General features: G+C 44.7%; 65 protein-coding genes, 1 other RNA gene and 1 pseudogene (2 of these 67 cut by a window edge). 63 read left to right on the forward strand and 4 right to left on the reverse strand.

The genetic code is table 11. The annotated features are described in order from the left end of the window. The 5 genes in view from BM271_RS03535 to BM271_RS03555 are tightly spaced (at most 18 nt apart) and all read left to right on the forward strand, a layout consistent with a single transcriptional unit that may run on beyond the window. Positions 1-465, forward strand: the 3' portion of a protein-coding gene (locus tag BM271_RS03535) for a cytochrome c biogenesis ResB family protein (protein ID WP_234960398.1). It extends 1,170 nt beyond the left edge of the window; the window shows 465 of its 1,635 coding nt (coding positions 1,171-1,635); its start codon lies off the left edge, out of view; the stop codon is at positions 463-465. A gap of 4 nt (positions 466-469) precedes the next feature. Next, entirely contained in the window at positions 470-1,669 is a 1,200-nt protein-coding gene (gene ccsB / locus BM271_RS03540) for a c-type cytochrome biogenesis protein CcsB (RefSeq protein ID WP_046790249.1), read from the forward strand. Positions 1,670-1,687: 18 nt separating this feature from the next. After that, positions 1,688-2,395 carry a response regulator transcription factor gene (locus BM271_RS03545; RefSeq protein WP_046790250.1) on the forward strand — a complete coding sequence of 236 codons (708 nt, stop codon included), beginning with the start codon at positions 1,688-1,690 and terminating at the stop codon, positions 2,393-2,395. After that, on the forward strand, positions 2,395-4,092 hold the full coding sequence (locus tag BM271_RS03550) for a HAMP domain-containing sensor histidine kinase (protein WP_200795311.1): 1,698 nt from the start codon (positions 2,395-2,397) through the stop codon (positions 4,090-4,092). The genes BM271_RS03545 and BM271_RS03550 overlap by 1 nt, the downstream gene beginning before the upstream one ends. 4 nt (positions 4,093-4,096) lie before the next feature. Continuing rightward, positions 4,097-4,654 (forward strand): ECF transporter S component, encoded by a 558-nt coding sequence (locus tag BM271_RS03555; protein WP_046790251.1) that lies wholly within the window; start codon positions 4,097-4,099, stop codon positions 4,652-4,654. Positions 4,655-4,710: 56 nt separating this feature from the next. Here the strand turns inward: BM271_RS03555 and BM271_RS03560 are convergent, their stop codons facing one another. Then, complete coding sequence (locus tag BM271_RS03560) at positions 4,711-4,965, reverse strand: ferredoxin (RefSeq protein ID WP_046791488.1); 255 nt, start codon at positions 4,963-4,965, stop codon at positions 4,711-4,713. A gap of 183 nt (positions 4,966-5,148) precedes the next feature. On the opposite strand from BM271_RS03560, the gene BM271_RS03565 reads away from it, so the two are divergent. Continuing rightward, the gene (locus tag BM271_RS03565) at positions 5,149-6,216 is read left to right on the forward strand and encodes a LysM peptidoglycan-binding domain-containing protein (protein ID WP_046790252.1); all 1,068 of its coding nucleotides are present in this window, start codon (positions 5,149-5,151) and stop codon (positions 6,214-6,216) included. Between the two features lie 13 nt (positions 6,217-6,229). Next, positions 6,230-7,204 carry a YpdA family putative bacillithiol disulfide reductase gene (locus tag BM271_RS03570; RefSeq protein ID WP_046790253.1) on the forward strand — a complete coding sequence of 325 codons (975 nt, stop codon included), beginning with the start codon at positions 6,230-6,232 and terminating at the stop codon, positions 7,202-7,204. A gap of 35 nt (positions 7,205-7,239) precedes the next feature. Here BM271_RS03570 and BM271_RS03575 read toward each other — a convergent pair whose 3' ends face one another. After that, complete coding sequence (locus tag BM271_RS03575) at positions 7,240-8,199, reverse strand: asparaginase (protein WP_046790254.1); 960 nt, start codon at positions 8,197-8,199, stop codon at positions 7,240-7,242. Positions 8,200-8,270: 71 nt separating this feature from the next. On the opposite strand from BM271_RS03575, the gene cmk reads away from it, so the two are divergent. The 34 genes from cmk to BM271_RS03745 all read left to right on the forward strand — a co-directional run bounded on the left by cmk (position 8,271) and on the right by BM271_RS03745 (position 37,665). Further along, positions 8,271-8,930: a (d)CMP kinase gene (gene cmk, locus BM271_RS03580; RefSeq protein WP_046790255.1), complete on the forward strand. Its 660-nt coding sequence runs from the start codon at positions 8,271-8,273 to the stop codon at positions 8,928-8,930. Positions 8,931-8,932: 2 nt separating this feature from the next. Then, positions 8,933-9,508 (forward strand): lysophospholipid acyltransferase family protein, encoded by a 576-nt coding sequence (locus BM271_RS03585; RefSeq protein WP_046790256.1) that lies wholly within the window; start codon positions 8,933-8,935, stop codon positions 9,506-9,508. Positions 9,509-9,580: 72 nt separating this feature from the next. Continuing rightward, the gene (rpsA, locus tag BM271_RS03590) at positions 9,581-10,843 is read left to right on the forward strand and encodes a 30S ribosomal protein S1 (protein WP_052749853.1); all 1,263 of its coding nucleotides are present in this window, start codon (positions 9,581-9,583) and stop codon (positions 10,841-10,843) included. A gap of 100 nt (positions 10,844-10,943) precedes the next feature. After that, a complete protein-coding gene (gene der / locus BM271_RS03595; protein ID WP_046790257.1) occupies positions 10,944-12,254 on the forward strand; it encodes a ribosome biogenesis GTPase Der in 1,311 nt (436 codons plus the stop codon). Positions 12,255-12,268: 14 nt separating this feature from the next. Further along, entirely contained in the window at positions 12,269-13,327 is a 1,059-nt protein-coding gene (locus BM271_RS03600) for an NAD(P)H-dependent glycerol-3-phosphate dehydrogenase (protein ID WP_046790258.1), read from the forward strand. Between the two features lie 22 nt (positions 13,328-13,349). Continuing rightward, the gene (locus tag BM271_RS03605) at positions 13,350-13,538 is read left to right on the forward strand and encodes a DUF2768 domain-containing protein (protein WP_234960400.1); all 189 of its coding nucleotides are present in this window, start codon (positions 13,350-13,352) and stop codon (positions 13,536-13,538) included. Beyond that, entirely contained in the window at positions 13,531-14,253 is a 723-nt protein-coding gene (locus BM271_RS03610; protein ID WP_046790259.1) for a hypothetical protein, read from the forward strand. Before BM271_RS03605 ends, BM271_RS03610 begins: the two co-directional genes overlap by 8 nt. Before the next feature lie 116 nt (positions 14,254-14,369). Further along, positions 14,370-14,642 (forward strand): HU family DNA-binding protein, encoded by a 273-nt coding sequence (locus tag BM271_RS03615; RefSeq protein ID WP_046511638.1) that lies wholly within the window; start codon positions 14,370-14,372, stop codon positions 14,640-14,642. Positions 14,643-14,703: 61 nt separating this feature from the next. Further along, the gene (locus BM271_RS03620; RefSeq protein ID WP_046790260.1) at positions 14,704-15,198 is read left to right on the forward strand and encodes a hypothetical protein; all 495 of its coding nucleotides are present in this window, start codon (positions 14,704-14,706) and stop codon (positions 15,196-15,198) included. 11 nt (positions 15,199-15,209) lie between these two features. Beyond that, the gene (locus tag BM271_RS03625) at positions 15,210-15,920 is read left to right on the forward strand and encodes a demethylmenaquinone methyltransferase (RefSeq protein WP_046790261.1); all 711 of its coding nucleotides are present in this window, start codon (positions 15,210-15,212) and stop codon (positions 15,918-15,920) included. Continuing rightward, positions 15,917-16,870 carry a polyprenyl synthetase family protein gene (locus tag BM271_RS03630; RefSeq protein WP_046790262.1) on the forward strand — a complete coding sequence of 318 codons (954 nt, stop codon included), beginning with the start codon at positions 15,917-15,919 and terminating at the stop codon, positions 16,868-16,870. Before BM271_RS03625 ends, BM271_RS03630 begins: the two co-directional genes overlap by 4 nt. Before the next feature lie 61 nt (positions 16,871-16,931). After that, complete coding sequence (gene ndk / locus BM271_RS03635) at positions 16,932-17,378, forward strand: nucleoside-diphosphate kinase (protein WP_046790263.1); 447 nt, start codon at positions 16,932-16,934, stop codon at positions 17,376-17,378. Between the two features lie 71 nt (positions 17,379-17,449). Then, positions 17,450-18,616 carry a chorismate synthase gene (gene aroC / locus BM271_RS03640; protein WP_046790264.1) on the forward strand — a complete coding sequence of 389 codons (1,167 nt, stop codon included), beginning with the start codon at positions 17,450-17,452 and terminating at the stop codon, positions 18,614-18,616. A gap of 4 nt (positions 18,617-18,620) precedes the next feature. After that, positions 18,621-19,670, forward strand: coding sequence for a 3-dehydroquinate synthase (locus BM271_RS03645; protein WP_046790265.1), 1,050 nt, complete (start codon positions 18,621-18,623; stop codon positions 19,668-19,670). After that, entirely contained in the window at positions 19,667-20,953 is a 1,287-nt protein-coding gene (gene aroA, locus BM271_RS03650) for a 3-phosphoshikimate 1-carboxyvinyltransferase (RefSeq protein WP_046790266.1), read from the forward strand. Before BM271_RS03645 ends, aroA begins: the two co-directional genes overlap by 4 nt. Before the next feature lie 2 nt (positions 20,954-20,955). Continuing rightward, on the forward strand, positions 20,956-22,227 hold the full coding sequence (locus BM271_RS03655) for a tetratricopeptide repeat protein (RefSeq protein ID WP_046790267.1): 1,272 nt from the start codon (positions 20,956-20,958) through the stop codon (positions 22,225-22,227). Further along, positions 22,208-22,675: a YpiB family protein gene (locus BM271_RS03660; RefSeq protein ID WP_046790268.1), complete on the forward strand. Its 468-nt coding sequence runs from the start codon at positions 22,208-22,210 to the stop codon at positions 22,673-22,675. Before BM271_RS03655 ends, BM271_RS03660 begins: the two co-directional genes overlap by 20 nt. Positions 22,676-22,681: 6 nt before the next feature. Beyond that, positions 22,682-23,119: a DUF2487 family protein gene (locus tag BM271_RS03665; protein WP_234960402.1), complete on the forward strand. Its 438-nt coding sequence runs from the start codon at positions 22,682-22,684 to the stop codon at positions 23,117-23,119. Between the two features lie 146 nt (positions 23,120-23,265). Next, complete coding sequence (locus BM271_RS03670) at positions 23,266-23,766, forward strand: Rieske (2Fe-2S) protein (RefSeq protein WP_046790270.1); 501 nt, start codon at positions 23,266-23,268, stop codon at positions 23,764-23,766. Positions 23,767-23,777: 11 nt separating this feature from the next. Further along, a complete protein-coding gene (gene qcrB / locus BM271_RS03675) occupies positions 23,778-24,452 on the forward strand; it encodes a menaquinol-cytochrome c reductase cytochrome b subunit (protein WP_046790271.1) in 675 nt (224 codons plus the stop codon). 25 nt (positions 24,453-24,477) lie between these two features. Then, complete coding sequence (locus BM271_RS03680) at positions 24,478-25,296, forward strand: menaquinol-cytochrome c reductase cytochrome b/c subunit (RefSeq protein ID WP_074924531.1); 819 nt, start codon at positions 24,478-24,480, stop codon at positions 25,294-25,296. Between the two features lie 49 nt (positions 25,297-25,345). Then, positions 25,346-25,921: a DUF1405 domain-containing protein gene (locus BM271_RS03685; RefSeq protein ID WP_046790272.1), complete on the forward strand. Its 576-nt coding sequence runs from the start codon at positions 25,346-25,348 to the stop codon at positions 25,919-25,921. A 61-nt stretch (positions 25,922-25,982) separates the two neighbouring features. After that, on the forward strand, positions 25,983-26,681 hold the full coding sequence (locus tag BM271_RS03690; RefSeq protein WP_143544897.1) for a zinc metallopeptidase: 699 nt from the start codon (positions 25,983-25,985) through the stop codon (positions 26,679-26,681). A gap of 95 nt (positions 26,682-26,776) precedes the next feature. Further along, on the forward strand, positions 26,777-27,268 hold the full coding sequence (locus BM271_RS03695) for an NUDIX hydrolase (protein WP_046790273.1): 492 nt from the start codon (positions 26,777-26,779) through the stop codon (positions 27,266-27,268). Positions 27,269-27,366: 98 nt separating this feature from the next. After that, a complete protein-coding gene (gene mgsA / locus BM271_RS03700) occupies positions 27,367-27,744 on the forward strand; it encodes a methylglyoxal synthase (RefSeq protein WP_046790274.1) in 378 nt (125 codons plus the stop codon). A gap of 4 nt (positions 27,745-27,748) precedes the next feature. Then, a complete protein-coding gene (bshA, locus tag BM271_RS03705) occupies positions 27,749-28,894 on the forward strand; it encodes an N-acetyl-alpha-D-glucosaminyl L-malate synthase BshA (RefSeq protein ID WP_046790275.1) in 1,146 nt (381 codons plus the stop codon). Further along, complete coding sequence (locus tag BM271_RS03710; RefSeq protein ID WP_046790276.1) at positions 28,887-30,095, forward strand: CCA tRNA nucleotidyltransferase; 1,209 nt, start codon at positions 28,887-28,889, stop codon at positions 30,093-30,095. The genes bshA and BM271_RS03710 overlap by 8 nt, the downstream gene beginning before the upstream one ends. Beyond that, complete coding sequence (locus BM271_RS03715) at positions 30,058-31,020, forward strand: biotin--[acetyl-CoA-carboxylase] ligase (RefSeq protein WP_046790277.1); 963 nt, start codon at positions 30,058-30,060, stop codon at positions 31,018-31,020. Before BM271_RS03710 ends, BM271_RS03715 begins: the two co-directional genes overlap by 38 nt. A gap of 17 nt (positions 31,021-31,037) precedes the next feature. Further along, positions 31,038-33,554, forward strand: a complete 2,517-nt coding sequence (locus tag BM271_RS03720; RefSeq protein WP_046790278.1) for a helicase C-terminal domain-containing protein — start codon at positions 31,038-31,040, stop codon at positions 33,552-33,554. Between the two features lie 30 nt (positions 33,555-33,584). After that, positions 33,585-34,772: a pyridoxal phosphate-dependent aminotransferase gene (locus BM271_RS03725; RefSeq protein ID WP_046790279.1), complete on the forward strand. Its 1,188-nt coding sequence runs from the start codon at positions 33,585-33,587 to the stop codon at positions 34,770-34,772. An 8-nt stretch (positions 34,773-34,780) separates the two neighbouring features. Then, positions 34,781-36,070 (forward strand): asparagine--tRNA ligase, encoded by a 1,290-nt coding sequence (asnS, locus tag BM271_RS03730; RefSeq protein WP_046790280.1) that lies wholly within the window; start codon positions 34,781-34,783, stop codon positions 36,068-36,070. A 47-nt stretch (positions 36,071-36,117) separates the two neighbouring features. After that, positions 36,118-36,744: a DnaD domain-containing protein gene (locus BM271_RS03735; protein ID WP_046790281.1), complete on the forward strand. Its 627-nt coding sequence runs from the start codon at positions 36,118-36,120 to the stop codon at positions 36,742-36,744. Then, positions 36,737-37,393 (forward strand): endonuclease III, encoded by a 657-nt coding sequence (gene nth, locus BM271_RS03740; protein ID WP_046790282.1) that lies wholly within the window; start codon positions 36,737-36,739, stop codon positions 37,391-37,393. The genes BM271_RS03735 and nth overlap by 8 nt, the downstream gene beginning before the upstream one ends. Next, entirely contained in the window at positions 37,390-37,665 is a 276-nt protein-coding gene (locus BM271_RS03745) for a YpoC family protein (RefSeq protein WP_046790283.1), read from the forward strand. Before nth ends, BM271_RS03745 begins: the two co-directional genes overlap by 4 nt. Before the next feature lie 39 nt (positions 37,666-37,704). Here the strand turns inward: BM271_RS03745 and BM271_RS03750 are convergent, their stop codons facing one another. Continuing rightward, entirely contained in the window at positions 37,705-40,179 is a 2,475-nt protein-coding gene (locus BM271_RS03750) for a transglycosylase domain-containing protein (protein ID WP_046790284.1), read from the reverse strand. Positions 40,180-40,182: 3 nt separating this feature from the next. Further along, positions 40,183-40,800 (reverse strand): Holliday junction resolvase RecU, encoded by a 618-nt coding sequence (gene recU, locus BM271_RS03755; protein ID WP_074924533.1) that lies wholly within the window; start codon positions 40,798-40,800, stop codon positions 40,183-40,185. A gap of 82 nt (positions 40,801-40,882) precedes the next feature. Between recU and BM271_RS03760 the strand changes: the two genes are divergently transcribed. The 22 genes and pseudogenes from BM271_RS03760 to BM271_RS03865 form a co-directional block, all read left to right on the forward strand. Then, a complete protein-coding gene (locus BM271_RS03760; protein ID WP_234960404.1) occupies positions 40,883-41,221 on the forward strand; it encodes a hypothetical protein in 339 nt (112 codons plus the stop codon). Further along, positions 41,218-41,757 (forward strand): SLOG family protein, encoded by a 540-nt coding sequence (locus BM271_RS03765; protein ID WP_046790287.1) that lies wholly within the window; start codon positions 41,218-41,220, stop codon positions 41,755-41,757. Before BM271_RS03760 ends, BM271_RS03765 begins: the two co-directional genes overlap by 4 nt. Positions 41,758-41,768: 11 nt before the next feature. After that, positions 41,769-42,095, forward strand: a complete 327-nt coding sequence (gene gpsB / locus BM271_RS03770) for a cell division regulator GpsB (RefSeq protein WP_046790288.1) — start codon at positions 41,769-41,771, stop codon at positions 42,093-42,095. 39 nt (positions 42,096-42,134) lie between these two features. Next, positions 42,135-42,528, forward strand: an RNA gene (gene rnpB / locus BM271_RS03775) — RNase P RNA component class B. A 98-nt stretch (positions 42,529-42,626) separates the two neighbouring features. After that, entirely contained in the window at positions 42,627-43,757 is a 1,131-nt protein-coding gene (locus BM271_RS03780) for a THUMP domain-containing class I SAM-dependent RNA methyltransferase (RefSeq protein ID WP_046790289.1), read from the forward strand. Next, positions 43,758-47,132 carry a dynamin family protein gene (locus BM271_RS03785; protein ID WP_046790290.1) on the forward strand — a complete coding sequence of 1,125 codons (3,375 nt, stop codon included), beginning with the start codon at positions 43,758-43,760 and terminating at the stop codon, positions 47,130-47,132. It abuts the gene before it with no gap. Continuing rightward, positions 47,132-47,986: a sulfurtransferase gene (locus BM271_RS03790; protein ID WP_046790291.1), complete on the forward strand. Its 855-nt coding sequence runs from the start codon at positions 47,132-47,134 to the stop codon at positions 47,984-47,986. Before BM271_RS03785 ends, BM271_RS03790 begins: the two co-directional genes overlap by 1 nt. Continuing rightward, positions 47,958-48,854: a 5'-3' exonuclease gene (locus tag BM271_RS03795; RefSeq protein ID WP_082103666.1), complete on the forward strand. Its 897-nt coding sequence runs from the start codon at positions 47,958-47,960 to the stop codon at positions 48,852-48,854. The genes BM271_RS03790 and BM271_RS03795 overlap by 29 nt, the downstream gene beginning before the upstream one ends. Beyond that, positions 48,851-49,246: a ribonuclease HI family protein gene (locus tag BM271_RS03800; RefSeq protein ID WP_046790293.1), complete on the forward strand. Its 396-nt coding sequence runs from the start codon at positions 48,851-48,853 to the stop codon at positions 49,244-49,246. Before BM271_RS03795 ends, BM271_RS03800 begins: the two co-directional genes overlap by 4 nt. A gap of 65 nt (positions 49,247-49,311) precedes the next feature. Further along, positions 49,312-49,485 carry a zinc-finger domain-containing protein gene (locus BM271_RS03805; RefSeq protein WP_074924534.1) on the forward strand — a complete coding sequence of 58 codons (174 nt, stop codon included), beginning with the start codon at positions 49,312-49,314 and terminating at the stop codon, positions 49,483-49,485. 10 nt (positions 49,486-49,495) lie between these two features. After that, positions 49,496-50,604, forward strand: a pseudogene (locus BM271_RS03810) (conserved virulence factor C family protein). Between the two features lies 1 nt (position 50,605). Then, positions 50,606-51,043, forward strand: coding sequence for a BrxA/BrxB family bacilliredoxin (locus BM271_RS03815; RefSeq protein ID WP_046790296.1), 438 nt, complete (start codon positions 50,606-50,608; stop codon positions 51,041-51,043). Positions 51,044-51,249: 206 nt separating this feature from the next. Next, positions 51,250-52,203: a thymidylate synthase gene (locus tag BM271_RS03820; RefSeq protein ID WP_046790297.1), complete on the forward strand. Its 954-nt coding sequence runs from the start codon at positions 51,250-51,252 to the stop codon at positions 52,201-52,203. A gap of 12 nt (positions 52,204-52,215) precedes the next feature. Continuing rightward, positions 52,216-52,692, forward strand: a complete 477-nt coding sequence (locus BM271_RS03825) for a dihydrofolate reductase (protein ID WP_074924535.1) — start codon at positions 52,216-52,218, stop codon at positions 52,690-52,692. 19 nt (positions 52,693-52,711) lie between these two features. Next, entirely contained in the window at positions 52,712-53,254 is a 543-nt protein-coding gene (locus BM271_RS03830; protein ID WP_046790298.1) for a DUF2140 family protein, read from the forward strand. A 17-nt stretch (positions 53,255-53,271) separates the two neighbouring features. Continuing rightward, on the forward strand, positions 53,272-53,793 hold the full coding sequence (msrA, locus tag BM271_RS03835; RefSeq protein ID WP_046790299.1) for a peptide-methionine (S)-S-oxide reductase MsrA: 522 nt from the start codon (positions 53,272-53,274) through the stop codon (positions 53,791-53,793). A gap of 3 nt (positions 53,794-53,796) precedes the next feature. Next, positions 53,797-54,222: a peptide-methionine (R)-S-oxide reductase MsrB gene (msrB, locus tag BM271_RS03840; protein ID WP_046790300.1), complete on the forward strand. Its 426-nt coding sequence runs from the start codon at positions 53,797-53,799 to the stop codon at positions 54,220-54,222. A gap of 46 nt (positions 54,223-54,268) precedes the next feature. Continuing rightward, positions 54,269-54,769, forward strand: coding sequence for a PTS sugar transporter subunit IIA (locus BM271_RS03845; protein ID WP_046790301.1), 501 nt, complete (start codon positions 54,269-54,271; stop codon positions 54,767-54,769). Beyond that, complete coding sequence (locus BM271_RS03850) at positions 54,769-54,990, forward strand: YozE family protein (protein WP_046790302.1); 222 nt, start codon at positions 54,769-54,771, stop codon at positions 54,988-54,990. Before BM271_RS03845 ends, BM271_RS03850 begins: the two co-directional genes overlap by 1 nt. A 30-nt stretch (positions 54,991-55,020) precedes the next feature. Then, positions 55,021-55,734, forward strand: coding sequence for a purine-nucleoside phosphorylase (gene deoD, locus BM271_RS03855; RefSeq protein ID WP_046790303.1), 714 nt, complete (start codon positions 55,021-55,023; stop codon positions 55,732-55,734). Positions 55,735-55,850: 116 nt separating this feature from the next. Next, positions 55,851-57,521 carry a S41 family peptidase gene (locus BM271_RS03860; protein WP_046790304.1) on the forward strand — a complete coding sequence of 557 codons (1,671 nt, stop codon included), beginning with the start codon at positions 55,851-55,853 and terminating at the stop codon, positions 57,519-57,521. Between the two features lie 99 nt (positions 57,522-57,620). Further along, positions 57,621-57,671: the 5' portion of an undecaprenyldiphospho-muramoylpentapeptide beta-N-acetylglucosaminyltransferase gene (locus BM271_RS03865; protein ID WP_046790305.1), read on the forward strand. 1,026 nt of this gene lie beyond the right edge of the window; the window shows 51 of its 1,077 coding nt (coding positions 1-51); its start codon is at positions 57,621-57,623; its stop codon lies beyond the right edge, outside the window.

A 57,671-nucleotide genomic window follows, 5' to 3' on the forward strand; every position in this document is an offset into this window, starting at 1 on the left:
TATGCTCCTGATTTCCTTGAAATAGCGGATAACGGCACACTTGTTTCGGAAACCCCTGTTCCAAGAAACCCGGCCTTCGTATTCGAAGTGAATAATGACGGAGAAAGTGAACTCAGCCTGCTTCAGATCATGAACAGTACAGATATTACATCAGGAAATGATTACAGCATCCGTTTCGTGGAAGCAGAGCAGCACATGGCAAGTGTACTTACGCTTAAGAAAGATCTGACTGTGCCTCTCGTTGCAGGCGGCTTTGTCATCTTCCTGCTCGGTGTCTTCATCGGTGCATACATCAACCACCGGCGTATCTGGATCAGCCTTGAGGACGGCTTTACACTGGCTGGCCATACTAATAAAAACTACTTTGGCATGAAGAAAGAACTGGATCAAATACTAGAGGCAAATTCATTAACTCCGGTATCAGATAAATTCGAAATAGAAGACAAAGCTAAAGATAAGGAGTAATAAAATGGAATCTCAACTTGTATCCATAAGCAGCACCCTGCTGTATGCAGCGTTTATAATATACCTTGTTGCACTGCTTCCACTTGCGGCAAGCATCAAATCCAAATCTAAAAAACCGGGCAAGATTTCCATTGTCTTGATCGTCGCAGCATTTATCATGCAGCTCGGTTATTTCATATTGAGATGGATTGCCCAGGGGCATGCACCTGTTTCAAACATGTATGAGTTCATCACCATGTTTGCAATCATGATGATTGCCGGGTTCCTGATCACATATCATTATTTCAAAACACAAGTATTCGGACTGTTTGCCATCCCTGTGTCACTGCTTCTTATAGCATACGGCAGTATGTTCTCCCGTGAAGTGGAGCCGCTTATTCCGGCGCTTCAGAGCAACTGGCTGGCCATTCACGTTATCACTGTCACACTTGCATATGGTATACTTTCCATGAGTGCGGTGGCCGGATTGATCTATCTGCTCAAAGCGGTGCCTGCTACAGAAAAATCATGGCGCGCACGCTTCCTGGAATCAATCATGGCAGGCATAGTGATTGTCATCACATTTATAGCCACTACAGTTTTGATGCAGTCTGTAATCGGATACCAGGATGATTTCCTCTACACCGATAAGCAGGGGCAGACACAGGTTGCGGAATATCATCTGCCCAGCCTTGTCAACTTTGAAGGAGCGGTACCGGTTGAACATGCCGGGGAGAATAACTACGAAGAGGCGGACCATTTCCACAGCGGAATCAATCTTCCTCCACTGATCGATTCCCAGAAACTGAATACGGTTCTCTGGTCTGTACTTGCGGGTCTTATCGTTTACGGTATTATTAGATTAATCATCAGGAAACGCATCACTGCACTGATAAAACCTCTGACTGACAGAGCGGATCTCAAACTGATGGATGAGATCGGTTACCGGTCGGTCATTATAGGGTTCCCTATATTTGCTCTCGGCGGTATATTCTTTGCCGCAATATGGGCCCAGATTGCATGGAGCAGATTCTGGGGCTGGGATCCCAAAGAGACATGGGCATTCATTACATTCATGTTCTATACGATTTTCCTGCACTTGAGACTTAACAGGGGATATGAGGGGGAGAAGTCGGCATGGCTTGCAATCATAGGCTTCCTGCTGATAATTTTCAACCTCATCGCTATCAACCTGCTGGTCGCAGGCCTGCATTCTTACGCATAATATGGAAAGAGGGTTTGTATGGCTGAAAATATTCTAATCGTCGATGATGAAGAACGCATCAGAAAATTGCTCAATATGTATCTGGTACGCGAAGGCTACGAAATCACAGAGGCCGATAATGGGGAAGATGCTCTGGATCTGGCAATGGAAAAAGATTTCCACTGCATTCTCCTCGACCTCATGATGCCGAAAATGGACGGCATTGAAGTAGCCAAGCGCCTGAGGAACCATAAATCCACACCCATCATCATGCTCACCGCCAAAGGCGAGGAGAACAACCGGGTGGAAGGCTTTGAAGTGGGGGCAGACGATTACATCGTCAAGCCGTTTTCACCCCGGGAAGTCGTTTTGAGGGTGAAGGCGATACTGAGACGTTCTTCAGAGACATCATTCATTGAAGCAGATGCGACAGCAAAAGATGTCATCGCATACGATCATCTTGTAATCGATAATGATGCACATAGAGTCCTTGCAAATAACACTAAAGTGAATCTGACACCAAAAGAGTATGAACTCCTGCTCTTTTTAGCAAAAAGTCCGGATAAAGTATTCGACCGCGAAGAGCTTTTAAGAGAAGTATGGCACTATGATTTCTATGGCGATCTCCGTACGGTGGATACCCACGTAAAACGGCTGAGGGAGAAGCTGAACAAAGTTTCACCGGAAGCGAGTGAGATGATCCATACCGTCTGGGGCATCGGCTACAAGTTCGAGGTCAATGAATAATGAAAGTATTGAACAGCGTCGTAACTAAACTGTGGTTGACTATCATTTTGATAGTAACTACAGTTTTAATTATATTATCAGTGATTCTCAGTATGTATTTCAGAAACTATATGCTCAATTCCACAGAAGCATTACTGGAAGAGGAGATCTCAAGAGCAGAGGAGATAGTGTTGAGCAGACATGACAATCAGGATTTCGATTCCACTTTACTCCGGGAGGATAATCTCATAATCTACAGAGACGGTCAGATGATTTCACAACAATCCTCAACAGACCGTGAAATATTCTCAAGAATCATTGAAGGCGGCGGGGAAGGGAACACATTCCTGCTGGATGATATCGGAGGCCATGATTACATGGTCCGTGTATCGAATCTAAGTGGATTTTTCGATGAAGACATGGCAATCATCAAGTACCGGGATCTCGAGGATATCAATGAATCCATGACTGCTGTCACCATGATCATTCTTGCCAGTGGATTTGTCCTGTTCCTCATTACAACCTCCTTTGCTTTCTTTCTGATCAACAGGATAACAAGACCCCTGATCAATCTGAAGAATGCGGCATTCAGGACAGCAAAAGGGAAATACAATACAATTGAAACCAAGAGTAGGGATGAGATCGGTGAACTTACTCTGGCTTTCAATAAGATGAATAATGACATTCAGAATAATATAGAACAGATAGAGCATGAAAAGAACCTGAGGGAACAGATATTCACATCGATTAACGAAGGAGTCCTTTATTTCGACAGGGAAGTGAAGCTCATATATTCCAATCAGAAAGGGAACCTCCTGTATGATTATCTGAAATCACAGCCGGATACTTTCGAGCATTTTCATAACGACATCCGGGAGATTGCTCAATACCGCAGACCCGCTGTGGAGCGGGTGGAAATCAAAGACAGGCATATGCAGTTCTCATATACACCGGTTGAACAGGATCATGAATTGTTTGGTGTCATCCTGCTTATCCGGGATATTACAGAAGAAGTGAACACTGAAAAAATGAGATCCGAATTCATCGCAAATGTGTCACATGAATTGAAAACACCGATGGTGATGCTGAGCGGGTACTCAGAGGCACTCATTGATGATATTGTCACAGGTCCTGATGAAATCAAAGAGATGGCAGGTATTATAAAAGATGAATCCGACAGGATGAACACCATGGTAAATGAACTGATTACCATAGCAAGGATGGATACCGGATCCGACTTCTTCAATATTGATGAAAATGATTTCGGTGATCTGCTCGAAAAACTAGCAGCAAGATTCCGTCATGAGATGCAGGAAAACGGTATTTCCTTCACTGTTGATACGCATGATTCCAATCTTCTCTTCAACTTTGACTATGATAAGATCAACCAGGTGCTGACGAATCTGTTGGATAATGCCATCCGCTATACGTCAGAGGGAGACGGAATAAAGATAGATGTCACCGAAGCGGGACGGTTTGCGATCATAGAAGTCAGTGATACCGGTGCAGGTATCCTTCCCGAACATCAGGAACGTGTCTTTGAAAGATTTTACAAAGTGGATGAATCAAGAACGCGCGGTAAACACGGTACAGGGCTCGGACTCTATATCGTCCGCAGTATAATACACAGGCATAACGGAACGATTGAACTGGAAAGTGAATTCGGCAGCGGAACGACATTCCGGATTGTTCTGCCAAAAACAAACGAAGAGAGATGAGGCTATGAGACAGAATAAGTTACAAAGGTTGATTTTGATCAGTATACTTGCAGCTTTGTCGTTTATACTGATGCTCCTGCAATTTCCAATTCCGTTCATGCCGCCATTTTTAATGGTGGACTTTTCCGATATTCCGGCATTTATCGGATTCATTTTATTGGGAGGCATGGCAGGATCTCTGATCATCGTTTTAAAGATTGTGCTATATGCTCTGCTGATGGCGAGCGAACCTATCGGTCCGCTGGCCAATCTGCTTGCAGCATTCTCACTGCTGCTGCCGGTCTATTTCATGTATGTGCGGTCGAAAACAAGAAAATCACTGATTGCAGGTTTTGTACTCGGTATCCTGTCCCTGACCTTCATGATGGCGGTGCTCAACTATTTCGTACTGCTGCCGATGTACGGCCTGATCATCGACCATACTGATCTGATTGCAAATATCCGGGCAGTGGTCACAGCCGGCATTATCCCGTTCAATCTCATCAAGGGCATCATCGTCTGCCTTGTCGCCTACCTTATCTACATTAAACTTATTCCGAAGCTTGAAAAATTGATGAAGTGATAAAATTAAAACACATGCGCAGCCGACCGGCTGCGCATGTGTTTTAATCAATCTATCTACTCGAATTTAAGTGGATCACCATCGAATGGTTCCTCTTCTACTTTGATGGAATCAGTAGGGCATCCATCAAACGCATCCTCCATATCTTCGAGAAGTTCCTCAGGCACAGCTGTGATACCTTTATTATCATCCAGGATCACGTAGGCAATGCCGTCATCATCATAATCATATATATCAGGTGCAGCTGCACCGCAGGCACCACAGGCAATACATGTATCCATATCAACTATGGTATATTTTTTCCCGCTCATTTTTTCACCTCTCACCATTTCTTCATAACCATTTTACGGCTAATCTTCCTTATTTTCAATTATATTTGGTCTAGATGAGGTACAATACGACTATTGGCGTATCCTTCATTTCATTATCACTTTAAAATGTAATGGAAACGTAATATAATGAAGTAGAATTACTTTAGTTTGAGGAGAATGTCAATGAAGGACGATTTTTATAAAGATATTGAACATAAGCGTGCTTCTAAAGATGTCGACGGAGCGAAAAACAATCCATCTGAGGATGAGCAAAAGCAGACGATGAAACGCTCTGACCGTCATCGTGCGAAGCTTGAGAAAGAAAAGCAGAAGCAGGAGGCCAAAGCCAAGCCCGGCGAACAGAAACCCAGTCCTTTTGCTTATATAGGTCAAAAGATGTCTGCTTATTTCAGCCGTGAGAACCTTGAGAAAGGAAAAGTGTTTTTTGCAGGCAAATTTTCATCATACAATAAGCGCTTCAGAGACGAACTTAAAGTTTCCAAAGAAAAATTGGCCGATTTTGGAAACAGACGGAAAACTTCCAATACTGAAGAAGTAAAAGAAGGGAATGAGGAAAAGAAAAAAGGCCTGCTGCCAATCATCATTGGCGGGGCCTTCCTTCTACCTGTAACCATCATTCTTTTCGTAATGATCATCAGCAACTTCTGGCCATCCGGTGGAAACGGGACTGAACTTGCAGGGGGCACAGAAGAGAGCACAGAAGATGCTTCCAACGAACAGACGGATGGAGAAGTCAATGAAGAGCTCGAAGCACAGAAAGCCGAAAAGGAAAGGGAACTGGCTGAGAATCGCGAAGAAGGTTCGGATTCCGGTGAGGATCTTGGCACCGGGGAACTTGCTTTCGATTACTCTGAAGAGGAACAATCAGAACTAGAGGACGCAGCAACAGCTGCAATCGAAGAAAAAGAATCCGGAGAGGATTCCGGTTCTGATTCAAGTGAAGTGGAAACACCTGCTGAAAATGATACCGCGGAGGAATCCTCGGAAGAAGTTACCGAAGAGGAACCCACTGAGGAGCAGACTGAAGAATCTGTTGAGAATGAAGAATCGGCTGAAGAGGGCACTTCCGGAGGAACAACTCACGTAGTAAGTCCGGAGGACAACCTTTTCAGGATCGCCATCCGGTATTACGGCAGCGGCAGTACCGAAAATGTTAATAAGATAATGGATGCAAATGGCGTTAGCCCAGACTCGCTGACTGTCGGCCAGGAACTTGTCATCCCGGAATAGAAAGGTGTTAACCATGAAATACATCGAAACAATCATCATCGGCGCAGGACCGTGCGGGATGTCCGCCGCAATAGAACTTCAAAAACGCGGTCTTGACCATCTCATAATAGAAAAAGGGAATGTCGTCGAAGCCATTTATAACTATCCCACACATCAGACATTCTTCTCCTCAAGTGAGAAACTGGCAATAGGCGGATTCCCATTCATTACCGAAGCCCATAAACCTAAACGGAATCAGGCGCTTGTCTACTACAGGGAAGCTGTAAAGCACTTTGACTTGAATATCAACACTTACGAGGAAGTGACATCCGGAAGGCGGAATGAAACAGGCTTCGTACTCGAAACATCAAAAGACACCTACAACTGCAGGCATCTGGTCATTGCCACCGGGTATTACGGCCAGCCCAACCGACTTGATGTACCAGGGGAGCATAAAGAAAAAGTATCCCATTACTTCAAAGAGGCGCATCCTTTCTTCAAACAGGATGTACTGGTCATCGGAGGTAAAAACTCGAGTGTCGATGCTGCGATGGAGCTTGAAAAAGCTGGCAGCAATGTCACCGTCGTCTACCGTCAGAATGCCTATTCGAAAAGTGTGAAACCGTGGATACTTCCGCAATTCGATTCATTGGTCAAACACGATAAGATAGAGATGCATTTCGGCACGGATGTCAAAGATATTAAAGACGACAGCGTTGTTTTGGAAAAAGACGGTGAAGTCTTCGAAATACCGAACGATCATGTTTTTGCCATGATCGGCTATCATCCGGACTATAGATTTCTTCAGTCATTCGGAATAAAAATCAATGAAAATGAATTCGGCACAGCGCCGCTGCATGATCCGGAAACAATGGAGACAAATGTAGAAAATCTGTATATTGCAGGCGTAATTGCTGCCGGTAATGATGCCAATACGATATTTATAGAAAACGGCAGGTTCCACGGCGGCGTAATTGCAGATGATATTTTGAAAAAACAGGAGAAATAGCAAGCACCTGGCAGGCAACCGCCCGCCAGGTGCTTTTAGTGTCTGAATATTTCTTCCAACGCCGCACCTTTAAGCCCATTGCTGAGTGCAAGCAGCAGCTTGATACGCGCCTTCTGTCCATTTAAACCATTTGAAAATATCACACCTCTGTTTGCAAGATCATGTCCGCCGCCCACGTAATCATAGTAGCTGCCTACGATTCCGTTGAATGAACGGGATACAAGGACTGTATCAATACCATGGTCCAATACTTTCTGGAGACCTCCCAAAGCACTTGGAGGTATGTTCCCTTGTCCCAGCGCTTCCAGAACGAGCCCGTGATAGCCAGCTTCTATCAGTGCGTCGAAAAATGTATCGTCAAGATCCGCATGCGCCTTGATCAATCCTACTTTAAATTCCAGGTCTACATCATCAAACTGATCCTGATGGGCTATCTGGTGATGGTACAGGATTGAGTCCTTGGTCAGAAAACCAATTGGCCCGTGATTCGGACTTTGGAAAGTAGCTATATTAGAAGTATGCGTTTTAGTGACATTTCTCGCAGTATGGATCTCATCGTTGAACACGACAAGCACCCCTCTGTCCGCCGAAGCAGGGTCTCTTGCTGTGCGGAGGCTGGAAATGTAGTTGTACAGACCATCCGATCCAATCTCATTGAACGAGCGCATAGCACCGGTTACAATGACAGGTGCTGAAATATCGAGGGCCAGATCAAGAAAGTATGCCGTTTCTTCCAGAGTATCCGTTCCGTGGGTGATGACAAAACCATCAAAATCTGTTTTTCTTTCCAATATAATATCGCGGATTGCAAGCATATCGTCCAGAGTCATATGAGGAGACGGTTTCTTCACAGGGTAGATTTCTTCCAGCCGGATATCCAGTTCCACTGTACTGTCCAGCGTAACCGGATTGTCTTCCCCGGATGAGATGAGGCCGTCTTCTGATGACATACTGATGGTGCCGCCTGTATGTATAGCTAATATTTTATTATTCATGCCACTTCCTCCTAAACGATTTCTTAAATATATGATAGAATAAACTGGAACAATCAACAAGGCGGGTTTATATGAATAATAAGATCAATATTGCAATCGACGGTCCTGCAGCAGCAGGAAAAAGCACCATTTCAAAACGTGTGGCGGAAAGGCTCGGGTATGTATATATAGATACTGGTGCCATGTACCGCGCAGTGACATTACATGTCTTGAACTCCGGAAGGGAAGTGATGGAGAATCTGAACGATGTGGACATCAGGTTTTCAAATGACGCGCACCGTTCCATTTATTTAAACGGTGCAGATATATCATCCGAAATCCGCTCACCCGAAGTCACTGAAAACGTCAGTGCCATTTCAAGTATACAGAGTGTGAGGGAATACCTCGTGCAGATGCAGCGTGTTATCGCAGCTGATAAAGGTGTGGTCATGGACGGCAGGGATATCGGTACCACTGTACTGCCGGATGCAGAACTGAAAATATATATGAAGGCATCTCCTGAAATCCGTGCAAAACGCAGACTGGAAGAAGAACAGGAAAGAGGCGTTGATGTGGATCTTTCCACTCTTATCCAGCAGATCATCAGGCGTGATGATCTTGATATGACAAGAGAGATCTCTCCACTCAGAAAAGCGGATGATGCAATTTTGTTGGATACCAGCCATATGAACATTGAAGAAGTGGAAAATAACATCATACGCATGGCAGAAGAGCTACTGAGAGGAGAATAGAGATGTTCTACACCATCGCCAAAAACTTAGTTAAAAGCTATTACCATACCCGGTTCAAAATTACGGTAGTGGGCAAAGACCGGATTCCGAAGGATGGCCCTGTCGTGATATGCAGCAATCATATTTCAGAATACGATCCGCCGCTGGTCGGAATAAGTGTGGATCGCGACATGTCATTCTTTGCAAAAGCGGAACTGTTTAAAATACCGGTGCTGGGATATCTGATTTCACATCTCAATGCTTTTCCGGTAGAACGAGGTAAGAGTGACCGGGCAGCATTGAAGAAATCCATCGAGGTCCTCAATGAAGGCAATATGCTGTGCATGTTCCCTGAAGGCAGCAGAAGCAGAGATGGTAAATTACGCGATCTGCAGCAGGGAGCAAGCTTCGTGGCTGTGAAATCGGGAGCAAAAATTGTTCCGGCAGCCATCAAAGGAAGTTATGACCGTAAAAAAGGTGTTACAATAGTATTTGGCAAACCAATTGATACTAAACAACTCACAGACGACGGAATGAACCGTAAAGATGTTACACTGAAGATTACAGAAGATATAAACAATCTTTTATTTTCTGACTAATCACTTGACAAATCTATACATTTATAAGAAGTTAGATATATACTTTTTAGTAATGTAATTGGAGGCAGGCACATGACGACAGATAATATCAAGAACGAAGAGAACCAGGAAGAGGTTGACAATTCTTCAATCAACGAGAATTCCAATGAGGTTAACGAAGAAGTATCCGCTGAGGATACGCCACAGGAAAATGAAGTTTCACCCGGCTTTGAAGTAGGGGAGACTGTCAAAGGTACTGTGTACAAGATAGAAGACAAATTCGTGAAAGCTCATATAGACGACTCCGATTTCGAAGGAATCGTACCAATCAGTCAGCTCACAAGCAAGAGAATTGAACGTCCGGAAGAAATTGTTTCAGAAGACGATTCCATCGAAGGCGTGGTCATTAAAGTTGAAAATGAAGATGACCGCAAAAATGTTATCCTTTCCATCAGAAAACTGGAGGAATCCAATGCGTATGATTCTCTTCAGTCTGCAAAAGACAATGACGAGACGATTACAGGCACTGTAATGGAAGTTGTCAAAGCAGGTCTGGTTATTGATGTTGGCGTGAGAGGATTTATCCCGGCATCGCTCCTTTCTGATGCCTACATTGAGGATTTGGAACAGTTTGACGGTCAGGAACTGGAAGTTAAAGTTGAAGACATCGAACCTGAGAAAAATCGTGTAATCCTTAACAGAAAACGCATTGTGGAAGCTGAAAAAGCCGTAGAGAGAAAAAAACAGCTTGAAACACTCGATGTGGGAAGTATTGTAGAAGGTGAAGTAGTACGTATCACTACATTCGGTGCTTTCATTAATCTTGGTGAAGTTGATGGTCTAGCTCATATATCTGAACTGAGCTACAGCAGAGTTGAGAAAGTTGAAGATGCAGTCAATATCGGTGACAAGGTGAATGTGAAGATACTCGATGTCGATCCTGAACAGGAAAGAATCAGCCTGTCTCTGAAGCAGGCACAGGAAAGTCCGTTTGACGGATTTGTAAAAGAACATTCCGAAGGTGATGTACTGGAAGGGACAGTCAGAAGACTTGTCGATTTCGGGGCATTTGTAGAAGTCACTCCGGGCGTTGAAGGACTGGTACATGTTTCAGAAATCGGCCACGAACATGTCGCAGTTCCGAGTGATGTATTAAAAGAGGGACAGACAGTAGAAGTTAAAATCCTTTCACTTAATGAGGATTCCGAAAAGATTTCACTTTCAATCAAGGAAACGACAGAACCAGCACCGAGAAGTTCAAACAACGAACCAAAGGTCTACCGTGACGATTCCGATGATGACGGTCCGACTCTCGGCGATGTATTCGGCGATCGTTTCAAAGATCTTGATATTTAATTGTTATAAAAATGACATGATTTTGATTCTATAAAGAGCGATGTCTATCGCTCTTTATTTTATTTTTGTGTTAAAATATATTTAAAATAGGAGGGAACCTATGTACAAACCAACCATTGCAGTGGTAGGGCGGCCGAATGTCGGTAAATCCACACTGTTCAATAGAATTATCGGTGAAAGAAAAGCAATTGTGGAAGATACTCCTGGTGTGACCAGAGACAGGCTCTATGCTGCTGGCGACTGGTTAAATTACGAATTCAACGTAATTGATACAGGCGGAATAGAAATTAAAGATGAACCTTTCCAGGAACAGATCAAGCTGCAGGCTGAAATAGCAATCCTTGAAGCGGATGTCATTCTGATGATTACAAACGGCAGGGAAGGTGTAACGGAGGATGATCTTTTTGTTGCACGTATTTTACAGAAATCTAAAAAGCCGGTAGTGCTTGCTGTAAATAAAATTGACAACTTCGAAATGAGAAACGATATTTATGAGTTTTATCAACTCGGTCTAGGCGATCCTTATCCGGTTTCGGGATCACATGGCCTGGGACTTGGAGACGTTCTGGATGAAGCAGTAAACCATTTCAGAATTCTGGAAGAGGAAGAAGAAATGGATACTTCCATCAAAGTATCACTGATCGGACGGCCGAACGTCGGCAAATCGAGCCTCGTGAATGCTATTCTCGGCGAGGAGAGAGTCATTGTCTCTGATATTGCCGGAACGACCCGGGATGCAATTGATACAGCATACACTTACGATGGTGAAGACTATACCCTGATAGATACTGCTGGTATGCGAAAAAAAGGGAAAGTATATGAAGCCACTGAAAAATATTCTGTTTTGAGGGCAAACAGGGCCATAGAACGTTCCGATGTTGTGCTGGTTGTGATCGACGGTGAAGAAGGTATACTTGAGCAGGATAAACGTATTGCAGGCCTTGCCCATGAGGCGGGACGTGCAGTCATCATTGTGGTAAACAAATGGGATGCTGTTGAAAAAGACGACAAGACGATGAAAAAATTCGAGGATAAAATAAGGAATGAATTTCAGTTTCTGGATTATGCACCGATCACATTTGTTTCGGCTGTCACCAAGTCACGCCTGACGACGCTGTTCCCGCTGATCCGGCTCGTAAATGACTCCCATAAGAAAAGGGTGCAGTCCAGCACACTCAACGAAGTGCTTGTTGACAGTGTCAGCATGAATCCGACACCGACAGACAAAGGGCGCAGGCTGAACATATTTTACGGCACACAGGTTGGCGTCGCTCCGCCAACATTCGTGTTATTTGTAAATGATATTGAACTGATGCATTTCAGCTATCGCAGGTATCTGGAGAATCAGCTGAGGAATGCATTTGATTTCACAGGAACACCGATTCATATTGTAAGCAGAAAACGTAACTAGGAGGGTGCAAATCTATGAATATTTCTGTAATCGGCACCGGCAGCTTCGGCACCAGCCTGGCAATGGTGCTTAAGGATAATGGTCATGATGTACTCATGTACGGACGGAACCAGGAAGTTGTTTCAGAAATCAGTCAGGAACATACTAACCATCGTTTTTTGAAAAATATCGATTTGAATGAGGAAATCCTTGCAACTTCAGATCTGAAAAAAGCTGCAGTACACGGAGAACTTATTGTCCTGGCTGTGCCGGTAAAAGCAATCCGGACAGTTTCCGGGAAGCTGAATGAAATACTTAGGGATTTAAATAAAAAAGTTGTGATCGTCCATGTGGCAAAAGGACTGGAACTCGGTACCCATATGCGTGTATCCGACGTCATTTCAGAAGAGATGACTGATGAAACGATGACTGATGTATGTGTACTCAGCGGGCCGAGCCATGCTGAGGAAGTCGCATTGAAGTCCCCTACGACAGTTAGTGCCGCCTGTAAAAATCCTGACAGCCTGCAGGTAGTCCAGGATATCTTCATGAATAAATACTTCCGGGTATACAGGAATGATGATATGACAGGAGTGGAGATCGGCGGCGCATTGAAAAACATCATTGCACTTGCCATCGGTGTGCTTCACGGTCTTGAATTCGGAGATAATGCAAAAGCTGCACTTATTACCCGCGGTCTGCAGGAAATCACCCGTCTGGGCACAAGGATGGGAGCAAACCCTCTGACATTCCTGGGGCTTACAGGTATGGGAGACCTGATTGTTACAGCAACAAGTATGCATTCAAGAAACTACCGCTGTGGAATCATGCTCGCCGAAGGCAAAAGTGTCGATGAAGCACAGGAAGAGATGGGCATGGTAGTCGAAGGTGTGAACACAACAAAAGCAGCATATGAATTATCCAAGGAATACGGTGTAGAAATGCCCATCACTGAAGTGCTGTATAAATATCTGTTCCATGGCATCACCGAAGACGAAGCCTTCTATGCACTGATGATGCGTGAGAAGACAGGGGAAACAGACAAGCTGGAAGATCTGCTTGAAAAGCAATACAAAGATTGGACAAGAGAGTGATACAATGTTTGATATATCCAGAATGAATCTCATGTGGATTTCATTTTATTCAATAGGTGCAATGGCTCTTGCCGCTGTACTGATTTATGTCGCACGATACGTTGTAAAAAACAGATTTCTAAGTATTTTTATTTCTCTGGTGGCATGGATTCTCCTGATTGCCGCTTTCCTGCTTATGATTCCTGTTCTCGGAGGCAGCACCCATGCGTAGTTTTAAGATTTCATTTCTTTTAATAGCTACATTGCTGATGTCCGGATGTCTATACCCTGAATCTGAGAAAGCTGGAAATCAAATACCGGGAGAGGCTCAGGTAGAGATGGTTCAGAATGCGGTGGAGAAGTACCAGGAAGATTCGGGAGGCATGTTGCCGATCAAAACGATGGAAAACCAAAGGGAGTATCTGGAATATCAGATCGATTTTGAAATGCTTGTTCCAAATTATCTGGATGAGCGCCCTGAAAATTCGTACGAAGCCGGGGGCAGTTATCAATATGTGATCATCGATGCAGAAAACGATCCGAAAGTTAAGCTTGCAGATCTCGGCATAACGGGAGAGATCCGTTCGCTTACGATCAGACTGGATGCCATGGGGGAATATGTGCATCTGGGTGATGAAATCGGACCTAATGTCTATCAGTTGGACCTCGGATTTTACAAGCTGTCCGACAATCCGACTGTAACAAGTCCGTATTCCGGTTCTGCACTGAACGTCTATTACAACGGTGGTCAGGAATTTGTGGTGGACTACCGTGAAGAGATCGGCCGGATTATCAGTGAGAATAATCTGCAATTCGAAACAGGTGAGGATATCAGGCATGTATTGTATGAATATACACCAATAGTTCCCATTTATTCTCCGGAAATAACAGTGGATGAAAAAAACCAGCCAATCTTCATGACAAGTCGCCACAAAAGCGGCCAGTAAAGGATTTTTTGCCAATAAAACAGTGAAATCCGTTGCAGTGCAAAGACCACTGTGTTAAAGTCAAAACATAATGATAAAAACACTTATCATTATAGTCATATAAGGAGGTGGATCTGGTGAACAAGACAGATTTGATTAATGCGGTCAGCGACGATGCTGATCTTACAAAAAAAGAAGCAGGTGCTGCAGTAGATGCAGTATTTAACACAATCCAGGAATCTTTGAAAAAAGGTGAAAAAGTACAGCTGATCGGCTTCGGTAACTTCGAAGTGCGTGAACGCTCTGCTAGAAAAGGACGCAATCCACAATCTGGTGAAGAAATTGAGATTGCAGCATCTAAAGTACCAGCATTTAAAGCAGGTAAAGCTCTTAAAGATGCAGTAAAATAATTGACTACTTTAGGCCTAACTTACTTTGGTTAGGTCTATTAATTTATAAGGTGATATTTTCATGGATGCTCTTAAGAAAGAACTTGAAATTGGCCTGGGAGATGGCGCATGGATTCTCAACATACATAATAATCCTTTTTTTGACTTCTTCTCGGAAAAGGGCAATGTCCTGCGCGGCAGCCATGTAAATGATGGCGTTCTTCTTTTTAATACGGCACTTAATTTTCTGGACAATACACCTGAAGATGAAGACAGGGAGCTCCATGTGCTGGCAGGTGATTATCTGTTCAGCAGGTTCTATATGTATCTTGCAAAGGGCAGGAGCTATTCTGTACTCCGGGACATGATGAACCTCTCAAAACAGCTCAGTTCAAGAAAATCCCATCTTGCTGTTTCAGGTGAAATGCCTGGCGCTGCTGAAGTGAAATGGCTGCTCTATGCTCCGATGCTCTACCTCGTTGAACACGGATATACAGATGTGGGGTTGGAAGCATTGATTGATGAACAGGTAAAAGCGACAGACATCACTTCACTCCCGTACATAACCCATGAGTAAAGGTGAATCTAATGGACAAAGAGACAAAAGTACAAACAATATTCAATGCTATATCTGATGATTACGATCATATGAATAACATCATCAGTCTGAATCAGCATACTGCATGGAGGAACAGGACAATGAAAGAAATGTTCGTCAAAAACGGACATGAAGTTCTGGATGTATGCTGCGGCACCGGTGATTGGACAATTCAGCTTGCGGAAAAAGCGCCGGGAGCAAATGTCACCGGCCTTGACTTCAGTGAGAATATGCTTGAAGTCGCAAAGAGCAAAGTTGAAGATTATAGCAATATCAATCTGTTGCAGGGAAATGCAATGGATCTCCCTTTTGAGGATGACAGTTTCAACTTTCTCACAATTGGCTTCGGACTCCGTAACCTTCCTGATTATAAACAGGCGGTTGAGGAGTTTTACAGAGTATTGAAACCGGGCGGGGTATTGGTTGTCCTGGAAACTTCCACACCGGAAAACATCATTGTAAATACAGGATTTGATTTTTACTTTGGAAAAATAATGCCGAAGCTGAGCGGAGTAATTGCCGGCAGGACGAAAGAATACGAGTGGCTCTATGAATCCACAAACTCCTTTCTGACAAAGCCGGAGCTTAAAGATATGATTACTGTTGCAGGCTTCACCAATGTTAAAATCTTATCCCATACTTTAGGCACAGCCGCAACACATATTGCCTACAAGCCTCTGGGACAGGTGGGATCTGTTTGATTAAACATAAAGAATTTCTGGCATCGGACTTTGAAGAAGTGGGTAACCTGATAAAAGAGAGTCTCAATCCAAATGGCATTATTGTCAATGACAGCAGTTATAACCTGTTTCAATCCGGAGGCAAGAAGATCCGCCCGACATTTACACTCCTCGTCGGCCGGCTCGGTGATCAGAGTAAACACGATGATGTCATAAGAGCCGGTGCAAGTCTCGAATTGATCCATATGGCAAGTCTGGTGCACGATGATATCGTAGACGACAGCAAACTCAGGCGGGGGCAGGGGACTGTCTATTATGAGCATGGCTACCTTCAGGCCGTAAATACAGGTAATTATCTGCTTTCAACATCGTTGGAGCTCGTAAGCACCATCGAACATAAGCAGCTTCATGAAGCTTTTTCAATTGCAATGAAGGATATTGTAAGCGGAGAACTTTTCCAGTTTGATCACCAGTTCAATGCAGATCAGACACTTGATGATTATTATCAGAAAATCTATAGAAAAACCGCTCTGCTTATTGAACTCAGCATCAAGATGGGTGCATATGCCGCACAAGTTCCGGATGGAGAACTATCGGCTCTTCTGAAATATGGCTATCATATCGGTATGAGCTTTCAGATTATCGACGATTGCCTGGACTTTACCGGAGATGAGAAGAGTTTGGGGAAACCCAAATTCTCAGACTTGGAAAATGGGCATTACACACTCCCGGTACTGCTGCTGAGAGACTCTGATCATGAATTCAAAGAGAAGCTGAAAGCTTTTCATGATGACAGAACGATTTTAGACTCCTTGATACAAGATCTGCTCCATTCCGATTCAATAGAAAAATCGATCCAGATCAGCACGGAGCATATTGAAGAGGCAAAGGCCTCTATCAGTGAAATCGATGAGCCTGTCCGCACTTATCTGCTCCAAATTGCAGAAAAACTTGCAAACCGTCTAAATTGAATTGAAATATCAAATTTGAAAATGTTAGAATAGTATGGAAATCATCTAAAGGAGACTTGAAATGGAAAAGACATTTTTAATGATTAAGCCTGATGGCGTACAAAGAAATCTTGTTGGACCAATTGTAGAACGTTTGGAGAATAAAGGTTTTAAACTTGCAGGTGCAAAACTTATGCATGTATCAGAAGACCTTGCCAAAACACATTACCAGGAACACCAGGATAAACCTTTCTTCGGTGAATTGGTTGGCTTCATCACTTCAGGACCTGTTTTTGCAATGGTGCTTGAAGGTGAGAACGTCATCGATACAGCTCGTCTCGTAGTTGGTGCAACAAATCCGCAACAGGCCGCACCTGGTACTATCCGTGGAGATTTCGGCCTTACAGTCGGTAAAAATATCATCCACGGCTCAGATTCACCAGAAAGCGCTGAAAGAGAAATTGGTCTTTTCTTCGACGAATCAGAAGTACTTGATTACGACTTAATCAACAGCTCCTGGATATACTAGAATTTGAGCGTCATAAGCTGGGTGTCTAAACTCAGCTTTTTTTAATATCAATAAATAGGTAGGTGCATAAAATGAGATTTTTAACAGCAGGCGAATCACACGGACCAAAGCTTTCGGCAATCGTAGAAGGATTTCCGGCAAATCTGGAAATTGACAAAGAGAGAATGACAAAAGAACTGATTAAACGGCAGGGCGGATATGGACGCGGCCGGAGAATGCAGATTGAAAAAGATACTTTCCTGTTCGGCAGCGGAATCCGGCATGCTAAAACTCTGGGCAGCCCGATCATGATTGAAATAAATAACGATGACTTCAAGCATTGGAGTAAGATCATGGGCAGCGACCCGCTTACACCGGAAGAGCAGGAATCCATAAAACGCGTCATTACTAAACCACGTCCGGGACATGCCGACCTGGTCGGCGGCATGAAATATAATATGCGTGATCTCAGAAATGTACTGGAACGCTCTTCTGCACGTGAGACGGCAGCCCGGGTTGCTGTAGGCGCACTGTGCAAAGAACTTCTCCATGCCCTTGATATCCGCATCACCAGCCGTGTGAATCAGATTGGCAGTGTAAAGGACGAAGGACAGTATAATCTGGAAGATATCCGCGCATTTGCCGATAATTCTTCAGTAAGAATGGTTTCCGAAGAAAAAACCATTGAAGCCGAGCAATTGATCGACGATACTAAAAAGAATGGCGACTCGATCGGCGGAATCGTAGAAGTGATCGTGGAAAATCCGATTCCGGGCCTGGGCAGTCATGTCCATTATGATAGGAAACTGGATTCAAAAATTGCAGGCAGTGTTGTCAGCATCAATGCGTTCAAAGGCGTGGAATTCGGCGCCGGCTTTGAAGCTGCCTCCACACCGGGTTCCCAGGTGCAGGATGAAATCCTTTACGATGAAGAGAAAGGCTACACACGCCGTACAAATAATCTTGGAGGATTTGAGGGCGGTATGACCACAGGGATGCCAATTGTTGTCAGAGCTGTTATGAAACCCATACCGACGCTTTATAAACCGCTTCTCAGTGTCGATATCAACTCCAAGGAACAGTTCAAAGCAACAATTGAGCGGAGCGATGCATGTGCAGTACCGGCTGCGTCAATAGTATGTGAACACATGGTGGCAATAGAAGTTGCCCGCGCTGTTCTCGACAAATTCCCGCACGATGACATCGATGAACTCAAAGAATCCGTTGAAATTTATAAAAAACGAGTGAAAGAGTACTGATCTCATGAAAATCACGACCCAATATAAAGATGGCAACTATGCAATAGACGTATCACGCGGAATACTTGAAGATAAACTTACAGATTATACAAGCAGCTATAATCAGGTTTTTTACCTTGCAGATAAAAATGTATATCGTTTACACAAAAATGGGAAGCTGTCTTTTATTGAAGATCCGATTTTGATGGAGCAGGGGGAGGCATCGAAATATTTCGATGCCTTCAGCAATCTTCTGGAGTCTCTCCTCGAAAAGGGAATACAGAGAAATTGCCTGATCGTCATCATCGGCGGCGGCGCAGCAGGAGATGCCGGAGGGTTTGCTGCAGCCAGCATTTTAAGAGGCGTGGATTATATCCATGTGCCGACGACCCTGCTCGCCCATGATTCCTCAATCGGAGGTAAGACAGCCATCAACAGCAGGCACGGGAAGAACCTGATCGGAGCCTTCCACCGGCCGAAGGGTGTAGTCTATGACCTGGATTTCCTCGATTCACTCCCTGATTCAGAGATGCTCAGTGGTTTCGGAGAAGTGATCAAACACGCGATGCTGAGAGACCAGGAAACGGTGGATGCATTGATGATGGCGACAAAGGACGGTATTGACGTCAACACTGTTGAACCTTTTATCATCAAAGGCATCGAAACCAAAATGGATTATGTCATCAAAGACGAAAATGAATCCGGGGTAAGGAAGCATCTCAATCTTGGTCATACTCTGGGACATGCGATAGAATACAGGTATAAAATGCCGCACGGCATCGCTGTGACCCTGGGCATATATGCTGCACTCCATATATCAAATGCACTGAATCAGGAACAGACTTTCGATTTGAAGCGGTACTACGGGTATTTTAAAGGATTGGGCTATCCTGTAGAAGAATTAAAGACAATCGATGCAGAAGACATGATTTCTTTAATGACTAAAGACAAGAAAAACCAGAATACTGACCGGATCGGATATATTGTCATGGACAGTATAGGAGAAGCCCGGTTTACAGAAATTGACCAGAAACTGCTTATCAAACTTATTAAAAATCTGAAGGAGAGCCTATGAGACAACTTTTGAACAGTACTTTCGAAGGTACATTGAGAGTCCCCGGTGATAAATCCATCACTCACCGTTCCCTTATGCTGGCTGCACTTGCCGAGGGCCGTACAGAAATAAAACAGCCTCTAAAAAGTGAAGACACATACCGTACCATGGAAATCATGCGTGCCATCGGAGCAGACATTACTGAATTGGATGATAAATGGATCATTGAATCAAAAGGACATGAACATCTGCATTCACCGTCGGCGGCCCTGTACACAGGGAATTCCGGCACGACCTCCCGCCTGATCATCGGTCTTCTGGCCGGTGTGGGCCTCAGGGCGGAATTCAGCGGTGATGACTCTATCAATAAACGTCCGATGGACCGGGTACAGAAGCCGCTTCTTGAAATGGGAGCGGATATCCGCCTTAAAGATGAAAAATATCCTCCTGTACACATCTTCCCGAAGCCTCTGAAAGCGATCGACTACAATATGCCGATTGCAAGTGCCCAGGTAAAAAGTGCAATCCTGCTTGCCGGCCTCTTTGCGGAAGGAACGACAGTCGTCCGCGAATCTTCTCCATCAAGAGATCATTCTGAAATCATGATGCAGCAGTTTGGAGCAGATCTGGTGTCAAAGGACGGTGTTATCTCCCTGGAGGGAAAAAAGACGCTCAAAGCATCGGATGTCACCGTCCCGGGTGATATTTCATCTGCGGCATTTCCAATCGCCCTCGCAATTTTAAAACCAGGTGCATCGATCACGATCGAGAATGTTTCTTTGAACCCGACACGATCCGGTATACTCGAAGTCCTGGAGATGATGGGTGCAGATATGCACATCGAGACACTGCCGGGCGGCGGGGAAGCGATAGGGAATATAACCGCCTCCTACACGCCTGAACTCCGCGGTTTCAATATTTCAGGAGAAATCATACCGAGGCTCATAGATGAAATCCCAATTCTCGCACTCCTTGCTGCCTACAGCAGTGAACCATGCACCGTGAGTGATGCGGAGGAACTCAGATTCAAAGAAACAGACAGGATTCGTGCAGTTGTCGATGAACTGTCCAAATTCGGCATCAGATTCGAAGAAAAAGAAGATGGTTTCACTGTCATCCCGGGTAGCATTGATTCAGTACCTGAAACGGATGTTAAAGGATATCACGACCATCGGATCATCATGATGCTCATTGTGTTCTCCATTGTTTCAGACACACCGCTCAACATCGATGACAGCTCAGCCATAGATATATCATATCCAGGATTTATAAATGACTTGGAGTCATTACGGAAGGATGCTTAACTATGCAGGATCAAATCTATTCAATAATAGATGAATTAAAATCAGGGAAATACCCGGAAGACAAAATCACCAGTGTACTGAACGGCCTTGACCGGCTTAATGACGATATGGAACTGGAGACACTCTTCATCCTCGGAGATACACTTGTACAGGCGGGGTTCATTGGGGAAGCGGAAGTGATTTTCCAGCATCTTCATTCCCATGTCGAACATGACGATGAAGTACTCGCATATCTCACCGATATCTATATTGCCGACGGCAGACTTGACGAGGCGCTCAGCCTCATCAACCAGGCCCCCAAGACAAAAACGGTACTCATGCTGAAAGCGGAAATCTTCCAGCAGCTCAATATGAATGATGTATCCATCAGACTGATCCATGAAGCCAAGGCAATCGAAGATGAACCTATATTGGATTATGCCCTTGCTGAAATCTATTACCAGGATGGGGATTTCCAGGAAGCGCTGAGGTATTATCAGGCGCTGCTCGACCAGGGTATTGAGGAACTGAATGGTGTCAACTTCGATCTGCGCGCAGCAGAACTCTACATGAACCAGATTGAACTCGAAGAAGCAAAAGCCCATTTCGACAAAGTTGACGAGAAATTTTATTCAAATGATGATTTCTACAGAAAGGCATTGCTGGAGTATCAGCTGCAGGCGTATGAATCTGCGAAAAATCTTTTGGATAAAGTAATTGAAAATGAACCATATTATATCAATGCATATATATTGCTTATGAATGTCCATGAAACAGAACACGATCTGGAAGCTGCAAAAACTCTGCTTGAACAATATCTGAGTCAGGATGATACAAACCCGCTGATCTATTTCCACCTTGGCCGTATAAACTACAGGCTCGGTGCCGCAGACAGTGCGATAGTTGCATTCAAGCAGGCTGTTTCTCTTGACCAGGATTACGATGATGCGTATCTCATGCTGTTCGAGACACTTCTGAAGACGGACCGCACTGATGAGATCAGCGCATTCGAAGGCAGTCTGGATACACATGCACTCTCCGGGGAATCATTATATCTGCTTGCGAAAATTGAACAGCAAAATGAAAATGATACAGCTGCACTGAAGCATTATCAGGATGCTGCGAAACTAATTGGTGAATCACTTGAATTTTACACAGACTACTATGAATATCTGAGTGAAATCAGCCACCCGTCAAAAACAGAAGTTCTGGATAAATTGATTTCGCTGGATCCGACCAATGCTGACTGGCAGTTTGAAAAGGAGCGTTTGGAAAATGAGGAAGACCAGCTATAGGAAAGATTTCATAGATTACGTTTTGTACAACTTTGAATTTGAAGACCGGATTGCCGTGTGGATCCTGAATTTCCTCAAATCCCATCCGGTCGTATCCAAAAACATTTCTTTCACCTATGACGGGACAATCGAAAGAAAACTGCGTATATCGACCACAGGTACGAATCGGCCGACCCTCGTCCTCGAGAAGGGGGATACGGTCACAATCGATGGGGAAGTCATCTTTCACGAGCTGAACATGAATCAGGAAGAGATGCTTTATATAGAATTTGCATTTCCGGACCAGGATGACCGTTATGCGAAAGTAAAAGAAATTGAAAACAACCTGGATAAAGAACTCCAGTCCCTCTCCAATGATATAATGATGAAGCAGATTGATCAGGCACTGGATGATCAGGATCAGGAACTTTTCTACAGGCTTGCAGAAATGCTGAAGCACTCAACATAAGGTCAGGTGAACGAATTGCTGTATAATCAGAAAGATTTAAAAGTATTAAAAGATGAAATCGAATTTATCGATACTGTCATCATCCCTTTTGCCGCCATGGATATGGATATGAAGGCGCCTGTGCATGCCGGCAACCTCGAACTGCTTCAGATTGTTTGCGTACAGCTTGAGAAACAATTCAAAGGCCGCCTTCTCATTACCCCTCCCATGATGACAGTGGGAGAGGATACTTCACTTCTCGGCATGTACACCACGCAGCTCAGGGAGTACGGATTTAAAAATATCATCGTACTCACACATCTTCAGGCAGAGCCCGGCGATATGAATAAGATCAGACTGAATGAAATACCGCTTGAAAACATGAGTGATGATATGAAGATGGAAATGATCAACGATGAAGTGAAAACAGTGATGAAATCGGTCATTTCTATTTGGAATCAGTAAAACCAGGTATTTTTACACCATTAAGAAGAAGCCCTTTACCAAAAGTTTCGATACCTTATTGACCGGTTTCAGGTAATAGGCTAAAATTGAACTGTCCTAGTTATATTTATATGTAAAAGAACGCGCGTTTGAGGGGGGAAATATTAATGTCGCAAAAAGTAACACGACGCCAGTTCCTGAACTATTCCCTGATGGGAGTGGGGTCTTTCATGGCGGCAGGTGCAATTCTGCCTATGGGCAGGTTCGCGCTAGATCCATTGTTCCAGGGCGAAGCTCAAGGTTCTATGATTACCACAAGTGTCAAGGCCGAAGAGATTACAGAAGAGCCTGTGAAAGTAGACTTTTCTTATGAACAGCAAGATGCCTGGTACAAAAGTGAAGTGACGGACTTCGTCTGGGTTTACAGGGACGGAGACCAGATCATTGCACTTTCACCTATTTGTAAACACCTGGGCTGTACAGTTACCTGGGCTGGCGATGATGCCAATCCGAACAAATTCTTCTGTCCATGTCACAACGGACTTTATGAGAAGAACGGAAAGAACATTCCGGGAACGCCACCGAGAGGCCCGCTTGACCAATATGAAGTCGGAGAATCTGATGGATTCATCACAATCGGTGAAATGTTTGAAAATGAACTTGTATAGGAGGGAAAACTGTGCTTAATAGAATCTATGACTGGATAGACGATCGCATGGATATCACTCCAATATGGAGAGATGTCGCCGATCATGAAGTGCCGGAGCATGTTAACCCTGCCTATCACTTTTCTGCTTTCGTCTATTGTTTCGGAGGGTTAACATTTTTCATTACGGTAATTCAGATATTATCAGGTATGTTCCTTACGATGTATTACGTCCCTGATATTGTAAACGCCTGGAACTCCGTCTATTATCTGCAACATGATGTTGCTGCAGGTGTAATCGTAAGAGGTATGCACCACTGGGGTGCGAGCCTGGTTGTAGTAATGATATTCCTACATACTCTGAGGGTATTCTTCACCGGGGCATATAAAGCACCACGTGAATTAAACTGGGTTGTCGGAGTGCTTTTATTCGCTGTGATGCTTGGTCTGGCATTTACCGGATACCTGCTTCCATGGGATATGAAAGCACTGTTCGCAACTAAAGTAGGTCTGGATATTGCGGAAAGTGTACCATTTGTTGGTGAATGGATTAAGACTCTGCTTGCTGGTGATGAACAGATCATCGGTGCTCAGACGCTGACACGTTTCTTTGCCATCCACGTGTTCTTCTTACCTGCGGCCCTGTTTGTATTAATGGCGATTCACTTCATTATGATACGTAAACAAGGTATTGCAGGACCACTATAAGAAATAACAAGGGAGGTAAATTGATATGAAACGTGGAAAAGGGCTGACTTTCGTCGGCGACTCACGAATACAAAAATATGAAAAACCAAAACTTAATCGTGACTACTCGGAATTTCCGGGTCGCACAGAAGAGTTTTATCCGGATTTCCTGCTGAAGGAATGGATTACCGGTGCAGTTTTCCTCATCGGATTCCTATGTCTCACAGTGGCTCATCCGGCTCCGCTTGAACGTGTTGCTGATCCAACAGATACAGGTTATATACCGCTTCCTGACTGGTATTTCCTGTTCCTTTATCAGATATTGAAATACACATTTGCATCCGGTCCTTACAACATCATTGGTGCAATGGTCATTCCAGGTATCGCTTTTGGTGCCCTGTTGCTTGCACCATGGCTTGATAACAATAAGGAGCGCCACTGGAAAAAACGTCCCGTGGCAGCTGGAATGATGCTGTTGTCCATCGGTATCATCTTCTATACCACTTGGGAATCAGTAGCTTATCATGACTGGGAACAGCAGGACCAGCAGGGTGAGATCGTGTTCTCGAACCTTGATGCTGAAGACCCTGTCTTTAATGAGCTCATCCGCTCCAACTGTACAAGTTGTCACGGCGGGGAACTCACAGGTGGTTCAGGACCGAACCTGGTTGAGCCCGACCTGAACGCAGAAACAGTAAATGCATTTGTAACAAACGGTACAGGTGAAATGCCTGCCTTCAAAGATCAGCTTACAGAGGAAGAAATTCAGAGCATTTCTGAATTTGTAGCTAATCTTGAAATCACTTCCGCTGATGAAGCAATGGGAGGCACTCAGGACGAAGGTGGAGAATCTGCCACAGAATAAAGAAGAACCCCTAGAGATAGGGGTTTTTTTATTGACAGGAGAAACTTGTATGGAAACAGTAATCCGACTCATGCACAACAGAATATTCTTGATCATACTTCTCATTTCGAACTTCATAGGCACGCTCTATGGCTATTGGTGGTATGGAGGACAGCTTGCGCAGACAGAGTGGTACTTCTATCCCTTTGTGCCCGACAGCCCTACTGCCACACTGTTTCTATCCATACTCATCGTACTGATCCTGGCCGGGAGAAAGTGGGGGCTGATTGATGCGCTCGCTTTTACTACATTGATAAAATATGGTGTCTGGGCGGTTGTCATGAACCTGCTTACATTCATGGAGACAGGATTCATATCATGGATCGGACTCATGCTCATCGCATCACACGGCATCATGGCTGTGCAGGCCATTCTATTCCTGCCGCATCTTGAAATAAAGATGAGTCATTTTTATATTACGGCAGTATGGCTGTTCCACAATGACATTATTGATTACGTCTACGGACAGTACCCTGTATATGGCCAATTATCCCAATATGCCGAACACATTGGCTATTTTGCATTCTGGCTGAGTGTTTTTGTGCTGATGATGCTTTACCGGCTTGTGCCGAAGCTTAACGATTGACTATCTATTCAAATTTAAAGTAAAATCTAGTTATGAACAATTATTGGAGGTTGGAATACAAGTGTATATTATCATCTATTTTGTAATTTTGATGGTTGTTCCAATGCTCGCTCAGATGAATGTCAAATCCACATTCAATAAGTACTCTAAAGTACGTTCAACAAGTGGTCTGACTGGTCGAGAGGTTGCAGAGGAGATTCTCAGGGAAAATGGTATTTACGATGTTTCAGTTGAAAGAGGACAAGGGTTTCTCAGTGATTATTACGATCCTAAGAACAAGAAACTCGTTCTTTCCCCTGGCAACTATGACACACCGAGTGTAGCAGGCACCGCAGTAGCTGCACACGAAGTCGGACATGCGATACAACATGCTACAGGTTATGCATTCCTGAACTTCAGGTCTGCGCTTTTCCCTCTGGCGCAATTAGGCAGTAATTTCTCTTACTTCCTGATTATTGCAGGTATGATTATCACGTATGCTCAGAATAATGTTGGCGGCGGCCTTGGAAACATGCTTTTATGGGCCGGCATTGGACTCATGGCATTTGCGGTACTCTTCCAGGTGGTTACGCTGCCTGTAGAGTTCGACGCATCTAAAAGAGCCATGAAACAGATCGAGACACTCAATATCGTCAACGAAAAAGAATACCGTCATGCCAAGAAAGTACTGAATGCTGCAGCGATGACATATGTCGCAGCAACTGCAGTTGCTGTTGCCGAGCTTGTAAGATTCATTCTTATTGCAAGGGGTAACAACTGATCACATTCTACGGGTACCCACACAGAGGGGTATCCGTTTTTTATTTCTGCACTTTCTCTGTTATGATTATAGATGTAATTAAGGAGATGATTCGAATGGACTGCGGTTTCAAATCCGGAAAAAACATATTCAGATACCGTGTGGCGTGTATTGTGATCGAAGAGGGCAGAGCACTTTTGGCAACCAATAACATGACCGGTTATTTCTACACACTGTCGGGCCCCGTAAATCTGGGCGAAACGAGCGAGGATGCAGCAGCACGTGTCCTGAAAGAAAGGACGGACGCCGATTACAGCGTGCAGCGGCTGCTGACAATCGTGGAAACCTTTTTCGATTATGAGTTCAATGACACAAAATATGATTTCCAGGAAGTGACATTCTATTATTTGATGGAATCACACGGGAAAACAAAGTTGCGCAGTAATAATAAAATCGGCGGTGGAAGGACTGAGACCTTCCACTGGATGCCATTATCCAAAGTATCCGTAAATGATGTCAGACCAAAAGTCGCCAGGGAGATGATAATGAATCTTCCGGATCATGTAGAAACCATCATCAGTGATGAGAGAATCGAGGATTTCACATAGAGTTTTCTAATCCATGCAGTTCACTTCCACATCAATATTCTCTATAATTAGAGGACAGGCTCCAATATAAAGATACTTCATAGAAATGGATGATGAATATGAAAATAGCACTTATTGCCCATGATAAAAAGAAAGACGACCTTTTGAAATTCATCGGATTACATTTGGACTTCTTTAAAAAGCATGAACTTTTTGCGACAGGGACGACAGGAATGAAAATCATCGAACATACGGGACTCGATGTCAACAGATGCAAGTCAGGACCATTGGGCGGTGACCAGGAGATCGGTGCAATGGTGGCGAACGGGGCCATCGATACCATCATATTCTTCAGAGATCCTTTAACCGCACAGCCGCATGAACCTGATGTTTCTGCACTTCTCAGACTGTCGGATGTATATGATGTACCACTGGCAACAAATGAAGGGACTGCCAGTGCAGTGCTTCATTATCTCAACTATAAAGATAGAGCGTGATTTTATGAAAATAGGGATAACCTGTTATCCAAGTGTAGGGGGAAGCGGAATCATTGCAACGGAGCTGGGAATCCAGCTGGCGGAAAAAGGGCACGAAGTGCATTTCATCACATCGAACGTGCCTTTCAGATTAAATGCCAGCCATCCCAATATCCATATCCATCAGACGGATATCAATGATTACAGCGTGTTCAAGTATCCGCCGTATGACATTACACTTGCGAGTAAAATTTCAGAAGTCATTACAGAGTATGACCTGGATCTGATCCATATGCATTATGCCGTTCCCCATGCTGTCTGCGGGATTCTTGCCAGACAGATGTCAGGCCGCGATGTGCGCATCGTGACGACACTTCACGGAACGGATATTACCGTGCTCGGACATGATATGTCACTGGTGAATGCCATCCGTTTCGGCATAGAGGGCTCGGACGCCGTTACAGCCGTTTCCGACAGCCTAACGCGGGAGACCCATGAACTGATCAAAACTGATAAATCCATAGATACCATTTATAATTTTGTTGAAGAAAGCTACTTCAACATGAAGGACAGGGAAACGATACGCCTGCGGATGAAAGAAAGATATGGCATCAGCGAAGGCACAAAAGTTCTCATGCATACTTCAAACTTCAGAAAGATAAAGCGCATTGATGACATCGTCCGTGCGTTCAGCATTGTGCAAAAAAATTTGGATTCAGTATTGGTCCTGATAGGGGACGGTCCTGAAACCAACAGCGTCAAACAGCTGGTAAAGGAACTGGGCATCGAAGACTCGGTCATCCTTGCAGGACAGCAGTCAGATGTGAAGTCATTTTATATGATGAGCGATATCTTTTTACTGCTCAGTCAGAAAGAGAGCTTTGGCCTCGCACTTCTTGAAGCTATGCATTGCGGTTCCGTCCCCATCGGTTCTGCAGCAGGCGGCATCTCAGAAGTGATCAAAGACGGCGAGACCGGGTATATCGTCGATGTCGGCGATTACACGGCGGCTGCAGAAAACATAATTGAATTGTTAACGGATGGACCTTTATATAAAACCATACAACAACAGATGCTTCAGGATATCAATATAAGATTCCATTCCGACGTGATAGTCAGGGAATACGAAGCCCTGTATCAAAAACTTGTGGGAGATACACATCATGGATGAACTGTTCATTACAGGAAAGAAAATATTGGAAAAATTGCAGGAAGAGGGCTTTCAGGCCTATTTTGTAGGTGGATGCGTCAGGGATTATCAGATGGGACGTATAATCAATGACGTCGATATTACTACGAATGCATTACCTGAAGAAGTGGAAACTTTATTTGAAAATACAGTCGATGTCGGAAAAGAACACGGTACAGTGATTGTTCTGATTGACGACACGCCTTTTGAGGTCACTACTTTCCGGGTTGAATCGGAGTACACGGATCACCGCAGACCGGATTTTGTTTCTTTCACGGAAAAACTTGACGGAGATCTTGAACGAAGGGATTTTACAATGAATGCCATGGCGATGGATAAGGAATTCCGTCTGATTGATCCATATGCAGGCCTCGAAGCGATCAGACGGAAAACGATCAGCACAGTCGGCCGGGCCGATGAGCGGTTTGACGAGGATGCACTCAGAATATTAAGGGCCGTCCGCTTTAAGGCACAGCTGGACTTTGAAATTGATGAAGCGACTTTGCTTGCGATGAAACGCCACGCCGGAAATTTACGGTACATTGCGGTTGAGCGTTCGCTTGTCGAACTCAAAAAAACTTATGACGCCGATTACACAGAAGAAATAAAACCACTCATGATCCAAACCGGTGTTAAAGATAATCTGCCTTTCCTCAGAGAGGTTGACGATAACAATTTTATGTCAACCAATGCTTTTTCATTCATCTCCGAGACAGCACTCCAGGTTTATATGAATGAATCACTTCTGAAATATATACCGGATTTGAAACTGTCCAATCTGGAAAAACATACAATCAGGGAAATGGTTGAAGTTCTACAGGATTTGGAATATGACAAACAAGTAAAAGCAATCTCTTATAAATACAATTATGATACACTTGAAAATGTTGAAGCATTAGTGGCCGGGAACCGGTTTTCCAAAAAACTCAGCTGGCGCAGAAAGCTCGATGAGGCGATGGAAATGCAACCCCTGCTGCCGATCCAGAAGATATCTGATATAGATATTGGCGGAAAAGAGCTGATGCTCCATTTTGGACAGAATGGCGGCAGATGGATCAGGGAAATTTATTCCGTTCTGGAATATGAGATACTCTTTAATGAGCTGCAAAATGAAAAAACGAAAATATTGGAATGGATTGACGTGCATGTCGAATTTGAAGAAGGAAATATTAAGCTTGCTTGATCGGGAACAATTCATATCGGGACAGAATATTGCCGATACACTCGGTGTTTCACGAACTGCAATCTGGAAAACAATACAGTCTCTGAAAGAGGAAGGCTACTCGATTGAATCTGTTACAAGTAAGGGATATCATCTTAAAAATCCACCGAAATATTTAAGTCCTACTGCTTTGTCTGTGCTGATCGGCCAGTCCGGCCTTTTCAGCAATGTTGAATATTTTACGACCACACCCTCGACACAAAAAGAGGCGTTCAGAATGTTATCCGAGACAAAAGATTCTTTTATGGTAGTTGCAGAAGAGCAGACACAGGGAAGGGGCCGTTTCGACAGACACTGGGACTCTCCCGGTAAAACAGGCATATACATATCTCTGGTCCTCCGTCCAAATATACCGATAACGGAAATCATCCGTTTCAACCTGTTCATCTCATTGGCCATTTCCAAATCACTCGATGAAGCATTCGGAGTGGACACAGGCATAAAATGGCCCAATGATATATACCTTGATGATAAAAAGATCTGTGGTTTTCTGACCGAGGTTGTCAGTGAATCCGGAGTGATCAATGCAATCATATGCGGCATCGGCATTAATATTTTCAAAGATGATTCGCGCTTAAAAATACCGACCGCAACATCAATTGAAGATATCATCGGCTCCAGTGAAAAAATCGATGTGGATTCATTCATGGAACGGTTCCTCGATAACATTGAAATATATTATAATAGATTTTTAAACGAACCGTTTTCTCTGATCCGCGAAGACTGGAAAGAAAAATCAATCATTTTTGGTAAAGAGCTCCGCATTACAGAGACAGGCAGCATGTTCATGGCACGGGCGCTTGATATTAATGAGGATGGTTTTTTGGAAGTTTTGGATGAAGAGGGCAATATCAGAAAAATAATTAGTGCAGATATTGAATTATAGTAGAAACTGGTGATTGGATGTATACAGAGAGATTTGCTGTCGTGGATTTGGAAACAACAGGAAATAATAAAAATAAAGACAGCATCATACAATTGAGTATCGTCTTTGTCGAAAATTTTAAAATTGCGGATCAGTATACGACTTTTCTCTCTGATGATGTTGAAATCAGCCCTTTCATAAGAGAACTTACAAATATAGAGCCGCATATGCTGGACGGTGCGCCAAAGTTTGGGGAGATCGCAGAAGAAGTCGCGTCTCTTCTCGACGGATGTATCTTTACTGCCCACAATGTAGAATTCGATTACGGATTTTTAAAAAGTGCATTGAATGCCCATGGAATCAATTATCAGCCCCGACACAAAATTGATACGGTCGAACTGTCAAAAGTATTCATGCCGACACTCGAACGCTTTCAGCTGAATGAAATCGCCCAATCCGTCGGAATTGAATTATCCAATGCACACAGGGCAGACGAAGATGCCAGGGCAACTGCCGAGCTGCTGATCATGCTTCAGAAAATCATCATTACAATGAATACAGAGACCCTCAAGCAACTGTATCATCTGGCAAAACCTTTAAGGCATAATTTGTCTGATCTGCTGTTCCTGACGATTGCAGAGACGGAGGATATCACTCCCGTACATCTTGAAAGGCATGGTTCTGTCCATGTGAGAAAGCACCAGGAAAAGTCCAGGGATATCGCTCCTGTGGAAGTCAGGGAACTATATCAGAAATATATTGATCATACCGGCAATGATTACAGAGAAGATCAGTTGCTTCTTGCAAACAAGATTTTTGAAGCCTTCGAAAAGAAGAATCACATGGCTCTGGAAGCATATACAGGACTCGGAAAGACGATCTCATTTCTGATCGCCGCCGTTAGTTATCATTCGATGTATGCTAAAAAGATAATGATTTCAACAAGCAGAAAAATACTGCAGAAACAGATTATTACCGACGACCTCATGACCCTGGAAGCCGCCTGCGGCTATGATTTATATGCGACAGATCTGAAAGGCAGGGACAATTATCTGAATCTGGATGCATTTGAACTCCTCCTTTCACTCGAAGATGAAAATACTGAAATCATCTACCTCAAGATGAAGCTGCTGGTCTGGCTGCTCGATACCGAAACCGGGGATCTTTCAGAAATACACCTGAAAGGGCCGGAGAAAGCATATTACAGGACGATGGCAATCCAGGCGGGGAACGGCAGAACACATCCTTATTTCGAACGGGCTTTAAACAAGGCGAAGGATTCCATCATCATCATCACGAATCACTATTTCCTGCTCGATTGTCTGGATTATATAGAGGAGGCTGATTCGGTACTGGTCGATGAAGCACATCAACTGAAACATGCCCTGGATGACAGGATGGAATCGGCCTACAGCTACCAGGGAATGAAGTTTTTCATTGGTCAGATCGGCATGGCTTCACAGGAGCGGCTGTTATCCACTTATATCAGCAATAATAACGAAACCATCCTTTATCTGCTGGAGGACCTTCTAAAGCATATCAACCAGAATATCGACCGGCTGTTCGGATCGGTTTCTTCAGGTAATATGGAAGAGGCGCTGCTCCATGTAAATGGCGGGTTGAAATACACTGAAACATTTTTAAGCGCCATCCGCGGCACAAATAATTACCAGATGCTGTACAATCATATGCATCACTACCAGAGCATGCTGAAACTTCTCAAAAATGGTCTTGAAGAAGAAAATTACACTGTTGAAAAAGATGCTAATTTCCAAAAGACAAAAATTTATATCAGGGAGGACAGGCTTAAGGTGCTCCACAGACACATGGAACATCTGTCTTCCACCGTCCTCCTTTCCGGGACACTTGAGGTGAACGGCGGTTTCAAACATCTTGCCTTCTGGTTCGGCGGGCTGCCGTATGAGTCGCTCGTCATAGGCAATGCTTCACTTTTTGATCAGACCCGGCTGTTCATCCCTGAGGATATACCCGAGTATGATGTGGATGATGACCAGTTCATCTGGGCCATCGTCGATTACATCTCGATATATTTGAGTGAGACCGAAAGCAAACTGATGGTCCTGTTTTCCAATTATGATCTTTTGGACAAGGTTGCAGAATATACTCAGGACATACAGATGTTTGAAGAGTTTGTCGTATTGAAACAATCCCGCGCGACCACACCGGAAAAGCTGCTGGCGCAATTCAATCAGCTTGAAAAGTGCCTGCTGCTCGGAACTTCAAGCTTCAACGAAGGTATAAATATAAAGAGCACAGGAACAAAATGCCTGATGCTGACAAAATTGCCTTTCCCGGTTCCCAAGAATAAAGGGTTCAGAAATTTTTATAAACATGATTTGCCTGAGGCCGTTTTCTCGTTCCGTCAAATAGCGGGCAGGGTGCATCGAAAACCTTCCGACAGAGGACTGATCCTTTTATTTGACAAGCGGATTCTGACCCGGAACTATAAAAAAGCATTTTTGAAATATTTTCCCGAAGAAAATATCATTCGCGGACAACAGGACGCTTTCAAAGGTCTTCTTCGTGATTTATAATAACTATATCAACATAAAAGGAGAAGGAATATGCAAATATCAGACCGTATTAAAAATGTTACTCCCAGCCAGACGCTCGCAATTACAGCAAAGTCCAGGGACTTGAAAGCACAGGGTGTCGATGTCATTGGTCTGGGAGCCGGAGAACCGGATTTCAACACTCCTGATGAAATCATTGAAAAAGCATATGAATCGCTTAAAGCCGGAAAGACAAAATATACTGCTGCTGCAGGAATTCCCGAACTTAAAAATGCGATTATCAACAAAATGGACGGAGACCATGGGCTTAAGTACCAACCTTCGGAAATATTTGTAGGCAATGGAGCGAAACATGTTCTGTATAACCTGTTCCAGGCCACTCTGAATCCGGGGGATGAAGTGCTCATTCCGGTCCCTTACTGGGTCAGCTACACCGAGCAGGTCAAACTGGCAGAAGGCAAACCTGTCATCATGCCGACTGACGAAGAGACTTCCTTTAAAGTGACTCCGGAAATCATCGACCAGTATATTACAGATAAAACACGCATGCTGCTGCTCAACTCACCGAGCAATCCGAGCGGTATGGTCTATTCCCGCGCGGAACTGGAAGCATTGGCCGCGTATATCGAAGAGAAAAACCTCATCGTTGTAGCGGATGAAATCTATGAAACTCTCGTTTATGACAGTGAACATATTTCAATCGCCTCACTCAGCAATAAAATGAAAGAAAACACATTCGTCATCAACGGGGTCAGCAAGTCCCATGCGATGACAGGATGGAGGATCGGTTACTGCTGCGGCAACAGTGACGTAGTGAAGGCTATGACCGACCTCACAAGCCATTCGACATCCAATCCTGTGACACCGTCACAGTGGGCTGCTGTTGCCGCCTATGAAATGGACGATTCATTTACAAAATCCTATAACCGTACATTCCATGAACGCAGGGATGCAGCATATGATAAACTGATGGAAATTCCATATATTACCTGTATCAAACCTGAAGGTGCATTTTATCTGTTCCCGAACTTCAAAGAATGTGCAGAGCGCTGCGGATTCGAATCAGTGGATGATTTTGTGAATGCAGTACTTGAAGAGGTTTATGTTGCTGTTGTTCCAGGGTCAGGGTTTGGATCACCGGATAACATCAGGCTCAGCTATTCCCTGAGTATAGAAGACATGACAGAAGCATTGGAACGCATTAAACAATTTGTATTACAGAAGACAGAAGGAGCTTAATCTCAATTATGAAGATTTCAATCAATCAGGCACATCAATATGAAGGGCAGGAGGTTACAATCGGATGCTGGCTGCTCCAAAAGCGGGGCAGCGGGAAAATCCAGTTCCTTCAGCTCAGGGACGGTACAGGCTTTATGCAGGCTGTCGTAGTCAAAGCAGCGGACGAAGATCTGTTTGCTGTCGCAAAAGGATTGAACCAGGAGACATCAATGTATGTCTCAGGCACAATAAAATCCGATGACCGTTCTTCTTTCGGCTATGAAATGGAAGTCTCCGGCATCGAAATCATCCACGAGGCAGAGGGTTACCCGATCACTCCGAAGAATCATGGACCGGAGTTCCTGATGGACAACCGCCATTTATGGCTGAGATCACGCAAACAGCACGCAGTAATGAACATCAGAAACCAGATCATCAAAAGCACTTATAATTTCTTCTTTGAAAATGGCTATAAAAAAATCGATCCGCCAATTCTGACAAGCAGTTCTCCGGAAGGGACGACTGAACTCTTCCATACGAAATATTTCGAAGAAGATGCCTACCTGTCCCAAAGCGGCCAGCTGTATGCTGAAGCGGCAGCAATGGCACACGGCAAAGTTTTTTCATTCGGACCGACATTCCGTGCAGAGAAATCAAAAACGAGAAGGCATCTGATCGAGTTCTGGATGATTGAACCTGAAATGGCTTTCTACAATCATGAAGACAGCCTGGAGGTACAAGAACAGTATGTAGAGTATCTTGTACAAAATGTACTTGAACGCTGCCGTCTCGATCTGGAGGCCCTTGATCGTGACACATCCGTTCTGGAGAAGATCAAAGCACCTTTCCCGCGCATCACTTATACGGATGCAATTGAACTTCTGAAGGAAAAAGGCTTTGATGACATCGAGTGGGGTGAAGATTTCGGAGCGCCTCATGAAACAGAGATCGCAAACCATTTTGATCTTCCGGTATTTATCGTGAATTATCCCAAAGAAATCAAATCTTTCTATATGGAAGAGAATCCGGATGACCCTAGAACAGTCCTGTGTGCCGATCTGATTGCACCTGAAGGCTACGGAGAAGTCATTGGAGGAAGCGAACGTATCCATGATTATGATACCCTCAAACAAAAAATCGTTGACAGCGGGCTGGATCTGGAAGCCTATGAATGGTACCTCGACCTCCGTAAATACGGAAGTGTTCCACATTCCGGTTTCGGTCTGGGACTGGAAAGAACCGTTGCATGGCTAAGCGGTGTGCAGCACGTCAGGGAAACAGCACCATTCCCGCGTCTGCTGAACCGACTTTATCCATAATTAAAATATCGCCCGCCGGGCGATATTTTTCATAAGGAGACACTAATATGCTTGAAAGATATGTGAGCTATATCAATGTACCTGTAAATAAAATTTTAATAGATAAGTACGGCGCATTAGGGATTGACGAAAGAACACTTGCCGTCATCATCCGACTGATGGATATCCATGGCACCTCAGATGCTCTTCCGGACTTTAAGACACTTGCCGCTCACACGACGATGACTGAACACGGTATATCAAAAATCATGGAAAACATGATCCAAAACGATCTGATTGAAGTAAAAACCGTAAAGGAAGAAGGCAAGTTCATAGAACGGTTCAACCTCGATCCACTGTTTGAAAAACTTGTGAAAGCTGCTGATGAAGGCACCGTAACCGAGAAAGAAAAAGATCCTTCAAAAATCAGGGAACTGTTCGAATACGTGGAGCTCCTGTACGGCAGAGTGATCAGTCCCAATGAATTCCAACGGATAAACAGCTGGCTGGATGATTCCCGGCATTCACCTGAGATGATAAAAGAAGCGATAGATCTTGCTTATCAGAATCAGGTGACATCCCTTCAGTATGTTGAACGCATATTGAACAGTACTGAAAATAAGAAAGATGAACCGGCGGCACGTAAAAGGATGCCTGTCCGTTCATGGCTGGAAGGAGAAGACGTATTTGATTAGCGGGAAAAAAACAATGGAATTGATAGATCGAATCGACAGGATGTTTCCCGATGCAGAATGCGAACTCATACATGAGAATTCATTTGAACTGACCATTGCGGTCCTGCTGTCGGCTCAATGCACTGACAACCTGGTCAACAGGGTAACGCGGGATCTCTTTCAAAAATATAAAACCCCGGAGGATTTTTTATCAGTAGAGCTGTCAGAATTGGAAAATGATATCCGGTCGATTGGTTTATTTCGAAATAAGGCGAAGAACATACAGAAACTATGCAGGGATCTGATCGACCGGTATGATGGAGAAATCCCGGAAAACTATGATGATCTGGTCAGTCTCGCCGGGGTAGGGCGGAAAACTGCCAATGTTGTCTTGTCCGTGGCTTTCGATGTACCGAGAATTGCGGTGGATACGCATGTCGAACGCGTTTCAAAAAGACTGGGTATTGCCCGCTACAAGGATTCTGTGCTGGAAGTTGAAAGAACACTTATGAAAAAAATACCGGCTGAGAGATGGAGCAAGACCCACCATCAGCTCATTTTCTTTGGCCGGTATCATTGCACGGCCCGCGCACCGAAGTGCGAGGCCTGTCCATTACTCGAGGATTGCAGAGAAGGGCAGAAACGCATGAAAGCGAAAGCACGTGTATGACAATAGATGAGATGTATGCCACTCTTATTGAAAACTCCAGAAATCCGGATTCTGCAATTTATGATCAGTTCAGGGAAGCAATCGGAAAACATATCAGAGATACTCTGCGGCTGGAATCACCCCGGAACCCGGAGAAAATCCTCCCGCTCAATTATAAGGAACGGATGGATTACATCGATTCCAGGCCCTGCCAGTATCACAGTATCATCCAGCTTAAGAATATATGTGATGAGTTCGATAAACGGATGGCCTCATATCGTGCGAGACAATGAAAAACAGCTCCAATTCCTGGGAATTGGAGCTGTTTTTGTTTAAGCTGCACTGTCACCTGATTCTTCTGTCGATTCTTCTTCGGGTTCAGATTCTTCAGTAGCTTCTTCTTCTGTCGGTTGTTCTGTAGTCTCTTCCTCGGTTGGCTCTTCCGTTGTTTCCTCTTCGGTCGATTCTTCCTCAGTCGGCTCTTCTGTAGTCTCTTCCTCGGTTGACTCTTCCGTTGTTTCCTCTTCGGTCGATTCCTCCTCAGTAGACTCCTCTTCAGCCGTTTCTTCCTCAGTAGACTCCTCTTCAGCCGCTTCTTCCTCTTCACGCTGCTGTTTGGCTTCTCTTTCTGCACGTTCCTCAGCCTGCTGTCTCTCCTGCTGTCTGCGCTGTTCTTCAGCGCGTTCCCTCTCTTCCTGCTCATCCTGATAGGACTGGAGTTCTTCACTTCCTTCAACAGCAAGTTCACCGCCGGAGATGTCAATCACACTGTCCGGCTGTTGGAAATCCTGGCCGTTATAAGTTGAGATGGACTGCATGATATCCCGGAAGAACCATTGCGGGGTGATTTGTTCATCCTGGCCTACGAATGACGTCTCACCGCCTTCCTCAGTTGCAGTGAATCCTGTCCATACACTCATCGTATACTCAGGCGTGTAGCCGACCATCCAGGCATCCTTCGCTGCATTATCAGGAAGGTTGTATTCTTCCCTTAAATCTCTCGAATATGATGTTGTCCCTGTTTTACCGGCAATGTTCAATCCGTCCATCTGAATGTAGTCGGCACTGCCGTATGGCTCAAAGGTACCTTTCAGCATATCGGTTATCATATACGCTGTATAATCTTCCATAGCCTGATGGGATTCGCTTTCGAATTCAATCGTTTCCCCTTCATCCGTTTCTACATAGCGTATGGCCTGTGCTTCATTATAAGTTCCGCCGTTACCGAAGCTGGAGTATGCTTCAGCCATCTGGAGCGGGGTGAAGGTGGACTGGCTGCCGCCGAGCACATCGTTGAATGACAATGTGTAGTTGCCTTCGCCTTTTTCACTGTAATCCAGTCCGACATTTTCAGCAAATTCCCGCGGTGCATTTTCCCCGGCTTCTTCCTTGACTGTTTCAAAAGTTTTAACAGCAGGAATATTGAAGCTCTGTCTCAGAGCATCCCGCATGGTCACTTCACCATGATCCTGCATATCGTAGTTGTAGATCGTGTTTTCATACCCTTTCGGGCTGTATTCATATTCATCTTCAATCTTATGGTCAGTGCGCCATTTCATATTCTCGATCGCCGGTCCGTAGGCAAGGAACGGCTTCATTGTGGAACCGGCATTTTTGGCGACAAGCGCCTGGTTGTGGTTCACAACTTCCCTGTAATCCCGGCCGCCTGTTATTGCAACAAGATTGCCTGTTTCAGTATCCAGAATCGTGGATGCGATATTGAAATGTTCGCTTTTGAATTTCGGATTGTAATAATAGTCTTCGTTGTCCGCCATGCCCTGCAGCTGTACCTGGATGTCAGCGTCCATGTTGGTGTAGATGTCAAGTCCGCTGGCAAGTGCTTCTGACAGCTCCATACCTTCGAATTTATCGTTCGTCTGAAGTTCCTGTTTTATCACATTGATGTAGGAGGCATATTCCGGATCCTCCGGTTCGATATCCGCCCGTTCTTCCTCTGAACGTTCAACCAGGTTTGCCGTTATGTCCGTTTCCACCGCTTCATCATATTGTTCCTGACTGATCCTCTCATGATTCAGCATCTGGTAAAGCACGGTGTGGGCCCGTTTTGTACCCTGTTCCGCATCAACATACAGGTTGTACCTGTTCGGAAGCTGGGGCAGCCCTGCAAGATATGCGGACTCCGCCAGGTTCAGTTCCTCCAGCTCCTTATCGAAGTAATAGAGACTGGCCGTCCTCACGCCGTAAATGCCATCAGAGTAGTAGATTTTATTAAGATACATTTCAAGAATCTCGTCCTTCGAATACTCCTGTTCCAGACGGTAGGCGAGGTAGGCTTCCTGCGCTTTTCTTTCGATTGTCTTTTCAGACGTCAGGAACGCTCTTTTAACGACCTGCTGTGTAATCGTACTTGCGCCCTCGCTGCCGAAACCATCGGTCAGGTTGCTGAGCACTGCGCCCCCGAGGCGGATGAAGTCGATGGCACCATGCTCGTAGAACCGGTCATCCTCGATGGCGAGGACTGCATCTGTCATCTGCTCGGGGACATTTTCTATTTCCACAAGCTCTCTTTTCTGACCCTGGTACAGGGTGGTTACAAGATTATCATCTTTATCGTATACACGTGCAGGTATCGGGTCTTTCAGCTTCTCCTCGCTGAATGCCGGCGCCTGGGACGCATAATATGCGAACAGGAATGAACCCAGCACCAGCATCACAAGGCCGATCAGAACCGCCCACAGAAGGATGCGCTTGATGAGTGACGCCCTCGACATGGACTTCTTGTTCTTATTGGATGCCGGCTTTTTTCCGCCCGGCCTGCTTGACCTCTTATAGTTATTTTGATCCATTATCTATTCTCCATTCTCAAAATAAAATTCATCAACGGCTGCAAGATAGTCGATTCTCGGATTGATGCCTGTCTTCAAAGAGAGACTGTCCTCTTTTATATCAGTATAGCGGATCGACTTCCTTCCATCATTTAAAAACCTCTCCCAGTAGGGCAGGAATTTTTCAAACGGCAGAAGGTATGTTTCATCGTAGAGTGAAAATTTGATGATGATAAAAACGATGCCGCCGTGCATGTAGCACTGATGCATATGCTGAACCTGGTGCTCATGGATATTGATGAAAGGGAAACGGGTTTCATTTCTTGTTTCCTTTGCTTCGAAATCGATATATTTCCCTTTGTACAGCCCGTTGTAATCACTTGTGGACGGCACCTTAAAATAGGCTTCGCTGATTTTAGCTTTGTTTCTTGAAGGATAGTCAACATTGACGATTTGGACAGGGGTCGGTTTCTTATGTATCACCGCTCTGCCATGCTCCAAATAGAAACTGTTGGCAAAATCCAGATCCTTTTCAAGCGTCATGCCTCTCGATCCATAGCGTACTTCCTTATCTTTCCTGCGCCGGATGCCTGCTGCATTCTGCCCGCCGGGCTTAGCGCCTTTAGGATACTTCATTAACATCGCCTTCCATATTTCTGTATGATGATATTATAATATTATACAATATATACAAGGAAATAAACCATTCATAATTATAGGGAGTGTGGCATTTTTGTCAAGAATTCAGATTTATGGTGCACTTACGTCACTGCTCAGTGAGATGGACGCACGGTATAAGAAGGCAAAAGAAGGGTATGAATTCGATTTTGAAACAGAAATTTCACCATTTCTAAATACGAATAAAGAACTCGTCTATCATATAGAAGAAATAGAAACTGACGGACGTTTTGATCCGGTGACACGTCAGAAGGTTGTCGAAGAATTCCTGGAACTGCTGATGTCATGCCATGCCGGACGTTTCAGTAAGAAGCTCTACAAAGAAAAGTTTAAATTCATCAATATGTGGATACAGCATGCATACAGGGAAGGACACATAACATGAAGACACTGATAGGCGGATACCGGCCCTATGAACTCGGTATTTTCAAAAATAACGACCCAAAGGCGGAGGTGCTCACAGACTTCCTGAAGCATAAGATCCGCGAATATCTGGAAACAGGTACGGAATGGTTCATCATCCAGGGATATACGGGCATCGACCTGTATGCGGCACAATGCATCCTTGAGCTCAAAGACGAGTACGCGGCCGGCCTTGCAGTGCTTAAACCTTTTCATGATTTTGAAGAAAAATATAAGGATGAAGAGAAGATCCTTCTCAATAAAATTCTCGCAGAATGCGATTTCCATCAGTACATTTTTGAAAAACCGTACAGCAATCCCGGCATGTTCAGGCAGATAAACCGCTTTTTAATAGACCACACGGACCAGGCCATGATCATCTACGATGAGGAGACACCTTCAAAAACCCGATTCCTGTATAACGAAATACTTGAATTCCAATCAAATAATCCGTATAATATTGAAAGAATACAATTTGATGAAATCAATACTTTCATAGATTCCAGATATGACAGTTGAGAGGTGAGACGATGAGTGAACAAACGCTGAAATTGTCAGCAAAGGATATTTTTGAGAAAGAGTTCGAAAAATCCGTCCGGGGGTTCAAACCCATTGAAGTGGATAGTTTTCTTGATGACGTAATCAGTGATTACCAGAAGATGGCTGACATGAACAGCAATCTCAAGCGCCTGGAAGAAGAGAATGCACGGCTTAAAAAAGAAGTCGAGGATCTCAGAATCCGTGTCGCAACGAAATCAAGATCAGCTGACAACCAGACACAGAACCATCAGATAGACATCCTCAAGAGATTGAGCAGTCTGGAGAAGAAAGTGTTCGGCCAGTCAAAAGTAAACTGATCTTTCAACTTTCAAAGATCATATTCAATGACAGAACGGTATGTCTGATAATCGCTATGCATTTCAAGTGCATAGAGGAAAGTCCATGCTCACACGATCCTGAGATGGTCGTAGTGTTCGTGCCTGACGAAACAATAAGTCAGGGCAGCTCGTTTAAGACGGCTGACGGCTGTGAACCGGCCTAAGTGTGTATTCATATGGCCCCAGTAACTTTAAAAGTGCCACAGTGACGGAGCTTCAGCAGAAATGCATGAAGGTGGAACGCGGTAAACCCCTCGAGTGAGCAATCCAAATTAGGTAGGAGCACTTTCCAACGGAAATTCAACCGGCGGAGAGATACTGCAACGGCAGTATAGACAGATGATTATCCCCAATGTGCGAGTGTAGCTAGTGCACGCCTGCAGCACAGCGGTACAGAACATGGCTTATAGAGATACCGGACTAGAGACGCTCTCCATCACGTATGGAGAGCTTTTATTTTATAATTTTTAAATGAATGATATACATAAACCAAACAGGGAGGGTAATTTAATGGAATTTAAATTACTGGCGAATACACCAATGGGCCTGGAACGGGTAGTCGCAGACGAAATCGAATCACTCGGATATGAAACCACACTTGAAAATGGACGCGTTTTCTTCGAAGGGAATGAGGAGGCAATCATCAAAACCAACATGATGATGCGTACTGCCGACCGGATCCGCATCATCATAGGCGACTTTGAAGTGAAAACTTTCGATGAATTGTTCGAGAAGACAAAAGCACTGCCGTGGTCCGATATTTTAGGACCGAGTGCCGAGTTTCCTGTTACAGGACGGTCGCATAAGTCGACGCTGTACAGTGTCCCGGATGTACAGAGAATCGTTAAAAAAGCAGTGGTCGAGCACCTTAAGGCCGATTTCAACATCAAGGGCAAACTGCCTGAGACCGGCCCCCGCTATAAAATCGATGTCGCCATCCATAAGGACCGCGCACTGCTCACGATAGATACGAGCGGTCCCGCCCTCCACAAACGGGGCTACCGTACGGGTCAGGGGGAGGCACCGATCAAAGAGACGCTTGCAGCGGCCATGCTCAAGCTTGCAAACTATGACGGGACCAAGCCGCTGATCGATCCTTTTGCCGGTTCAGGGACAATAGTGATAGAAGCTGCAATGATCGCGCTCAATATCGCTCCGGGCTCCAACAGGACTTTTGACGCTGAAAAATGGGATATCCTCCCTGAAGATGAATGGCGCAGGATGCGCATAGCGCTCGAAGAAGCGGCGCTCTATGATAAAGAAGTGGAAATATATGCTTCGGATATAGATGAACGCATGATACAGATCGCGCGTGATAATGCCATGGAAGTCGGACTGGATGATAATATCCGGTTCGAAGTGAAGGATGTCCATGACCTGTACATCAGGGAGGACGCTGTACAGATGGTGACGAACCCGCCTTACGGTGAAAGGATCGGGGAGGCAAAAGCAGTGGAGGATATGTACCGCAAAGTCGGGAAACTGATGAAATCCAATGCTGCGCTCAGCGTCTACCTGATGACCTCCAACAAGGAATTCGAACATCTGGTCGGACAGAAGGCGACTAAGCGCAGAAAGCTCTTCAACGGATATATTGAAACGACATTCTTCCAATACTGGGGAAAGCGGGCTGAAGACTGAGTGAAGCATTCATCGACACTTGAGATTTTATACAAGCTGAAAAAGGAAATACTCAAATCGGATAACGCAGTACTCGTGTCACAGATTGATCACGCCATTATGAAGACATACAGGGATCAGCTGGTGTTTTCATTCATCGGGCATTATTCCGCAGGGAAATCAAGCCTGATCAACCATCTGCTTGACCAGGATATCCTCCCTTCATCCCCGGTGCCGACAACAAGCAACACGGTTTCCGTCCAGATCGGGGAATCCGAAGAGATCAAGGCATTCATCGACCAGTACAAATATCTTCCGCTCGAGAGCTATGAGGCGCTCCGGGAACTGAACACGAAGGATCTGGATATAACATCTATTGAAATGGATGTCAGACATCCTGTATTCAAAGACCGGACGGTCTTCCAGGACACCCCCGGCGTCGACTCCGGTACCCGGGGCCACGAAGAAAGCGCAAGCCGCTTCCTCCTGAACAGTGATTACATATTCTTCACTGTGGAATACAACCACGTCGAGAGTGAACACAATCTGAAGCTTCTCAAGGAGATATCAAGTCTCGGGATTCCTTTCGCCCTTGTCATCAACCAGGTCGATAAACATGATGATAACGAACTGGCCATGGAAACTTTCCTGTCACGGATCCGGTCGACGCTCGCCCAATGGAAAATCGAGCCGCTGGACGTCTTCACTACGACGATCTATGACTCCCCCTACAATGAAATCACTGAAATGACCCGGCTGATTTCTGAAATAGAGGAGGGCCGTGAGTCATACAAGAAGAAGTACCACGACCGCATCATCTTAAATATCGAAGACAGGCAGCTGCAGTATATTCATGATCAGCTTGCCGGGGTTTATTCAAAACAGCCCGATGCAGAAGATAAAGACCCGGACGAAGTCGCACGGCATATCTCCTATCTTGAAACCGAGATCAAAAATGACCGGCTGGCCAGCCTTCATGAGGACGGAGATGCGTTGAAGGCGTATGTCAAAGAGCGTTCGAGGGAGATTGCGAAAAACAGCTATCTGTATCCCCATTCAGTCAAAAGCGCCATCACCGATTTCCTGAAGGTGATTTCAGGGGACATACAGGCCGGCGGCCTGTTCGGCAGAAAAAAGAAGCAGCAGGCGCTGTACACCGGCTCTTTGAATAAAATAGGTGACAATATCGAACCGGTCATCCGCACAGAGATCGATGCTCCCGTCAACAGCCTGTTCGGTGAACTCGGACTGACCGGCAGCCCGTTCAGATATATATGGGATGATACCCTCTTGCACGAAGAGGAGATCACCACGCTGAGCAGCACGTATATACTGAATTACCTGGATAAGCTGAAACGCGCCATGGAAAAAGATATTTCAGACCAGGCCCTCAGGCACCTCGCCACGCTTGACGCGGAAAATGTCCAGAATACGCAGTCGGAAGGCACATCTGCTGACGCGCTCGAAGATTATAAGAGGGTTGAATCTCTGCTCAGACTGAAAGAATCGGTGGAAACGACCAACTACAGGCATTTTTATATCCACATGGATGACGAGCTCGATAAACTGGATCTTGCCGAACCGGTGCAATATGACTTTGAAGAGACTGCCGGAGAAGAAGCCGCCGAAGCGGGTGACTATCATGCAGAGGAAGAAGCGGTGATTGACACCGCCCCGTTCCGGAGAGTCAGCACACTGCTCGAAGACTATCCGAGACATGAGCGGTTCAGCCGGGTGTTCAAAGATAAACTCGCGCGCATTGACGAAGGCCTTGTGAACATCAGCGTGTTCGGGGGCTTCAGCGCCGGGAAGACGACATTCATCAATGCCCTGATGGGCTCGGCGAGACTCAAGACAAGTCCGAATCCAACAACCGCTGCCATCACGGAAATCAACAATGCAGAAGAAAGTTATGCAGTATATAAACGGGAAGCCGATCTGACGGATACACTGCAGGTGATTACGAACCGGGAAGGTGAGTCGGTACAGGACTACATGCCATGGCTGAAACGTCACCGCAACAGCGTGACCGAAGCATATATGCCGTTTGTCAACGGTGTGTACCACAACTATGATGCGTATAGATCTCATCTGGGAGAAAAAATACCGATTTCGTCCGATGACCTGATATTCAAGATCAGTTCCGACCATGATGCCATCTTCATCCATAAAGCGCTGCTGTCCATCAGGAACGACCTTACCGAAAGGTTCACGATCGTTGATTCCCCTGGAATAAACTCCATCAACCAGCGGCATACGAAAGAGACGCATAACATCATCGCAAACAGCGATCTGATCATCTATGTCTCCTACTATAACCATGTATTCAGCCGTTCGGATGAAAGTTTCCTCAAGTACATCCAGTCGATTAAGGGCAGGAACTTCCCTATCATATTCATCATCAATGCGGTGGACCTGATGCGCTCGGAGAGTGACAAGGAAAAAGTGATCGGCTACATGGCAAAGTCCCTCAGACGCCTTGAGATCAAAAATGTGATTTTCCCGCTGTCCAGTAAACGGGCACTCGAAACCGGAGACGCAGGATTCAATGCGGCAAAGGCCGGCATCATAGAACTTGCAGAGAAGAATGCTGCGAAAATGCAGCTGACCTCGCTTGAAGAGACGAAGGCGCAGCTTGAAGCGGCACTTGAAAGCAACATCAGAAGATATGACAACCAGCAGGAAGAACTCGCAAGCATCGAGAAAACGCGGAGAGATCTGCTGGAGGACCTGGAGTCTCATACTGCAATGGATATCGTGCCTTTGCTGGACCAGGAAATTGATATCATCCTTTCCCATATTGACAGGCAGCTTGAACTTAAACTGTATGACCACCTTAAAGGGCTGGTGACCGTGTCCGACATGGGGGACAGGAAGTACATGTCGAAAAATGAAGCTTTCCTGAAAAACGACATCAACCAGTTTTTAAGTATAGAAGCGGCCACGAGCTTCAATGCCATATACAGAAAAGCAGATGCTGAGTACGATCAGCTGGTCAGGCAGTTCAATGAACGGCTGAAGGAAGCCAATACGGCGGAGACTCTGGATACGCCTGCTGTAGAGGAAGAGCAGCTGGAAATCTCCATTGATTCCGGCGTTCTGAGTGAACATCAAAAACCATTGAACCAGGCGCGGAACAGCACGAAGGCATTCAGGGATCAGCTGCTCAGCCTCTCAACGGCATTGACGCACTCCATAGACCACACGTCGCTGAGGGAAGATATGGAACAGATGACCCGTAAATATATGACACTGAAAGATGAGGCATCCGGTGAGAGAAAACAAAAACTGCTGGTCTCACTTACAGAACCGCTGCCTGAGATCAGTGAGACGGATTATAAAGAAGATAGATCGCTTCTTGACGCGATGAAGGATACAGAAGAGGTGAGAATGTAATGATCATTAATGCACACTCATTAAATAAGCTGAGCGGTTCCACATTCACGCTTGCAGACTGCAGAAATGTCATGGATGACTTTGAAGCATCCCGTGAACTTGTCAGAAATGCTCCTGTAGAGGTCGCTGTCCATATCAGTCAGCGACCGTGGATGTTCAATGAAGACGGCATCAATGGCGGAAGGCATCCACTGCCGAAAGCCGGGGTGGTAGATACTTTATACCGGACTTTGAAAAATGTTGATAACGAAGTGATCCTGTTTGCCGACGGGAACAGTTTTTTCCATACACGGCTGTATTACCTGTTCACACTCTACGGACACAAATCCTACTTATGGAATGACACGGTTGAAAAACTCGAGCAGGCAATGGCAGACGTGCCGAGCGAAAGCAAATCTGCTGAGGACATCAGCATCCAGGCGGATATGAGGGAACCTTCGACAGATATATACCGTTCAATGGAAGACGTAAAGGAAGCCCACGACAGCCCCGGCGTCCTCCTGATCGATGTGAGGGCAAGAAACAGGTACCTCGGTCTCGAAGAGCCCATCGATTCAAAGAAGGGACATATTCCCGGAGCGGTCAATATACCGACACCAGCAATCTATAAAGACGGCCTGATCGATTTCGGAGCCCTCGGCTACCTGAAGAGCGTCCTGGACAAATACGACGAACTCATCGTCTACTGCGGTTCAGGTATGAGTGCGACCCCGATGTTTGTATTGCTGAGGGAAATGGGACTGCCTGTGAAACTCTACGGCGGCAGCTTCTCAGAATGGATCACAGACGACAGCAATGAAGTCGAGACGGGTGACACACCATTGAATGAAAGGATGGGCAGAACACATGGGTAATAATAAAACACTGGTCATTGATGGAATGGCACTTCTATTCCGCCACTTCTTTGCGACCAGCTTTCGTAACCAGTTCATGTATAACGCATCAGGTGTCCCGACTAACGGGGTGCAGGGGATGGTCCGTCATACACTGAAACTTGTTGAAATGCTGAAGCCCGAAAGAATGGTCATCACATGGGATATGGGTTCTGAAACCATCCGGAATGAATGGTTCCGGGATTATAAGAAGAACCGTCAGGCGCCGCCGGAAGAATTGATTCCGCAATTCGATTATGTAAAAGAAGTCATTGACGACATCGGGTTTTGCCAGACAGGCATCAAAGGCTATGAAGCCGATGATTTAATCGGAACTCTGTCACAGAAGTATGATGATCTCGTCATTGTCAGCGGTGACCGTGATCTGCTGCAGCTGCTTGACGGCACTAACGATATATGGCTGACGAAGAAAGGCTTTACAGAATACAACGTCTACACACAGTCTGTATTCGAAGAACAATATGGCATCCATCCGTCACAATTTGTAGATGTAAAGGCATTGATGGGCGACCCGGGAGACGGATACTACGGAGTAAAAGGCGTCGGTGAAAAAACTGCATTCAAGCTGATCCGTGAACACGGCAATATAGAGCAGCTGCTCCTGAACCTCGATAAACTGACACCTTCTGTACGGTCCAAGATAGAAGCGGACAGGGTCTCCCTTGAGATGTCTCTGCGCCTGGCTAAAATCATTACGGATGTACCGGTTGACATCAATTTTGTTGAAACGAAGTCGCCGCTTTCTATCAATCCGGTCGATATCAAATCTGTACTGGATGGTCATAACCTTTCCATCAGCAGCAGATATGTGGACAGTCTCGATCTATGACGCTGGTCTATATTGATGCTGCAGCATCGCCGGATCCGAAAATGGCGGCCGGGGCAGTGGTGTTCAAAGAAGACGGCAAGTCCTTTGAATATACTGTTTTCCTGGATGAAATGGACAACCATGAAGCGGAATGGGCGGTGCTTCTGTTTGCTGTCGGGAAAGCATTGGAACATGAGTTCACTTCCCTGATCATCCATACCGATTCCAAAGTGATTTCCGACAGTTTTGAAAAAGCCTTTGTCAGAAATCCTGTATTTAAACGGTATTATGATGAAATAGCAGAGCAGCTCAGCCTTTTCCAATTGTTTCTGGTGAGCTGGACGCCGCGCAAGAAAAACAAACGCGCAGATGAACTTGCAAAAGAAACACTGTATAAACACAGAAAAGGGTGACCCGAAGCGGATCATCCTTTTTTTATCGCTGCTGATTATGTATAATTGGTTAAGGAGGTTGAAATGTGAACACCGAAGTTTTGGATAAGATCAACAATCTTGAAGAGAAATATTGTCGTGACTGCATCCTCAAAATACTCAACCGGCAGCAGGGCAGCAAAACGACTGCACATAATTTCTGTATACATGAATGTTCCGTAGGTAAACAGATACGGGCACATGGCAACAATTTGCAATAGGAGGATCATAATGGAAATTGTAAGAATTGAACCCACACCAAGTCCGAACACTATGAAAATTACTGTAAATGAAGAAAAGGCTGAGATGAAGTCTTCAACTTACAGAGAGGTGTCTGATGATGCCCCTGATTTCATCAATCGTATTTTAAAGCTTGAAGATGTAAAAAGCGTATTCCATGCACTTGACTTCATTTCTGTGGATAAATCCCCGAAAGTAGATTGGGAAACATTGATTCCCAAGATAGAAGAAACTTTTGCAGGCGGAACAGAAGATGTAAAAAAAAACTTGAATTAGATCAACATTATGGTGAAGTCACTACACAGGTGCTCACTTTTAAAAATATTCCATATCAAATCAAACTGGACGACGGAGAAGAACACCGCCGTCAGCTGCCGGATCGTTTCATCGAGGCTGTAAGCGCGGCCACGCTTCCGGAAGACAACATCATCCTCTTGCGTAAATGGGAAGACTACGGCATCCGTTACGGCGAGCCTTCAGACATATTCGTGGAAGTATCTGAAGAAATCGAAGCTCTTTACAACGCAGAACAACTCACACGTCTGGTGGAAGAGGCAAAGACAAAACAAACACCCGAACCTAAACGATATTTCAATGTATCAGTGGAAGATTTTAAATCCAGAGATGATTGGAAAGAGCGTCTGTGGCTCCTGGACCATATGGAAACGCCGACGCCGGAAGATTATGAAGTGCTCGGTCTGGCTCTTGAAGATGAAAAGATGCAGGTCCGCAGAGAAGCCGTCAGCCTCCTTGCCATGATAGAGGAGAAGGAAACCCTGCCATATCTGAAGATCGGCCTCAATGATAAGTCTGTCCCTGTCAGGCGTACCGCAGGAGATGCATACAGTGACCTTGGTTTTGAAGAAGGGCTGTCTGATATGTATAACGCACTCGGTGATAAAAGTCCGATTGTACGCTGGCGTGCTGCCATGTTCATATATGAAACAGGCACTGAAGAAAGTCTGCCGCACCTGAAGGCGCATCAGGAAGACAGCCAGTATGATGTGAAACTTCAGATAGAGATGGCCATTGCCAGGATAGAACAGGGTGAAGAGGCGCTTGGAAGCGTCTGGAAACAAATTCAGGAAAGGGAGCGTTAAAATGAATCCTTATGATGCATATATGAAAGAGATTGCCCAGCCCATGCGTGATGAATTGACACATCAGGAATTTGAAGATCTGACGACAGTTGAATCTGTCGACCGTTTCATGGAAAATATAGATGATAATGAAACGGCATTTGTCGTGGTAAACAGTGTATGTGGATGTGCAGCAGGTCTCGCCAGACCGGCCGCTGTCACAGTTGCAGATCAGAATCCGATCAAGCCGACTAAAAAAGCGACTGTATTCGCGGGCCAGGATAAAGAAGCGACTGAGAAAATGCGTGAGTATATCGGACAAGTGCCATCCAGCCCTTCCATGGCACTCTTCAAAGGAAAAGATCTGGTGCATTTCATTCCCCGTGAACATATTGAAGGCCGGGAGATAGAAGATATCATGATGGACATTAAAGAAAGCTTTGACGAAAACTGCTCATAATAAAAAACAGGAAAGGCAGCGCCTTTCCTGTTTTTTATCCAAGGATTGGATTACTCATATATGCACATAGAAACCATATAAAAAGATAATAGTATGAGGCCGATTGCCATGATAATTTCCATAAGCCACTCTCCAGACACTTGTGATTGTAATATATTCATATCAATTATATATAAAAAACGCAGAAAAAGAAAGAGGGGGATTGCATGAATCACTTTGATGCGGCATACCATGAATTGCTAGAGAAGATTTTAAATGAAGGGCAATATAAAGATGACAGGACCGGAACAGGGACATATTCCATATTTGGCCATCAGATGAGATTTGATATGAGAAACGGATTCCCGATGCTGACGACGAAGAAAGTCCTCTTCAAAATGCTGGCGACAGAACTTGTATGGTTCATAAGAGGGGATACGAATATAAAATTCCTTCTTCAATACAATAATAATATCTGGAATGAGTGGGCATTTAAAAAATGGGTGGAGTCGGATGAATATACCGGTCCGGATATGACCGATTTCGGCAACCGGGCGCTCCAGGATGATGCATTCAAAGAAATTTATAAAAAAGAAATGGACAAGTTCAAATCACGCATTTTAGAAGATGATGCATTCGCAGAAAAATATGGTGATCTTGGCAATGTCTACGGCAGACAGTGGCGGGCATGGGAAGGACCGGACGGCACTTTTACCGATCAGCTGAAAAATGTTGTGGAAAGTATTCGGAACAATCCCAATTCGAGAAGGCATATTGTCACTGCCTGGAATCCTTCAGAGATCGATTCCATGGCTCTGCCGCCCTGCCATGCATTCTTCCAGTTCTATGTGAATGATGGCAAACTCAGTCTGCAGCTGTATCAGAGAAGCGCTGATGTTTTCCTGGGTGTACCATTCAACATCGCAAGCTACGCCTTGCTGCTCCACCTGGTGGCACGGGAATGCAATCTTGAACCAGCAGACTTTGTTCATACATTCGGGGACGCTCATATTTACAGCAACCACCTGGATGCTGTAAATACCCAGCTTTCAAGAGACAGCTACAAAGCACCGAATATCAGGATCAACAGCGATAAATCCATGTTTGATATTGAATATGAGGACATTGAAGTAGTGGATTATGAATTCCATCCCCATATCAAAGCACCGATTGCAGTATAGGAGGTAATATCAGTGGTATCATTAATCGTATGCCATGCAGACCAGAATGTCATCGGCTTTAAAAATAAAATGCCGTGGCATCTGCCGGTAGATTTGAAGCACGTAAAAAAATTGACTGAAGGCAATACCATCGTGATGGGAAGAAAAACTTTCGAATCACTCGGCAGACCGCTTCCGAACCGCAGAAATGTGATTCTTACCAGAAATGACGATTACGAAGCCGAAGGTGCAGATATCATCCATGATATAGAAGAAATCAAAGACCTTCCGGGAAAAATATTCATTTTCGGGGGTAGCGGTATATACCACCAGACCATGGATCTCGTTGATGAAATGTATGTTACACGCATTCATGAAACATTTGCGGGTGATACCTTTTTCCCTGACTATGATCTGAGTGGATGGGAAGTTGCCGGCAGACAGGAAGGCACTGTTGACGGGAAGAATAAATACCCTCATGAATTTCTGAAATTAACCAGAAAAATTTAATCCCTGGATGTGTTTGCAGATGAATATTTGGAAATGGCTGTTCTTCATCCTCCTGTTGTTTAACATCATAGTCGCTGCCAGTCTGATATTCATGCTGAGCAGCAGTTACGGAACACCTGAAGAAGAGGATAATTATTCCGGCGGAAGTTCGGGTATAGAAATAAAGATGACGAATGATGCAGTGGAATCCCTGATTATGGATACAATAGAAGATGAAAGTCTTTCGCTCGAGATCAGTGAGTCGGGCATTGAACTTCTATCCCGGAATAATATATACGGAATCAGCGTAGATGCTTCTTTTATCCTTGAGCCGGTATCAACAGGTGATACAATAGTATTTGAAGTATCGGATATAGATATAGCGAATATACCATTGTCCCAGAATGCATTGTATTCGATCATCCGATCCCAGAGCGATCTTCCTGAAGGGATTTCATTCTCTGAAGACGAACGCGCGCTGGTTATCGATACTGCTTTATTCGACGGGGCTGCAGGACTTGATATGAAAGTCGATTCAATTGATTACGAAAACAATGAATGGTATTTTTCAATGGAAAGATAATAGATGAGGTGATTAATTTGTCAACAGCAACACTCGCAGGAGGATGCTTCTGGTGCCTTGTGAAACCGTTTGACCAGTTTGATGGTGTGAACAGTGTGGTTTCCGGCTATTCCAACGGGCACGTGGAAAACCCTTCTTATCAGGAAGTATCAACAGGAACAACCGGTCATGTAGAGGCCGTGCAGATTGATTTTGACGAATCGGTCATGTCCTATAAAGAATTATTGGATATTTTCTTTAAAACGTTCGATCCTACGGATAATACAGGACAATTTGGAGACAGAGGTCCCATGTATGAACCTGCAATCTTTTATCATGATGAAACACAAAAGGAAACAGCTGAAGAAATAATAAAGGAATTGGATGAACAGAAAATTTTTTCACAACCGATAAATACACCTGTTCTCCCATATAAGAACTTCTATCGCGCAGAAGATGAACATCAGGATTTCTACCAGACCAACAGCGGTCACTATAACGCATATTACAAAGGATCCGGAAGAAAATCTTTCGTAGAAAATCATTGGGGAGTGAATTAATATATGACTCTTAAAAAGGATATCAATGAACTGTCACAGGCAGAATTTAATGTAATGAAAGAAAATGGGACAGAACCACCGTTCCAAAACGAATACTGGAACCATTATGAAGATGGTTTATATGTAGATAAAATAAGCGGCAAACCTTTATTTACTTCACGCGATAAATTTGCATCCGACTGCGGATGGCCGAGTTTTGCAAAGTCCATATCAGAAGATGTATCAGAACACTTTGATGATTCATTCGGCATGAGGCGGACCGAAGTAAGGAGCGAGACATCCGACAGCCATCTCGGCCATGTATTTCCAGATGGACCAAAAGAGCTGGGCGGACTCCGCTACTGTATCAATTCTGCATCGCTCACTTTCATTCCAAAAAATCAGCTTGAAGAAAAAGGGTACAGCGAATATATTCGTTTGTTAGACTGATTCAAAGGCTATTGTGTATAAAAAATGAAAACAGGAGATGAGTCAAATGTTTAAAAATCTATTTGGTAAGAAAGAAGAAGTAGACAAGACCCTCGAAATAAAAAGTCCGATGAACGGCAGTTATGTTCCGCTTGAAGAGATTCCTGACCCCGTGTTTGCAGAGAAGATGATGGGCGAAGGATTCGGCATAGAACCCACTGACGGAGAAGTTGCAGCGCCTGTCGCAGGAGTGATCATGCAGGTGTTCCCAACGAATCATGCCGTGGGCATAAAGACAGACAACGGTGTGGAAGTCCTGATCCATATAGGGCTTGAAACCGTAGCCATGGAAGGTAGAGGATTCGAAGGTTTCGTTTCAGAAGGAGACAGAGTGGAAGTCGGTGACAAGCTCGTTGTCTTCGATGTCGATCTTGTAAAGGAAGAGGCTAACAGCACTATCTCACCGGTCATCATCACCAACAGCGATGAAATGGCGTCATTTAACATCGAGCCTGTCACTGAAGCTGTAAAAGGTGAAACAGTAGTTGTCAATGTCACTGTCAAATAATGAAAAATTATTCCTATTACCATTATATCAAGACACGGCGGGGTGAGAAATCCGATATCGGCCGCCTCGCTGCCCTGATTTTTGAAGACACAATGTTTCCAAAAGATGCTGTTGATTATTCGGAAGTGTCCGACTATCTTGAACGGCACCCATATGCAGGTATGTCTTTGACTGTCTATGACGAATCCTATGAAGATTACCAGAATTGGCTGCAGCATTAAATTAATATACAAGCTAAAGGAGAACAAAAAATGAGTATTCACATTAACGCAAAAAAAGGCGACATCGCAGATACAATCTTACTTCCGGGAGACCCGCTCAGAGCAAAGTACATTGCTGAAAATTTCCTTGATGATGTTGTATGTTATAACGAAGTACGCAACATGCTCGGTTTTACAGGTTACTATAAAGGCAAGCGCATTTCTGTCCAGGGTACAGGGATGGGGGTTCCGTCAATCTCCATCTATATCCACGAGCTCATGGAAGAGTACGGGGTTAAAAACCTGATACGTGTGGGTACATGCGGGGCAATCCAGAAAGATGTCAAAGTACGCGATGTCATTTTGGCACAGAGTGCGTCCAGTGACTCCTATCAGAACAGGAAATTGTTCAAAAATATCGAATATGCACCAACTTCCGATTTCGAGCTCCTTTTATCCAGCTACAATGAAGCGAAGAAAAAAGGTCTGGAGATCAAAGTCGGCAATGTCTTCACTGCTGACTCATTCTATGACGAAAACGGAAATATTGAGCAGCTCGCAGAATATGGCGTCCTTGCACTTGAAATGGAGTCCAGCGCCCTTTTCACAATCAGCAAAAAATTCGATGCCCGTGCACTGTCAATCCTGACTGTCTCAGATCATATATTGACTGGAGAAGCAACATCCAGTGAAGAGCGTCAAACTACATTCAATGATATGATTGAAGTGGCACTTGATGCAGCAGTACCATTTATAGAAGCATAAAAAGCCGACCGGCTGGGAGCAGGAAGGTGGATGCCTTTCTGTTCTTTTTCTTTAAATTCAATACATAAACTGTTAAACTATTATGTAATTATTCCAGTAGAAATTAGGTGTGAATTTTGAACGAGGATCAAAAGGATAAAAAATCAGTCGAAGGTGGCGGACGCCGCATAAGTATAAACTTATTCTGGTTCATCATCATCATGCTGACGGCTGTAATTTCTACAGCTATAGTGACCGCCCTCAGCCTCGAAGCAGGTTCAGAAAAGGCGGTCAATGTCGGAACAGACACAAGAAGTGAGTTTGCCAAGCTTTACAATGTATATGATACGATTACATCAGAATATTATACTGAGGTGGACAGGGATGCCCTGATAGAATCTTCGATTGAAGGAATGGTCGAGGGTCTGGATGATCCCTACAGTGAATATATGAATAAAGATGAAACAGCCCAATTCCAGGAATCGGTGACGGGTGATTTTGAAGGCATCGGTGCAGAAGTGATGCAGGAAGGCAACCGCATCATCATCACATCTCCTATGAAAGGTTCGCCTGCTGAGGAAGCAGGCATAGAACCCGGCGATCAGATTGTCGCAGTGGATGGTGAATCCACCGAGGGAATGACGACCCATGAAGCAGTGCAGCTTATCCGCGGTGAAAAAGGAACAGATGTAGTCCTTTCCATTGTCCGCGGCGAAGGCGAACCGATGGATATTACAGTAACACGGGATACGATCCATATTGAAAGTGTAACTTATGAAGTCGTAGAGGGCGTTGCTCATATCAGTGTCAACAGATTCCAGCAGGGGACCACCGAAGAATTTGAAAAAAGTCTGAACCAGGCTGCCGAAGATGAAGTTGAAGATGTAATCATCGACTTCCGTTACAACCCAGGCGGTCTGCTTGATGAAGCAGTATCCATGATCAACCAATTCGTCGACCAAGGACAGACTGCACTCTATCTTGAAGATAACTCCGGTGAAAGAACGGAAATTCTCACAGAGAATGAATCGAACCCAAGCACTGAAGATATGAATGTGTATATATTGATCAATGAGGGTTCTGCAAGTGCATCTGAAGTATTTACCGGCGCCATGAATGATCTGAAAGAGGATGTCACCATTGCAGGTACACGTTCATTCGGCAAAGGTGTTGTACAGAGGACACAGGAATTCGGCGATAATTCCATGCTCAAATACACGAATACCAAATGGCTCACGCCTGATGGCACATGGATTCATGAAAAAGGGATCACGCCGGATATAAAACTGGTCAATCCTGATTATTACCGTGTGGATATGCTTAGTGAAGAGGAAGTTTATTCCGAAGGTCAATCCAATGAAAAAGTGACTTCTATAAAAGTCGCCCTGGATACACTCGGTTATGAAATCAGTGACTTCAACACGACATTCACACCGGCACTGACAGCTGCTGTCATGAACTTCCAAAGTGAACAGGGACTGGAACAGACCGGCGATGTAACCGGAGAAACGTCTATAGCTCTGATGAGTGAACTTAGAGATTATATCAATGAAAATGATGCTCAGCTCAACTATTTGGTAGACTTCATAAATGACGAATATTCCGAGGAAGAAATCGAACAGCAGGCGGCCGAGAATGCTCAGCATATTGAAATCGAACGCAACACCCCGGAAGAAGAATCCGAAGGAGAATCCAATGAGTCAGAAGAAGAGTCCACTGAAGAGGGCTCCGGACAATCTGACGAACAGGAGAATGCCCCCGAAGAAGAATCCACTGAGGAAGACTCAGAGACGGAGGGTACTGAATAACATCAAAGCCGCATGAACATATATGTTTGTGCGGCTTTATATTGTGCAATTGTGCCAAATAGTTTAAAGTATTTAGCATAATAGAGTATGGAGGATATTATGGATTCCAAAAAAAGAAAAGTCGTTCTTACGGGCGGCGGCACCGTAGGG

The sequence above is a fragment of the Salinicoccus halodurans genome, from assembly GCF_900114445.1.
In the GTDB taxonomy this organism is placed as follows: Bacteria; Bacillota; Bacilli; order Staphylococcales; family Salinicoccaceae; genus Salinicoccus; species Salinicoccus halodurans.

Coding starts and splice junctions, on each gene's coding strand:
- ccsB (WP_046790249.1), top strand. CDS start 470: ATGGAATCTCAACTTGTATCCATAAGCAGCACCCTGCTGTATGCAGCG.
- BM271_RS03545 (WP_046790250.1), top strand. CDS start 1,688: ATGGCTGAAAATATTCTAATCGTCGATGATGAAGAACGCATCAGAAAA.
- BM271_RS03550 (WP_200795311.1), top strand. CDS start 2,395: ATGAAAGTATTGAACAGCGTCGTAACTAAACTGTGGTTGACTATCATT.
- BM271_RS03555 (WP_046790251.1), top strand. CDS start 4,097: ATGAGACAGAATAAGTTACAAAGGTTGATTTTGATCAGTATACTTGCA.
- BM271_RS03560 (WP_046791488.1), bottom strand. CDS start 4,965: ATGAGCGGGAAAAAATATACCATAGTTGATATGGATACATGTATTGCC.
- BM271_RS03565 (WP_046790252.1), top strand. CDS start 5,149: ATGAAGGACGATTTTTATAAAGATATTGAACATAAGCGTGCTTCTAAA.
- BM271_RS03570 (WP_046790253.1), top strand. CDS start 6,230: ATGAAATACATCGAAACAATCATCATCGGCGCAGGACCGTGCGGGATG.
- BM271_RS03575 (WP_046790254.1), bottom strand. CDS start 8,199: ATGAATAATAAAATATTAGCTATACATACAGGCGGCACCATCAGTATG.
- cmk (WP_046790255.1), top strand. CDS start 8,271: ATGAATAATAAGATCAATATTGCAATCGACGGTCCTGCAGCAGCAGGA.
- BM271_RS03585 (WP_046790256.1), top strand. CDS start 8,933: ATGTTCTACACCATCGCCAAAAACTTAGTTAAAAGCTATTACCATACC.
- rpsA (WP_052749853.1), top strand. CDS start 9,581: ATGACGACAGATAATATCAAGAACGAAGAGAACCAGGAAGAGGTTGAC.
- der (WP_046790257.1), top strand. CDS start 10,944: ATGTACAAACCAACCATTGCAGTGGTAGGGCGGCCGAATGTCGGTAAA.
- BM271_RS03600 (WP_046790258.1), top strand. CDS start 12,269: ATGAATATTTCTGTAATCGGCACCGGCAGCTTCGGCACCAGCCTGGCA.
- BM271_RS03605 (WP_234960400.1), top strand. CDS start 13,350: ATGAATCTCATGTGGATTTCATTTTATTCAATAGGTGCAATGGCTCTT.
- BM271_RS03610 (WP_046790259.1), top strand. CDS start 13,531: ATGCGTAGTTTTAAGATTTCATTTCTTTTAATAGCTACATTGCTGATG.
- BM271_RS03620 (WP_046790260.1), top strand. CDS start 14,704: ATGGATGCTCTTAAGAAAGAACTTGAAATTGGCCTGGGAGATGGCGCA.
- BM271_RS03625 (WP_046790261.1), top strand. CDS start 15,210: ATGGACAAAGAGACAAAAGTACAAACAATATTCAATGCTATATCTGAT.
- ndk (WP_046790263.1), top strand. CDS start 16,932: ATGGAAAAGACATTTTTAATGATTAAGCCTGATGGCGTACAAAGAAAT.
- aroC (WP_046790264.1), top strand. CDS start 17,450: ATGAGATTTTTAACAGCAGGCGAATCACACGGACCAAAGCTTTCGGCA.
- BM271_RS03645 (WP_046790265.1), top strand. CDS start 18,621: ATGAAAATCACGACCCAATATAAAGATGGCAACTATGCAATAGACGTA.
- aroA (WP_046790266.1), top strand. CDS start 19,667: ATGAGACAACTTTTGAACAGTACTTTCGAAGGTACATTGAGAGTCCCC.
- BM271_RS03655 (WP_046790267.1), top strand. CDS start 20,956: ATGCAGGATCAAATCTATTCAATAATAGATGAATTAAAATCAGGGAAA.
- BM271_RS03660 (WP_046790268.1), top strand. CDS start 22,208: ATGAGGAAGACCAGCTATAGGAAAGATTTCATAGATTACGTTTTGTAC.
- BM271_RS03670 (WP_046790270.1), top strand. CDS start 23,266: ATGTCGCAAAAAGTAACACGACGCCAGTTCCTGAACTATTCCCTGATG.
- BM271_RS03680 (WP_074924531.1), top strand. CDS start 24,478: ATGAAACGTGGAAAAGGGCTGACTTTCGTCGGCGACTCACGAATACAA.
- BM271_RS03685 (WP_046790272.1), top strand. CDS start 25,346: ATGGAAACAGTAATCCGACTCATGCACAACAGAATATTCTTGATCATA.
- BM271_RS03695 (WP_046790273.1), top strand. CDS start 26,777: ATGGACTGCGGTTTCAAATCCGGAAAAAACATATTCAGATACCGTGTG.
- mgsA (WP_046790274.1), top strand. CDS start 27,367: ATGAAAATAGCACTTATTGCCCATGATAAAAAGAAAGACGACCTTTTG.
- bshA (WP_046790275.1), top strand. CDS start 27,749: ATGAAAATAGGGATAACCTGTTATCCAAGTGTAGGGGGAAGCGGAATC.
- BM271_RS03710 (WP_046790276.1), top strand. CDS start 28,887: ATGGATGAACTGTTCATTACAGGAAAGAAAATATTGGAAAAATTGCAG.
- BM271_RS03715 (WP_046790277.1), top strand. CDS start 30,058: ATGTCGAATTTGAAGAAGGAAATATTAAGCTTGCTTGATCGGGAACAA.
- BM271_RS03720 (WP_046790278.1), top strand. CDS start 31,038: ATGTATACAGAGAGATTTGCTGTCGTGGATTTGGAAACAACAGGAAAT.
- BM271_RS03725 (WP_046790279.1), top strand. CDS start 33,585: ATGCAAATATCAGACCGTATTAAAAATGTTACTCCCAGCCAGACGCTC.
- asnS (WP_046790280.1), top strand. CDS start 34,781: ATGAAGATTTCAATCAATCAGGCACATCAATATGAAGGGCAGGAGGTT.
- BM271_RS03735 (WP_046790281.1), top strand. CDS start 36,118: ATGCTTGAAAGATATGTGAGCTATATCAATGTACCTGTAAATAAAATT.
- BM271_RS03745 (WP_046790283.1), top strand. CDS start 37,390: ATGACAATAGATGAGATGTATGCCACTCTTATTGAAAACTCCAGAAAT.
- BM271_RS03750 (WP_046790284.1), bottom strand. CDS start 40,179: ATGGATCAAAATAACTATAAGAGGTCAAGCAGGCCGGGCGGAAAAAAG.
- recU (WP_074924533.1), bottom strand. CDS start 40,800: ATGTTAATGAAGTATCCTAAAGGCGCTAAGCCCGGCGGGCAGAATGCA.
- BM271_RS03765 (WP_046790287.1), top strand. CDS start 41,218: ATGAAGACACTGATAGGCGGATACCGGCCCTATGAACTCGGTATTTTC.
- gpsB (WP_046790288.1), top strand. CDS start 41,769: ATGAGTGAACAAACGCTGAAATTGTCAGCAAAGGATATTTTTGAGAAA.
- BM271_RS03780 (WP_046790289.1), top strand. CDS start 42,627: ATGGAATTTAAATTACTGGCGAATACACCAATGGGCCTGGAACGGGTA.
- BM271_RS03790 (WP_046790291.1), top strand. CDS start 47,132: ATGATCATTAATGCACACTCATTAAATAAGCTGAGCGGTTCCACATTC.
- BM271_RS03795 (WP_082103666.1), top strand. CDS start 47,958: ATGAAAGGATGGGCAGAACACATGGGTAATAATAAAACACTGGTCATT.
- BM271_RS03800 (WP_046790293.1), top strand. CDS start 48,851: ATGACGCTGGTCTATATTGATGCTGCAGCATCGCCGGATCCGAAAATG.
- BM271_RS03815 (WP_046790296.1), top strand. CDS start 50,606: ATGAATCCTTATGATGCATATATGAAAGAGATTGCCCAGCCCATGCGT.
- BM271_RS03820 (WP_046790297.1), top strand. CDS start 51,250: ATGAATCACTTTGATGCGGCATACCATGAATTGCTAGAGAAGATTTTA.
- BM271_RS03830 (WP_046790298.1), top strand. CDS start 52,712: ATGAATATTTGGAAATGGCTGTTCTTCATCCTCCTGTTGTTTAACATC.
- msrB (WP_046790300.1), top strand. CDS start 53,797: ATGACTCTTAAAAAGGATATCAATGAACTGTCACAGGCAGAATTTAAT.
- BM271_RS03845 (WP_046790301.1), top strand. CDS start 54,269: ATGTTTAAAAATCTATTTGGTAAGAAAGAAGAAGTAGACAAGACCCTC.
- BM271_RS03850 (WP_046790302.1), top strand. CDS start 54,769: ATGAAAAATTATTCCTATTACCATTATATCAAGACACGGCGGGGTGAG.
- deoD (WP_046790303.1), top strand. CDS start 55,021: ATGAGTATTCACATTAACGCAAAAAAAGGCGACATCGCAGATACAATC.